The organism is Streptomyces sp. NPDC039430, from assembly GCF_055639435.1.
Genome location: NZ_JBVKAK010000009.1, coordinates 1 through 57136 on the forward strand (window position 1 = coordinate 1; position 57136 = coordinate 57136).

Annotated in this window: 49 protein-coding genes, 1 tRNA gene and 1 riboswitch (1 of these 51 cut by a window edge); of the genes, 9 read left to right on the forward strand and 41 right to left on the reverse strand. The window is 71.1% G+C overall.

Annotated features, from left to right (window positions below; all coding sequences use genetic code 11):
* Positions 1-371 precede the first annotated feature (371 nt).
* Positions 372-938: a MarR family winged helix-turn-helix transcriptional regulator gene (locus ACZ7LS_RS22375; protein ID WP_382527187.1), complete on the reverse strand. Its 567-nt coding sequence runs from the start codon at positions 936-938 to the stop codon at positions 372-374.
* Positions 939-1070: 132 nt separating this feature from the next.
* On the opposite strand from ACZ7LS_RS22375, the gene ACZ7LS_RS22380 reads away from it, so the two are divergent.
* Positions 1071-2417 (forward strand): MFS transporter, encoded by a 1347-nt coding sequence (locus ACZ7LS_RS22380; protein ID WP_385130967.1) that lies wholly within the window; start codon positions 1071-1073, stop codon positions 2415-2417.
* A 49-nt stretch (positions 2418-2466) separates the two neighbouring features.
* Here ACZ7LS_RS22380 and ACZ7LS_RS22385 read toward each other — a convergent pair whose 3' ends face one another.
* On the reverse strand, positions 2467-4251 hold the full coding sequence (locus ACZ7LS_RS22385) for an ATP-binding SpoIIE family protein phosphatase (protein WP_385130578.1): 1785 nt from the start codon (positions 4249-4251) through the stop codon (positions 2467-2469).
* A 183-nt stretch (positions 4252-4434) separates the two neighbouring features.
* Positions 4435-5823 carry an NAD(P)/FAD-dependent oxidoreductase gene (locus tag ACZ7LS_RS22390; protein ID WP_382527181.1) on the reverse strand — a complete coding sequence of 463 codons (1389 nt, stop codon included), beginning with the start codon at positions 5821-5823 and terminating at the stop codon, positions 4435-4437.
* 549 nt (positions 5824-6372) lie between these two features.
* Here ACZ7LS_RS22390 and ACZ7LS_RS22395 point away from each other — a divergent pair.
* Together ACZ7LS_RS22395 and ACZ7LS_RS22400 are read left to right on the forward strand one after the other, a co-directional pair.
* A complete protein-coding gene (locus tag ACZ7LS_RS22395; protein ID WP_385130970.1) occupies positions 6373-7143 on the forward strand; it encodes a TetR/AcrR family transcriptional regulator in 771 nt (256 codons plus the stop codon).
* A 244-nt stretch (positions 7144-7387) separates the two neighbouring features.
* Positions 7388-9649 (forward strand): sigma-70 family RNA polymerase sigma factor, encoded by a 2262-nt coding sequence (locus tag ACZ7LS_RS22400; protein ID WP_385130581.1) that lies wholly within the window; start codon positions 7388-7390, stop codon positions 9647-9649.
* Between the two features lie 57 nt (positions 9650-9706).
* On the opposite strand, the gene ACZ7LS_RS22405 is transcribed toward ACZ7LS_RS22400, so the two are convergent.
* Positions 9707-13471, reverse strand: coding sequence for an AfsR/SARP family transcriptional regulator (locus ACZ7LS_RS22405; RefSeq protein WP_385130584.1), 3765 nt, complete (start codon positions 13469-13471; stop codon positions 9707-9709).
* Between the two features lie 284 nt (positions 13472-13755).
* Entirely contained in the window at positions 13756-15864 is a 2109-nt protein-coding gene (locus ACZ7LS_RS22410; RefSeq protein WP_382527170.1) for an asparagine synthase-related protein, read from the reverse strand.
* A 582-nt stretch (positions 15865-16446) separates the two neighbouring features.
* Between ACZ7LS_RS22410 and ACZ7LS_RS22415 the strand changes: the two genes are divergently transcribed.
* The 4 genes from ACZ7LS_RS22415 (at position 16447) to ACZ7LS_RS22430 (ending at position 21790) form a co-directional block, all read left to right on the forward strand.
* Entirely contained in the window at positions 16447-17925 is a 1479-nt protein-coding gene (locus ACZ7LS_RS22415; RefSeq protein ID WP_129769960.1) for an MFS transporter, read from the forward strand.
* A 212-nt stretch (positions 17926-18137) separates the two neighbouring features.
* Positions 18138-19361 (forward strand): L-2-hydroxyglutarate oxidase, encoded by a 1224-nt coding sequence (gene lhgO / locus ACZ7LS_RS22420; RefSeq protein ID WP_382527167.1) that lies wholly within the window; start codon positions 18138-18140, stop codon positions 19359-19361.
* Between the two features lie 146 nt (positions 19362-19507).
* Positions 19508-20266: a tRNA (guanosine(46)-N7)-methyltransferase TrmB gene (gene trmB, locus ACZ7LS_RS22425; protein WP_382527196.1), complete on the forward strand. Its 759-nt coding sequence runs from the start codon at positions 19508-19510 to the stop codon at positions 20264-20266.
* A 183-nt stretch (positions 20267-20449) separates the two neighbouring features.
* Positions 20450-21790: a PrsW family intramembrane metalloprotease gene (locus ACZ7LS_RS22430; protein WP_382527164.1), complete on the forward strand. Its 1341-nt coding sequence runs from the start codon at positions 20450-20452 to the stop codon at positions 21788-21790.
* A 48-nt stretch (positions 21791-21838) separates the two neighbouring features.
* On the opposite strand, the gene ACZ7LS_RS22435 is transcribed toward ACZ7LS_RS22430, so the two are convergent.
* The 5 genes from ACZ7LS_RS22435 to ACZ7LS_RS22455 all read right to left on the reverse strand — a co-directional run bounded on the left by ACZ7LS_RS22435 (position 21839) and on the right by ACZ7LS_RS22455 (position 26485).
* The gene (locus tag ACZ7LS_RS22435) at positions 21839-22783 is read right to left on the reverse strand and encodes an aldo/keto reductase (RefSeq protein WP_382527162.1); all 945 of its coding nucleotides are present in this window, start codon (positions 22781-22783) and stop codon (positions 21839-21841) included.
* Between the two features lie 201 nt (positions 22784-22984).
* Positions 22985-24010, reverse strand: a complete 1026-nt coding sequence (locus ACZ7LS_RS22440; protein WP_382527159.1) for a M23 family metallopeptidase — start codon at positions 24008-24010, stop codon at positions 22985-22987.
* Positions 24011-24021: 11 nt separating this feature from the next.
* Positions 24022-24175, reverse strand: a riboswitch (cyclic di-AMP (ydaO/yuaA leader).
* A 297-nt stretch (positions 24176-24472) separates the two neighbouring features.
* On the reverse strand, positions 24473-25729 hold the full coding sequence (locus ACZ7LS_RS22445) for a PP2C family protein-serine/threonine phosphatase (protein ID WP_382527156.1): 1257 nt from the start codon (positions 25727-25729) through the stop codon (positions 24473-24475).
* Between the two features lie 411 nt (positions 25730-26140).
* Positions 26141-26214, reverse strand: a tRNA-Met gene (locus ACZ7LS_RS22450).
* 61 nt (positions 26215-26275) lie between these two features.
* Complete coding sequence (locus ACZ7LS_RS22455; RefSeq protein ID WP_356509386.1) at positions 26276-26485, reverse strand: hypothetical protein; 210 nt, start codon at positions 26483-26485, stop codon at positions 26276-26278.
* Between the two features lie 65 nt (positions 26486-26550).
* Between ACZ7LS_RS22455 and ACZ7LS_RS22460 the strand changes: the two genes are divergently transcribed.
* Complete coding sequence (locus tag ACZ7LS_RS22460; RefSeq protein WP_385130973.1) at positions 26551-27243, forward strand: HAD family hydrolase; 693 nt, start codon at positions 26551-26553, stop codon at positions 27241-27243.
* A gap of 131 nt (positions 27244-27374) precedes the next feature.
* Here ACZ7LS_RS22460 and ACZ7LS_RS22465 read toward each other — a convergent pair whose 3' ends face one another.
* Both ACZ7LS_RS22465 and ACZ7LS_RS22470 read right to left on the reverse strand, forming a co-directional pair.
* A complete protein-coding gene (locus tag ACZ7LS_RS22465; protein WP_249951663.1) occupies positions 27375-27587 on the reverse strand; it encodes a hypothetical protein in 213 nt (70 codons plus the stop codon).
* Positions 27588-27790: 203 nt separating this feature from the next.
* On the reverse strand, positions 27791-29185 hold the full coding sequence (locus ACZ7LS_RS22470) for an aspartate aminotransferase family protein (protein ID WP_385130591.1): 1395 nt from the start codon (positions 29183-29185) through the stop codon (positions 27791-27793).
* A 131-nt stretch (positions 29186-29316) separates the two neighbouring features.
* Here ACZ7LS_RS22470 and ACZ7LS_RS22475 point away from each other — a divergent pair, with 131 nt between their 5' ends.
* Positions 29317-30081: an SDR family oxidoreductase gene (locus ACZ7LS_RS22475; RefSeq protein WP_165371938.1), complete on the forward strand. Its 765-nt coding sequence runs from the start codon at positions 29317-29319 to the stop codon at positions 30079-30081.
* Here ACZ7LS_RS22475 and ACZ7LS_RS22480 read toward each other — a convergent pair.
* From ACZ7LS_RS22480 to ACZ7LS_RS22620, 29 genes are all read right to left on the reverse strand, one after another.
* Entirely contained in the window at positions 30010-30708 is a 699-nt protein-coding gene (locus tag ACZ7LS_RS22480) for a DUF6309 family protein (protein WP_382877345.1), read from the reverse strand. The two genes, ACZ7LS_RS22475 and ACZ7LS_RS22480, sit on opposite strands and share 72 nt — an antisense overlap.
* Before the next feature lie 162 nt (positions 30709-30870).
* Positions 30871-31671, reverse strand: a complete 801-nt coding sequence (locus ACZ7LS_RS22485; RefSeq protein WP_385130594.1) for a phytanoyl-CoA dioxygenase family protein — start codon at positions 31669-31671, stop codon at positions 30871-30873.
* A 321-nt stretch (positions 31672-31992) separates the two neighbouring features.
* Complete coding sequence (locus tag ACZ7LS_RS22490) at positions 31993-33066, reverse strand: helix-turn-helix domain-containing protein (RefSeq protein WP_385130597.1); 1074 nt, start codon at positions 33064-33066, stop codon at positions 31993-31995.
* Between the two features lie 1459 nt (positions 33067-34525).
* On the reverse strand, positions 34526-34729 hold the full coding sequence (locus tag ACZ7LS_RS22495; RefSeq protein WP_385137427.1) for a hypothetical protein: 204 nt from the start codon (positions 34727-34729) through the stop codon (positions 34526-34528).
* Positions 34730-35155: 426 nt separating this feature from the next.
* Positions 35156-35461, reverse strand: coding sequence for a hypothetical protein (locus ACZ7LS_RS22500; RefSeq protein ID WP_385137425.1), 306 nt, complete (start codon positions 35459-35461; stop codon positions 35156-35158).
* A gap of 246 nt (positions 35462-35707) precedes the next feature.
* Positions 35708-36112 (reverse strand): recombinase family protein, encoded by a 405-nt coding sequence (locus tag ACZ7LS_RS22505; protein ID WP_385137423.1) that lies wholly within the window; start codon positions 36110-36112, stop codon positions 35708-35710.
* A 93-nt stretch (positions 36113-36205) separates the two neighbouring features.
* On the reverse strand, positions 36206-37435 hold the full coding sequence (locus tag ACZ7LS_RS22510; protein WP_385137421.1) for a helix-turn-helix domain-containing protein: 1230 nt from the start codon (positions 37433-37435) through the stop codon (positions 36206-36208).
* 171 nt (positions 37436-37606) lie between these two features.
* Complete coding sequence (locus ACZ7LS_RS22515) at positions 37607-37858, reverse strand: hypothetical protein (RefSeq protein ID WP_385137419.1); 252 nt, start codon at positions 37856-37858, stop codon at positions 37607-37609.
* Entirely contained in the window at positions 37855-38079 is a 225-nt protein-coding gene (locus tag ACZ7LS_RS22520; RefSeq protein ID WP_385137418.1) for a holin, read from the reverse strand. Before ACZ7LS_RS22520 ends, ACZ7LS_RS22515 begins: the two co-directional genes overlap by 4 nt.
* 29 nt (positions 38080-38108) lie before the next feature.
* Positions 38109-38981, reverse strand: a complete 873-nt coding sequence (locus ACZ7LS_RS22525; RefSeq protein ID WP_385137416.1) for a peptidoglycan-binding protein — start codon at positions 38979-38981, stop codon at positions 38109-38111.
* Between the two features lie 65 nt (positions 38982-39046).
* The gene (locus tag ACZ7LS_RS22530) at positions 39047-41134 is read right to left on the reverse strand and encodes a right-handed parallel beta-helix repeat-containing protein (protein ID WP_385341754.1); all 2088 of its coding nucleotides are present in this window, start codon (positions 41132-41134) and stop codon (positions 39047-39049) included.
* A 15-nt stretch (positions 41135-41149) separates the two neighbouring features.
* Positions 41150-41770 (reverse strand): hypothetical protein, encoded by a 621-nt coding sequence (locus tag ACZ7LS_RS22535; protein ID WP_385137185.1) that lies wholly within the window; start codon positions 41768-41770, stop codon positions 41150-41152.
* Between the two features lie 12 nt (positions 41771-41782).
* Positions 41783-42718, reverse strand: coding sequence for a hypothetical protein (locus ACZ7LS_RS22540; RefSeq protein ID WP_385137187.1), 936 nt, complete (start codon positions 42716-42718; stop codon positions 41783-41785).
* Positions 42715-43863 (reverse strand): phage tail protein, encoded by a 1149-nt coding sequence (locus ACZ7LS_RS22545; RefSeq protein WP_385137189.1) that lies wholly within the window; start codon positions 43861-43863, stop codon positions 42715-42717. Before ACZ7LS_RS22545 ends, ACZ7LS_RS22540 begins: the two co-directional genes overlap by 4 nt.
* On the reverse strand, positions 43863-44756 hold the full coding sequence (locus tag ACZ7LS_RS22550; protein ID WP_385137190.1) for a hypothetical protein: 894 nt from the start codon (positions 44754-44756) through the stop codon (positions 43863-43865). The genes ACZ7LS_RS22545 and ACZ7LS_RS22550 overlap by 1 nt, the downstream gene beginning before the upstream one ends.
* A gap of 2 nt (positions 44757-44758) precedes the next feature.
* Positions 44759-49171: a phage tail tape measure protein gene (locus ACZ7LS_RS22555; RefSeq protein WP_385137192.1), complete on the reverse strand. Its 4413-nt coding sequence runs from the start codon at positions 49169-49171 to the stop codon at positions 44759-44761.
* A 4-nt stretch (positions 49172-49175) separates the two neighbouring features.
* Complete coding sequence (locus ACZ7LS_RS22560; protein WP_385137193.1) at positions 49176-49502, reverse strand: hypothetical protein; 327 nt, start codon at positions 49500-49502, stop codon at positions 49176-49178.
* Between the two features lie 95 nt (positions 49503-49597).
* Positions 49598-49918, reverse strand: coding sequence for a hypothetical protein (locus ACZ7LS_RS22565; RefSeq protein ID WP_385137195.1), 321 nt, complete (start codon positions 49916-49918; stop codon positions 49598-49600).
* A 107-nt stretch (positions 49919-50025) separates the two neighbouring features.
* Positions 50026-50685 carry a phage tail tube protein gene (locus tag ACZ7LS_RS22570; protein WP_385137196.1) on the reverse strand — a complete coding sequence of 220 codons (660 nt, stop codon included), beginning with the start codon at positions 50683-50685 and terminating at the stop codon, positions 50026-50028.
* Positions 50686-50747: 62 nt separating this feature from the next.
* Positions 50748-51137 (reverse strand): hypothetical protein, encoded by a 390-nt coding sequence (locus tag ACZ7LS_RS22575; RefSeq protein WP_385137227.1) that lies wholly within the window; start codon positions 51135-51137, stop codon positions 50748-50750.
* Positions 51137-51442, reverse strand: a complete 306-nt coding sequence (locus ACZ7LS_RS22580) for a hypothetical protein (RefSeq protein WP_385137198.1) — start codon at positions 51440-51442, stop codon at positions 51137-51139. Before ACZ7LS_RS22580 ends, ACZ7LS_RS22575 begins: the two co-directional genes overlap by 1 nt.
* Positions 51442-51780 (reverse strand): hypothetical protein, encoded by a 339-nt coding sequence (locus tag ACZ7LS_RS22585; protein WP_385137199.1) that lies wholly within the window; start codon positions 51778-51780, stop codon positions 51442-51444. Before ACZ7LS_RS22585 ends, ACZ7LS_RS22580 begins: the two co-directional genes overlap by 1 nt.
* A complete protein-coding gene (locus ACZ7LS_RS22590; protein WP_385137201.1) occupies positions 51780-52325 on the reverse strand; it encodes a mobile element protein in 546 nt (181 codons plus the stop codon). Before ACZ7LS_RS22590 ends, ACZ7LS_RS22585 begins: the two co-directional genes overlap by 1 nt.
* Positions 52312-52644: a hypothetical protein gene (locus tag ACZ7LS_RS22595; RefSeq protein ID WP_385137203.1), complete on the reverse strand. Its 333-nt coding sequence runs from the start codon at positions 52642-52644 to the stop codon at positions 52312-52314. Before ACZ7LS_RS22595 ends, ACZ7LS_RS22590 begins: the two co-directional genes overlap by 14 nt.
* A 10-nt stretch (positions 52645-52654) precedes the next feature.
* Complete coding sequence (locus ACZ7LS_RS22600) at positions 52655-53926, reverse strand: phage major capsid protein (protein ID WP_385137205.1); 1272 nt, start codon at positions 53924-53926, stop codon at positions 52655-52657.
* Complete coding sequence (locus ACZ7LS_RS22605) at positions 53923-54747, reverse strand: HK97 family phage prohead protease (RefSeq protein WP_385137207.1); 825 nt, start codon at positions 54745-54747, stop codon at positions 53923-53925. Before ACZ7LS_RS22605 ends, ACZ7LS_RS22600 begins: the two co-directional genes overlap by 4 nt.
* A 2-nt stretch (positions 54748-54749) precedes the next feature.
* On the reverse strand, positions 54750-55448 hold the full coding sequence (locus ACZ7LS_RS22610) for a hypothetical protein (RefSeq protein ID WP_385137208.1): 699 nt from the start codon (positions 55446-55448) through the stop codon (positions 54750-54752).
* On the reverse strand, positions 55445-56785 hold the full coding sequence (locus ACZ7LS_RS22615; protein WP_385137210.1) for a phage portal protein: 1341 nt from the start codon (positions 56783-56785) through the stop codon (positions 55445-55447). Before ACZ7LS_RS22615 ends, ACZ7LS_RS22610 begins: the two co-directional genes overlap by 4 nt.
* Before the next feature lie 12 nt (positions 56786-56797).
* Positions 56798-57136 carry the final stretch of a terminase large subunit gene (locus tag ACZ7LS_RS22620; protein ID WP_385137212.1) on the reverse strand. It continues 1422 nt past the right edge of the window, so the window shows 339 of its 1761 coding nt (coding positions 1423-1761); the start codon falls outside the window, past its right edge; the stop codon is at positions 56798-56800.

A 57136-nucleotide genomic window follows, 5' to 3' on the forward strand; every position in this document is an offset into this window, starting at 1 on the left:
CGTCGGAGCGGGGCCGCCTTCCAGTTTTCCGCTTTCGCGTTTCCCTTTCCAGCGATTCCGACTCTATCAGATCCTTTCGGGCCTGATTCCCAGTCGAAGTGGGCTTGTCATCCCGGCTGTTGGGCCGTTCCGACGTCCCAGACTCTAGCGGATTCCGCAGACGACTCATAATCGAGTCTTCGAAATCAATTTCGGCATGCCGAAATTGATCCCGACTGGGGATCGTGCTGAGTTGGGGTGCCGCTGCTGCGGCGGGAGTGGCTGTCGCAGAACCGTTCCGGCCCCGTGACAACTCGAAGAACCTTACGGACCGGCCGGGGGACTGTCAAACCAACCCCAACCGCCGCCCCGCACCCGCATACGCCCCTGTCCTAGTCCAGGTCCGTCAGGCGCCCGCCCGCGTCCGGCTGGGCATGTTCCACGCGGCGCAGGAGGCGGATCAGCATCTCGCCGAGGACTCCGCGTTCGTCCCCGGACAGGTCCTGGAGAAGCTCCTCCTCGAACTCGGAGGCCATCCTCATCGCGGCGAGCCACTTCGTACGGCCCTCGTCCGTCAGCTCCACGATCACGCGGACGCGGTTCTTCTCGTCGCGGTCGCGCGTGACCAGGCCCTCGCCCGCCATGCGGTCGATGCGGTGGGTCATGGCGGCCGGCGTGAGGCCGAGGCGCTTGGCGAGTTCGCCGGGGCCTAGGCGGTAAGGGGCTCCGGCGAGTACGAGGGTCTTGAGGACCTCCCACTCGGCGTTGCTGATACCGAGGTCGGAGACCTGTCGGCCATACGCCACCTGCATACGGCGGTTCAGCCGGCCGAGTGCCGAGACGATCTGCTCGACCTGGGGGTCGAGATCGCGGAACTCGCGCTGATAGGCGGCGATCTGCTCATCGAGGCTCGGCTCCTGGGGGCCAGGCGTACCGGGTTTCTCGGGGGTGTCGGACATCGGGGCAGTATGCCACGCATCTCTGTTGGCGTTGAAGTCCTTCGATGTGTATTGTTGAGACCCTAACTTTAGCTTTGAAGTCTTGAGACTTCAGTTCTTCAACCTCCGAGGCAGGTGAGTGTGACCAGGGCGATGGGCGCTGCGATGCGCCGGATCCAGGCGGGAAACGCGTTGAGTGCGTTCGGGCTGGGGTTCACGGTTCCGTACCTCTATGTGTATGTGGCTCAGGTGCGGGACCTGGGCGCGGGTACGGCCGGTGCCGTGCTGGCGGTCTTCGCCATGGCGGCACTGGTCGTCCTGCCGTTCACCGGCCGGGTCATCGACCGGCGCGGGCCACTGCCCGTGCTGGTGGGGGGCGCGCTGCTGGCGTCCGCGGGCGCGCTGGCCATGGGGGTGTCCGGGAGTGTCCCGGTGGCCGTGCTGTCGGCCACGCTTCTCGGTGCCGGTACGGCCGTCATGCAGCCGGCCCTGGCCACGATGATCGTCTGGTGCTCGTCGCCGACGACACGGACGCGGGCGTTCGCGACTCAGTTCTTCCTGGCGAATCTGGGGCTCGGGGTCGGCGGGCTGATCGGCGGGCAGCTCGTCGACGAGAGCAGGCCGGGGAGCTTCCTGCTGCTGTTCTCCATCGAGGCCGTGATGTTCCTCGTCCTGGCGGGCATCGCCCTGACCGTCCGGCTGCCCCGGCCGGGCGCCCTCGTGGGTGTCGTACCCCAGGACCCCCAGGACGCGGGCGACGGCGCCGCCGGTCCCGGTCCCGGTCACGTTGCCGGTGATGGCCGGGGTGGCGGGATGCGGGCGCTGCTGAGCCACCGGGCCATGCTCCAGCTGTGCGTGCTGGGTTTCGTGCTGTTCTTCGCCTGCTACGGGCAGTTCGAGTCGGGGCTCGCCGCCTACGGCACCGAGGCGGCCGGAATCGATCCGTCGACGCTCGGGATCGCGCTGGCCGCCAATACGGCGGTGATCGTGATCGCGCAGTTCGTGGTGCTGCGGCTGGTCGAGCGCCGCAAGCGCAGCCGGGTGATCGCGGCCGTCGGGCTGATCTGGGCTCTCGCCTGGGTCATCGCGGGGTACGCGGGGCTCGGGCACGGCAGTCAGCTGATGGCGACGGTCGCCTTCATCTCGACGTACGCGCTGTTCGGGCTCGGTGAGGCGATGCTGTCGCCGACCGTCGCCCCGCTGGTGGCCGACCTGGCCCCGGCGTCGATGGTCGGGCAGTACAACTCGGCGTTCGCGCTGGTCAAGCAGCTCGCCCTGGCCGTCGGTCCCGCCGTGGGCGGTCCCATGGGCGCCGCGCTGCAAGGTCCGTACATCGTGACGTTCGTGCTGTTCTCGCTCGGCATCACCGCGCTGGCCCTCCGGCTGGGGCGGCAGCTCACCCCCGTACAGGACCAGCCCTCGCTCGCGACCGCCTCACGCGTGGTCGTCCGGCACCAGCCCGAGACCGGGCCCGAGGCCGCCCTGGCGCCGACGCGCTGACCGCTCGCCCCTTGCTGGTGAGGGGGCGGTCAGTGCGGTGAGGGGGCGGTCAGTGCGGCAGTGCGAACTCGCACCACACCGCCTTGCCGCCCCCCGGTGTACGGCGTGATCCCCAGGACGAGGCGATCGTCGCGACGATCGAGATTCCGCGGCCCGCCTCGTCCGCCGGTTCGGCGCGGCGGCGGCGCGGCAGATGGTCGTCCCCGTCCGTCACCTCGATGATCAGCCGACGGTCGGTACGGCGGAGTCTGAGGCGCATGGGCGGTGTGCCGTGCTGCAGGGAATTCGCCACCAGCTCGCTGGTCGCCAGTACGCCCAGATCGCGCAGCTCGACGGGGAAGCGCCAGGAGGCGAGCACCCCCATGGCGAAGGCGCGGGCGCGCGGGGCGGCCTCGATGCCGCCGAGCAGATCGAGCGCGGCGTTGTGGAACAGCTCCGCGTCCGGGCCGGTGCGGGAGGGGTGCTGCAGGACGAGCACCGCGACATCGTCGTCATGATCGGCCGTGACGCCCTGGGAGCGGATCAGCCGGTCGCAGACGACCTGGGGTGAACCCTTCGCGCCGGAGAGCGCGCGTTCCAGGGAGGCGACGCCTTCGTCGATGTCCTCGCCGCGCCGCTCGACCAGGCCGTCCGTGTAGAGGACGGCCGTGGAGCCGGGCGGGAGCGGGATGGAGCCGGAGGAGTGCAGCCAGCCGCCGGTGCCGAGCGGCGGGCCCGTCGGGTCCGCCGCGCGCTGGACCGAGCCGTCCTCCGCCCGTACCAGGATCGGGAGATGGCCGGCGGACGCGTAGACGAGCCGCCCCTCGTTGGGGTCGTGGACGGCGTACACGCAGGTGGCGATCTGGCTGGCGTCGATCTCCGCGGCGAGTCCGTCGAGCAGCTGGAGCACTTCGTGCGGCGGGAGATCGAGCCGGGCGTAGGCGCGGACGGCCGTACGCAGCTGGCCCATGACGGCGGCGGCGCGTACACCCCGGCCCATGACGTCGCCGATGACCAGGGCCGTACGCCCGGCGCCGAGCGTGATCACGTCGTACCAGTCGCCGCCGACCGCCGCGTCCTCGCCGCCCGGCTGGTAGGTGGCGGCGACGCGCAGATCGTCGGGCTGCTCCAGCTCCTGCGGGAGCAGGGAGCGTTGGAGGGTGACCGCGGTCCTGCGGTGTCCGCGCTCGCTGGTGCGAAGGCGATCGGCCGCCTCGGCGTGGTCGGTGACATCGGCGGCGAAGACGAGGACGCCGCCGGAGCCCTGGCAGTCGACCGGGGTGCACGTGACGGTGTACGAGCCTTCCTGGGCGCCGCCTTCGGCGTGTTCTCTGCCCTGTGCCTTGGACGTCTGGCCCTTGGACGTCTGGCCCTTGGACGTCTGGCCCCTCGGCGGCTGCTCCCTGGCCGGCTGCTCCTTGCCGTGCTCCTTGGCCTGTTCCTTCTGCCGGCCGCGGACCTGGACCTTGCGCGACTTGACCGTGCGCGGCTTTCCGCTGCGGAGCACCTGGTCGAGCAGCGGGAACAGCCCGAGCTCCGCCAGCTCGGGGCAGCTCGCGGCCGCCGTGGCGCCGAGCGGACGCGGGCCGAAGGCGGTGGCGTACGCGTCGTTCACATACGCCACCCGGTGCTCGGGGCCGTACAGCAGGGCGACCAGGGCGGGCAGTCCGCCGAGGATTTCCCGCAGGGAGAGGTCTTCGAGGGCGGGAACGTCCGTCACAGGTTCCGGGTCGGGGTCGGGGTCGGGCCGCTGCTCGTACTCACCACGGGCCGCGGGCACGGAACCGCGGCCCGTTCGCGCGGCGGCGCGGCGTTGCGTACCGGGGAGCCGGGCGCTCCAACGCGTGAAGTTCACGGAATCTCAGGCCTCATGGTGTCGATGTGCTGTTCGTCTTGGCCGGGCTGGTCGAGCCGGGGCAGGTCGTCGGGGCCGGATTGCGCCGAGCGGGCCGGATCACTCTCTGTGCAGATGTGAACCCACCTATGGTCACACGTCCAGTGTGGCCGACCGCACTGACCGTGGGGCCAGTCGCGTCTTCTACGTGTCCTTGGGGCGTTCGGGACGTTCGCCTCCTGCGGCGAGTTCGAATTCGGCGCGCGGATGCTCCAGCGAACCGAGGGAGACGATCTCCCGTTTGAAGAGCCCGGAAAGGGTCCATTCCGCGAGGACGCGGGCCTTCCTGTTGAAGGTGGGGACGCGGCTGAGGTGGTACACGCGGTGCATCAGCCAGGCCGGATAGCCCTTGAGCTTACGGCCGTAGACATGCGCGACCCCCTTGTGGAGGCCGAGAGACGCGACCGAGCCCGCGTAGGCGTGACGGTAGTCCTGAAGGGGTTCGCCGCGCAGGGAAGCGACGATGTTCTCGGCGAGGATCTTGGCCTGGCGTACCGCGTGCTGGGCGTTGGGCGCGCACTCCGTGCCGGGCTCGTCCGCCGTCAGATCGGGGACGGCCGCCGCGTCGCCGGCCGCCCAGGCGTGCTCGGCGCCGTCGACGGAGAGCTTCGCCGTACAGAGGAGGCGGCCCCGTTCGTTCAGCGGCAGATCGGAGGCCGCGAGGATCGGGTGCGGTTTGACGCCGGCGGTCCAGACGACCGTGCGGGTGCGGAAGCGGGCGCCGTCGCTCAGTACGGCGACCCGGTCCTCGCAGGACTCCAGGCGGGTGTCGAGCCGTACGTCGATATTGCGGGCGCGCAGCTCGCGTACGGCGTACTTGCCCATCTCCTCGCCGACCTCGGGGAGGATCTTGCCGGTGGCCTCGACGAGGATCCACTTCATGTCGTCGGCCTTGATGTTGTGGTAGTACCGCGAGGCGTAGCGCGCCATGTCCTCCAGTTCGGCGAGCGCCTCGACCCCCGCGTATCCGCCGCCGACGAAGACGAAGGTCAGGGCGGCGGCGCGGATCGCGGGGTCGCGGGTGGAGGAAGCGATGTCCATCTGCTCGATGACGTGGTTGCGCAGCCCGATGGCCTCCTCGACGGTCTTGAAGCCGATGCCGTGGTCGGCCAGACCGGGGATGGGGAGGGTACGGGAGACGGAGCCCGGCGCGAGGACGAGTTCGTCGTAGGTGAACTCGACGGTGCCGGTTCCCTCCTCCTCGGAGCCGAGGGTCCGCAGGGTGGCGGTGCGCTTGGCGTGGTCGATGGCCGTGGCCTCGCCGATGAGGATGGTGCAGCCGGGCAGCACCCGCCGCAGCGGGACCACGACATGGCGGGGCGAGATATTTCCCGCCGCCGCCTCCGGCAGGAATGGCTGATACGTCATATAAGGGTCGGGCGACACCACGACGACTTCGGCCTCGCCGCTCTTCAGCTTCTGCTGGAGACGCAGCGCGGTGTACATCCCGACATAGCCGCCGCCGACCACGAGAACGCGCGTGGCGGGCGAGGGAGCGGGGGTCGTCCCCCGGGAGTTCTCAGCCTTCACCATCCCATGACGCAACGGGCCCCGGTGTTTGTCCACAGGCGCGACAGATTGTGTGACCGGAGGCCGTTCGCGGTCCCGCGCGGGGAAAAGCGCCGGGATCGGCGGAGGAACGCAGGTCAGCGCGGGCGCGGGCGGGGGCGGGAGGGGGGTGAATCAGGCACCTTCCGGTCCTTGCTCCGATCGGGGGGCGCTCCGTGCGGAACCACCCCCTTCTGAATTGACCCGGGCTCAACTATGTTCGTACCTCGTCGGGGTGTCCGGCTCGTGACTGGACCGCGACCTCGGCTGTCAGGGCGGGGAGTCTCCGGGGGGAGACATCATTACCGGGGGAACGCTATGCACATTCAGGATTCGCATCGGCAGGCTGCCGTCGTTTCGGACGACGGCGGGAGAACGAGCACGACAGCGGATACGGCAGGCGCGGCGGGCACAGTAGGTGCCGCTGTGAGCACGGCAGGTACAGGCAAAAGCGGAGGGCTGGGATCCGCGGCGACGGGTTCTGCGGGGCCTGGGTCCGGAGGGCCGGGTTCTGGAGGGCTCGGATCCGGAGGGATCGGATCCGGGGTTCCGGGCTCTGGCTCCGGCTCCGGCTCCGGCTCCGGCTCCGGCTCTGGAGGGCCGGGGCGCTCGGCGCCGCTCCGCGTGGACGCACAGCGCAATCTGGAGCATGTACTGCGGGCCGCTCGCGAGGTGTTCGGCGAGCTGGGGTACGGGGCGCCGATGGAGGACGTGGCGCGCCGGGCCAGGGTCGGGGTCGGGACGGTCTACCGGCGGTTCCCGAGCAAGGACGTACTGGTCAGGCGGATAGCCGAGGAGGAGACATCCCGGCTGACGGACCAGGCGCGTACGGCACTGGGGCAGGAGGACGAGCCCTGGTCGGCTCTCTCCCGCTTCCTGCGCACGTCGGTGGCGTCGGGCGCGGGACGGCTGCTGCCCCCGCAGGTGCTGCGGGTGGGCGCGGACGCCGAGGAAGAGTCGGCGGGACGCGTCGCGCCGGACGCGGTGGCGGGACGAAGCGCGCAGGACGAGGCGCGGGTTCCGCAGCAGCGGCAGGCCGGCCGGCCCGAACTGCGGGTGGTCGGACAGCGGCCGTCGGCGGAGGATCTGGACGACCCGGGCGCCGTTGAACTGCTCGATGTCGTCGGACAACTGGTGGAGCGGGCGCGGGCGGCGGGTGAGCTGCGGGGCGATGTGACCGTGGCCGACGTGCTGCTGGTGATAGCCACGCCCGCGCCCGCGCTGCCGGACGCCGCGCATCAGGCGGCGGCCTCGGCACGGCTGCTGGACATCCTGCTGGAGGGGCTGCGGTCCCGGCCCGCGTAAGGCGGCGTCCGTACGTCGTCCGGTCACGAGGGTCCGTGCGGCCCTCGTGACCGTCCCGTCCGCCTCGAACTGGCCTACCGATAAACGCCCTTGATCCTTCCCCGAAAGGGTGAAGATTAAAGCGATCGTCTGGGAAACCGCCCCGGATGAGTGGTTGCCGGGCACGAAGGCCCGGGCGGTGCGGCGCGCTGTGGCACGCTGGCCCGGTGTTCGGGTCAGAGGGGTGCGTACGGGGGCTTCCGCGATGAAGGGTGACGGACGGGACAAGCCGCTTCGAGGCGGCGGAACCGGCGGTGGAACCGGGGGCGCTACCGAGGGCGGTACGGGACCCGAAGGGGCGTCCGCACGGCAGGTGCCGAGCCAGGGCGGGCCCAAGAGGGCGCCGGAACTTGGGAGTTCGGGGCCGCGTGGGGCTCGTGGGGCTCGTGGGGCGCGTGGAGGTCCGGGCGGTGCGGGGGGTGCGGACGGGCCCACGGGGGCGGAGACCAGCGTGCCGCCGCAGCGTGAACGGAGCAGCGGTTCTTCCGTGGAACAGCCCGCAGAACCAGTCATGGATCACCCAGTGGACCAGTCCGTCGATCAGTCCGTCGATCAGTCCGTCGATCATGCTGTGGGTCAGGCTGCGGGCCAGTCCGTGGACCAGGCCGTGGATCATGCTGTGGATCAGCCGACACTCGAACTGCCCGCTGCCGGGCGGCCCCTGTCGGACGCCGATCTGATCCAGCGGATGCGGGCCGGCGACGACCACGCGTACGAGGAGCTGTTCCGCAGGCACGCGCAGTCGGTGCGCCGTTACGCCCGTTCCTGCTGCCGCGACGCGCACACGGCCGAAGACCTGACGGCCGAGGTGTTCGCCCGTACCTTGCAGGCGGTACGGGGCGGCGCCGGGCCCGAGCAGGCGGTGCGCGCCTATCTGATGACGACCGTACGGCGCGTGGCCGCTTCCTGGGCGAAGTCCGCGAAGCGGGAGCAACTGGTCGAGGACTTCGCGGTGTTCGCGGCGCAGGCCGCGCGCGCCTCCGAGGTCTCGGACGCGGACACCCTCGATCTGGGCGCGGACGTCCTGGCGATGCGCGAGGCCGAGCAGTCCATGGCCATGCGGGCGTTCCGCAGCCTGCCCGAGCGCTGGCAGGCCGTGCTCTGGCACACCACGGTCGAGGAGGAGTCGCCGAGCGAGGTCGCGCCGCTCTTCGGGCTGTCCGCCAATGCCACGGCCGTGCTGGCCAGCCGGGCGCGCGAGGGCCTCAAGCAGGCGTATCTGCAGGCCCATGTGAACTCCGCGCTGATTTCGGAGGGCGACTGTTCCCAGTACGCGGACCGGCTCGGGGCGTACGCACGTGGCGGACTGCGGATGCGTGCCGAACGCGGGCTGCGCAAGCATCTGGACGAGTGCGTGAAGTGCCGCCTCGCGGCGGGCGAACTGGCGCAGTTCAACGCCGAGATCCCGGCCGTGGTGGTCCTGCCGATCGCGGTGATCGGCTGGTTCGCCGCCGGCTACTCGCTGAAGGCGGCCGGAATCGTGGCGGGCGCCGCCGCGGGGGCGACCGGTGCCGGTGCCGCCGCTGCCGCGACCGGTGCCTCGGGTGGCGCCGCCGCCGGAGCGTCCGGCGGGGCAGCCGTGGGCGGAGCGTCCGGCGGCGCGGCGGGCGGAGCCGCGGGGGGCGCCGGGGCTGGGGCCGGCGGTGGAGCCGTCGCGTCCGAGGGGCTCGGCGCACCGGCGAAGGCCGGCATCGGCGGGCTGGTGGCCGTCGCCGCGGCGGCCGGTCTCGTCTTCGCGCTGGCGAACAACTCCGGGCCCGATCGGCCGCCCAAAGCCAAGCCGCCGGTCGCGCAGCCCCTCGTACCGCAGAAGCCGGTGCCGTCGCCCGAGCCGCCGGAACCGGCCGCGCCCAAGCCGCCCCCGCCCGCACCTTCGCCGACGCCCAGCGTCAAACCCAGCGAGAAGCCCTCCCCCTCGCCGAAGCCCACTCCGTCACGGACCCCTGCCCCGAAGCCCCCGCCCAAACCCAGGCCCGAACCGCCGGCGCCTCCCGCGCCGAAGCCGCCCCCCAGCCCGAAGCCGCCGCCGGCCCTGGCCGACTTCCAGGTGAACCAGCTGGCGTTCGGCCCCATCGGCGACGGCTCCAAACCGGAGGTACGGCTCGGCGCGAGCGGCTGGCTCTGGCAGCGTTCGGGCGTGTCGATCGGCGGCACCCGCTACAGCCATGGCGTGACCATGCACTCCGCCTCGTCGGTCACCATCGACCTCAACCGGAGCTGCTCCCGCTACGCGGCCCTGGTCGGCGTGGACGATCTCACGATGGGGCTCGGTTCCGTGCGCTTCTCGCTGTACGGCGACGGGACTCGGCTCTGGCGCTCGCCCGTGGTGAGCGGTGGCGACGCGGCCGTACCCGTGGACGTGGGGATCGCCGGACGGAAGACCATCCGGCTGGTGGTGGAGCCGCATACGCCGTTCGACGTGGTGGCACTCGCCGACTGGGCCCGGTCCCGGATCAGCTGCCGCTGACGGGCCGGCCCCCGGAGCACCGCCCCGGAGCACTGCCCCCGGACCACCGCGCGGCGCCTACCTGTCGGCCCGGTCCCGCTCGGCGGCCCGGTGTCGCCCGTCGGCTTCGTCCCGCTCGACGGCCCCGTGTCGCTCGACGGCTTCGTCCCGCTCGGCGGCTTGGTGCTCCCCGTCCGCCTGGTCCCGCTCGCCCGCTCCGTCCCGCTCGCCCGCTCCGTCCCGCTCGTCGGGCCGTCCGTCGTGCTCAAGCTCCAGTAGTCCGGCGACCTGGTCGGGGGTGAGGACGCGTCCGGCCTCGTGCTCCGCCTCGTACCCGCGCGCGCCCAGCTCCGCGCGGGCCAGCGTCTCGATCCGCCGGGCCTCGGTCAACTCCGGTACGGAGCGCGGGCAGCCCGCCCGCCATGTCCCGGCGGCGGCCAGGATCCGCACAGCGCCACGGGGATCACCGGTGAGCAGCACCACCGGAGCCGCCATCTCGGCGAGCTGGGCGACGATCGGCGCCGCCAGCCCGCTCTTCCTCGCCGTGCGCAGCACGGCCGCCAGCGAACGGGCCGCGGCCACCGGCCCCTTCGTCTCGTACGCGGCGATCCGGGCGTCCAGCGCGTCGGCCGCCGCGGCGAAGAGCGGGGGTGGTGTGCCGTGCTCGCCTTCGGACCTCGCCTCGTCCAGCAGCGGTCTGGCCCGGGAGATCTCGCCCCGGTCCATGGCGAAGACCGCCCGCATGAAGGGGACGACAGCGCGGGCGTCCTGGACCTGATGGCGCTCGGCCTCTTCGGCGGCGCGGTCGAGCCGTCGCTCCGCGGCGGCCGTGTCACCGGCGCGGTACGCCAGCTCGGCCAGGCGCGCGAGCAGCAAAGGCGCCTCGGCGTGCGCCCCCACCTCGCGGGCGAACCGCAGCGCTTCCTCGTACGCGCACCGCGCCTCTTCGTACCGTCCGCGCGCCATGCCCGCCTCGCCGACGGCGCTCGCCACCTGGGCGCGCATCCACCGGTCGCCGACGCGTCGGCTCAGCTCACGCAGTTCGGCCAGGTCCTGATCGACGCCGTCCAGTCCGCCGGGCATGTCGACGACCAGGTGCGTACGGCCCATCAGCAGCGCGCCCGTTTCCCAGTCGCCGCCGTACGCACGGCAGTTGGCGATGGACGCGTCCATCGTGGCGCGTATGTCCAGCTTCTCGTCGCTGTCGTGGACGATCAGTCCCCACAGGAGCCCGGGGAAGCGGGCGGACTGCGGACCCGGTCTGCTGAAGGCCTCGCGGATCCGCCGGATGAGTTCCTGGAAGTGCGGGTCGGTGCGGAGCTTCTCGGCCTGGCCGCTCTCACCGGCGAGAAAGACGCGCAGCACCTGGAGCTGCATCCGGGGCCAGTACCGGGGGTCGTCGGTGCCGGCCGGTTCCGGGCCGAGGCTGAGCGCGCACTCCACCCAGGCGAGCCCCTCGGGGCGGTGGTTGCGCAGCCACCAGAACCAGCCCGTGGCGAAGACCAGCCGTAGCGTCGTCTCCTCGTCGCCCGCCAGGACGCTGCGGTGGAGGGCGGCCCGTATGTTGTCGAGGTCGATCTCCAGGCGGCGGATCCAGGGGAGTTGCTCCCCGGAACGCAGCCGGGGCTCGGCCTCCTCGGCGAGAGCGGTGAAGTACGCGGTGTGCGCGCGCTCGGCGGCGGACCGTACGGCGGGTGCCTCGGCGGCGCGTTCCGTGGCGTACTCGTGGATGGTCTCCAGGAGGCGGTAGCGCATCGCGCCGCCGGGGCCGGGGGCCGGGGTGGCGACGACGAGGGACTTGTCGACCAGCGCGCCCAGCAGATCAGGGACATCGAGGACGTTGAGGGCACTGGAAGTACGGGGAGCACTGGGAGTACGGGGGGCACTGTGATTACGGGGCGAGTCGGGGGACGCCCGGCCGGAAGGCCCAGCGGACGAGCCAGGGGACGCGCGGCCCGCCAAGACGCCCGCCGCGCCGCCCGCCGCGCCGCCTGAGGGCACGGCGACCGCGCCGCCGCACACGCCCTCGGCCGCCGTCAGATCCCAGCCGCCCGCGAAGACGGACACCTCGCGCAGGACCGTACGCTCCCGTTCGTCCAGCAGGTCCCAGGACCAGTCGACGACCGCGCGCAGCGTCTGCTGACGCGGCAGGACCGTCCGGCTCCCGCTGGTCAGCAGCCGGAACCGGTCATCGAGCCGGTCCGCGATCTGACGCGGAGTCAGCATCCGCAACCGCGCCGCCGCCAGCTCGATCGCCAGCGGCAGACCGTCGAGACGACGACAGATCTCCGCCACCGCCGCCGGATCCCCCGCCACATCGAACCCCGGCCACACCGCACGAGCACGCTCCGCGAACAAACGATGCGCCGGATCCGGAGGCAACGGCTCCACCGGCCGCACCGACTCACCCGGCACCCCCAACGGCTCACGACTCGTCGCCAGGATCCGGAGGCCGGGGCAGTGGGTGAGCAGAGTCTCGGCGAGAGCGGCGGCCGCCCCGATCACATGCTCGCAGTTGTCGAGGATGAGAAGCGTGCCGCTGCGGGCGAGATGTTCGATGAGCCGGGCGGTCGGATCGTTCTGGGTGGGGCGGCCGTCGCGGGCGGTGAGCTGGGTCTCGCGCAGCCCGAGCGCGCTCAGTACGGCCCCGGGCACGGCGGAGGGATGCTCAAGCGGGGCCAGTTCGACGAGCCAGGCGTTCCGGGGCGCGGACTCCTCGGCCAGGCGCGTCTTGCCGGAGCCGCCGGGTCCGGTGAGGGTGACGAGGCGCGAGCGGCGCAGATCGGCACGGATGACGTGGAGTTCGCGCTCGCGGCCGACGAACGAGGTCAGGCGGGGGCGCAGATTGCCGGGCGGCTCGCGGCTGTCCCCGGCGGGCGCGGGCGCCCGGCCGACGAGATCGGCGGGATCGACGGGAGCAGCGAGATCGGCACGGTCGACGGGATCACCTGGGTCAGCGGGGTCAGCGCCAGTGGAAAAAGCGGAGACAGCGGGAACAGCGGGAACAGCGGGAACAGCGGGCATAACGGGAACAGCGGCGACCACCGCGACGGCAGCGGCATCAGAGGCATCGGCGACGGCCCGAAGGGCGGTGTCGCCCGCCGCCCGGGAAGCGGTACCCGCCCCGGTGGCTTCCAGCAACTGCCTTTGCAGCGAGGCCAGTTCGGGACCAGGGTCCACACCGAGCCCGTCCGCCAGGACGCGGCGCGTGTCCTCGTACGCCGCGAGCGCGTCGGCCTGGCGGCCCTCCGCCCACAGCGCCCGGATGAGCTGCGCCCTGAAGGGCTCGTCGTACGGGTGGTCCGCGGCCAGCTCCCGCAGCTCCGGTACGAGCGTGGCCGTGGCGCCCCGGCGCAGATCGGCCTCGATGCGCTGCTGGAGGGCGGCCAGCCGCTGGGCCTCGGGCCGTACGCCGCGGTCCCGGTCGGGCAGATCGGCGAGCGCCGCCCCACGCCAGAGCGCGAGCGCCGCGCGCAGGGTACGGGCGGCGCTCCGCGGATCGCCCGCGTCGAGCTGCTCCGCCCCCTCGCGCGTGAGCCGCTCGAATACGTACAGATCGATGTCGTCCGGCACGGCCGCGAGCCGGTAGCCGCCGGGGACCGAATCGATGGCCTCCTTGCCGAGGACGCGCCGGAGCCGCCCGACGAGCGCCTGGAGCGCGGCGGGCGCGTCCTGCGGCGGCTCGCCGCCCCACACCTCGTCCACCAGCTCACCGACGGCGACGGGCCGGCCGGGGCGCAGCGCGAGCGCGGCGAGGAGCGCCCGCAGCCGGGGTCCGCCCAGCGGCAGGCTTCCGCCGTGTCCGTCACGTACCTCCGTGACGCCAAGGATGAGATACCGCACGCGGCCCATTGTGACCGCAGGGTCTGACAACGGCTGACGGGTTTTCCCGGAGCGGCGCCGCCTTTGCGTGAGACCCCTGCCACGAGGGGGGAGACCCCGCCGCGAGGCCGGAGACCTCCGCCACGAGGCGGGAGATCCCTGCCGCGAGGCCGGCGACCTCCACCGCGGGCGTCCTCGCGAGGCGGGCGGCCTACGCCGTGAACCCCGCCGCCACCCCGTACCGAACCCCGCCGCCACCCCGTACCGGACCCCGCCGCGTCTCCACTGGCGCGGCGTCGGCCGCTCTACTGGTGCAGCGTCGGCCGCGGCACCACGCCGCCCGCCACCGCGCGCTGACGCGGCGCCGCCGTCCCCGTCCAGCAGGTGCCGCGCCGGGACAGCAGCCGCCGCAGCCACAGCTCCGTCGAGACCAGGTCCGCGATCCCGTCCAGGGGCACCGGCTCGCCCTCGGCCGCCGCGCGCAGTGCCTTGCGTACGACGCGGGCCTCCACCAGGCCCGCGTCCGCGAGCAGCGGCGCGTCGAAGAGGTCGATCAGCTCGCCGATCGCCGCGCGCAGGCCCACGCGCGTCGCGGCGGCGGCGCCGTCCCGGGAAGTGGCGCCCCAGCCCGGCGGCAGGTCGTGGATGCCGGCCCCGGCGAGGACCGTACGGAGCACATCCGCGCGGGCGCCCGGCTGGACCCGCAGCGCCTCGGGCAGATCGCGGCAGGCCCGTACCACCTGGTTGTCGAGGAACGGGGCGTGTAGCCGCTGGCTGCGGATCTCCGCGGCCTGCTCGAAGACGCGGTGGTCGGCGGCGTGGCGGGCGAGCGCGGCGCGGGCGCGGGCCTCGCCGGGGCGCTGTACGGAGGTGGGCCGGGTCGAGGCCGACATCAGGCGAACCGATACTTCGGCGAGCGCCTCCCCCGTCAGCCAGCGCGCGGCGGGTCCGGGTCTGGACCAGGTGAGGGCGGCCAGCGACGCCCCCAGCGGGCTGATCGCGGCGGCGGTCAGCACCCCCCTGTTGGCCTCGGGGAGCCGGGCGGCGGCCTCTTCGAGGCCGGTGCGGTACGGCGTACGCGCCAGCCTGCGGGCCGCCCGGTAGACGGTCAGCGGGATGAACAGCGAGGCCGGCGACGGCCCTTCGGCCCTGGCGAGCGCGCTGACCGGGTGCAGGAGATGGCGTCTGCGCCGGTCGAGCAGCAGATCGGCCAGGCGCGCCGGATGCGCGTCGAGCACCTCGCGTGCGCCCGCCCCGGTGAAGTGGTCGGCGCTGCCCGCGGCGAGCCTGCGGCGGTGCCGCTCCGCGGTGACGAGGGACGGCCCCGGTTCGTCGGTGAGCGGGCCCTCCAGCTCGGCGTACGGCAGGGCCTCTTCACCGGCCGCGACGACGACGTGGTGCAGCCGCGGGTTGGCGGCGATGACCCGGGCCCGTTCCAGCTCGGCTTCGTCGCGGCCGCCTGCGGACAGATCGTTGAAGGTGACGGCGAGCAGCCGCTCCCCCGCGCCGGTGCCGTGCCCCAGGATCGTGCCCGGCGCCCCGGGCAGCCCGGCGGCGAGCAGCGCGAGGGTGCCGGAGGCGCTGCCGCCCGACAGGTCGGCGCCGATGCCGGGGACGGGCCCGCCCCGGGCGGCGCGCCGGTCCGCGGGCCCCATGCCGGGGACGGGTCCGGGGTCGGGCGGCAGGGTCTCGGGGGCGTGGCGCGGCGCCAGCAGCCTGGCGCGTACGGCTTCGATGAGCGCGTCCCGTACGCCCTCGACGGCGCGGTCCGGGTCGCGCTGTGGCCCCGCGACGGCGAGGGAGGCGACCGGCTCGTATCCGGTGATCTCGCGCGAGCCCTCGCGCAGGACGAGCGCGTGTCCCGGCGGGATGCGTTTGACGCCGTCGTACGGGGTGGTGTCGCGCAGCGCCTCCGGGGTCTCGGGGCAGGCGAGGAGCGCGGCCAGATGTCCGATGTCGAGCTGTGCCTCGATGAGATCGGCGAGCGGCAGGGCGGCGGTGGCGTACGCCGTGCCGTTCGCCCACGGCGTGTAGAAGACGGGCCGGGCCCCGGCCAGGTCGCCGGCGACGGTGATGCGGCGGCCGATCTGGGCGACGGCCGTGTAACTGCCCGGCCAGGCGGTGAGATGGCGCAGGGCGCCGCCGCGCGCGGCGAACAGCCCGACCCGCAGCTCCTCGTCGGTGGCCCCGCAGCAGCCGAGCACGGCGAGCCGGGTGAAGGGGTCGACGGTGACGACCCTGACCTCGTCGGGCCGCCAGTCGCCCACCGCCCACAGCGGATCCGGGTCGCCCCACAGGAGCTGGGATCCGACGGGGTGCACGCTGCCGCTCTCGGAGCCGTCACCGACCGGGCCGACGGCCCCCGCCGTACCGAAACGCGCGGCGATACTGCTCCATCCCACCAACCAGCGCATCGCCGCCTCCACAGCCTGTGGACAAGTCCAGACCAAGCTGGAAACGCTTGAGCTGAAGCCGTTCGGGAACATGCTGCCATGACAACAGCGCACAGGAGGGCCTACGGAAGCGCGGGTGGGAATGCGAATGCGCCCCTGGCATTGGCCATTTGGCGGAGATGTGGCGCTCCGCGGACAGACAGCATTCAGCCAATCTCCGGGCCCGGCATGTCAGTTCGACGCCGGTATACGTTCAGTCCGGGAGGCGTGTCCCGCCTCCCGGACTGATCCACCGCCCGCGGGGATTGGGGCGGCGGGATCCCCCAGCCCACTGGTTCCAGTACGCAGTGGGCCGACCCACGCAGGACTCATGGAAGCGCTCCCGCTCCGCCGGGGCCAAGAGCGCACGGCCGGGCGCGCGCTGCACAGCCGGAGCACGGCGTGCCGCCCGGGGACGTACGGCGTGATCACCGCACGGACAACAATCCCGCCATCCGGAACTCCGCCCCTTAACGGTCGGGATGTGGCGAACTACGCTGGGTTTACGAATGCCGCGCGCCTATGCCGCGAAGCGGCGGGCGTCTGTGTGCCGAGGGGTGACGCATGTCCAGGGAGCTACGCGGGCCGAACGAAAAGCTCGGAACCGTTCTCGCCCTCGCGGGAATCAGCAACGCCGGCCTCGCCCGGCGGGTCAACGACCTCGGGGCCCAACGCGGCCTGACACTCCGCTACGACAAGACCTCCGTGGCGCGATGGGTGTCGAAGGGGATGGTTCCGCAGGGTGCGGCGCCCCATCTCATCGCCGCGGCCATCGGAGCGAAGCTGGGACGTCCCGTCCCACTCCATGAGATCGGTCTCGCGGACGCGGACCCGGCCCCCGAGGTCGGGCTCGCCTTCCCGCGCGACGTGGGCGAGGCGGTGCGCGCGGCGACGGAGCTGTACCGGCTGGACCTCGCGGGCCGCCGCGCGGGCAGCGGCGGCATCTGGCAGTCGCTGGCCGGATCCTTCGCAGTGAGCGCTTACGCCACACCCGCTTCCCGGTGGCTGATAACACCCGCCGACTCCTCGGTCGCCCGTGACGCGGCGGTCGCGGAGGCGGCGCAGGGAGCGCATGGCGGGAGCGGGGGGGCCGTCGATGCCTCAGGAACAGGCGAGGTCACGCCGTTGCGCGTGGGCCACAGCGATGTGGCCAAGCTACGGGAGGCGGCCTCGGACGCCCGGCGCTGGGACTCCAAGTACGGCGGCGGGGACTGGCGTTCCTCGATGGTGCCCGAGTGTCTGCGGGTCGACGCGGCGCCGCTGCTCCTCGGCGCGTACAGCGACGAGGTGGGCCGGGGGCTCTTCGGGGCCACCGCGGAACTGACCAGGCTGGCCGGCTGGATGGCCTTCGACACCGGCCAGCAGGAGGCCGCGCAGCGCTACTACATCCAGGCGCTGCGGCTGGCCCGCGCCGCCGCCGACGTACCGCTCGGCGGTTATGTGCTGGCCTCCATGTCGCTCCAGGCGACCTACCGCGGCTTCGCGGACGAGGGCGTGGATCTCGCCCAGGCGGCGCTGGAGCGCAACCGCGGTCTTGCCACCGCCCGCACGATGAGCTTCTTCCGGCTGGTGGAGGCGCGCGCGCACGCGAAGGCGGGCGACGCGGTCGCGGCCGGGGCCGCGCTGAAGGCGGCGGAGGGCTGGCTGGAGCGCTCGCGGGACGGCGACGCCGATCCGTCGTGGCTGGGTTTCTACTCGTACGACCGGTTCGCGGCCGACGCCGCCGAGTGCTATCGCGATCTGAAGGCGCCGCGCCAGGTACGGCAGTTCACGGAGCAGGCGCTGTCCCGGCCGACGGAGGAGTTCGTACGCTCGCACGGCCTGCGTCTGGTGGTGAGCGCCGTCGCCGAGCTTGAGTCGGGCAATCTGGACGCGGCGTGCGCGGCGGGCACGCGGGCCGTGGAGGTGGCGAACCGGATCTCCTCCGCGCGTACGACGGAGTACGTACGGGATCTGCTGCACCGCCTGGAGCCGTACGGGGACGAGCCCCGGGTGGTGGAGCTGCGCGAGCGCGCGCGGCCCCTGCTGGTGGCGCCCGCCTGACCCCGGCGCCCGCCTGACCCCGGCGCCCGGCCGGCCGGCCGGGCCCCGTACCGGAATCCGCCCCGGAACCTGTCCCGGAATCCGCCCCGGAACCCGTCCTGGAATCTGTCCGCGAGACGTGACACACATGTCCGCCGGTCAACGGTTCGATCGCGGTGGTTTAAGCGCGTCTCCGGCGGGCCAGTGCACTATCGGGGTGGGAGGTGGCGCGCATGAGCGGACGCGGACGCGTGGGTTTCGACTGCGAGGTGCTGGTGATCGGCGGCGGGATCGTCGGTCTCTCGACGGCGTACGCGATCACGCGCGCCGCTCCGGGCACCAGGGTCGTCGTGCTGGAGAAGGAGCCGGGCCCCGCCCGCCACCAGACGGGCCACAACAGCGGGGTGATCCACAGCGGCGTCTACTACCGCCCCGGCTCGCTCAAGGCGCGGTACGCCGTGCGCGGCTCCGCCGAGATGGTCAAGTTCTGCGCGGAGTACGGCATCGCGCACGAGGTCACGGGCAAGCTGATCGTCGCGACGCGGCGCGACGAGCTGCCCCGGCTGCACGCCCTGGTCCAGCGCGGCAGGGAGAACGGCATTCCGGTGCGGGAGCTGGGCCCGGCGCAGATCACGGAGTACGAGCCCCAGGTGCGCGGCCTCGCGGCGATCCAGGTCGGTACGACCGGCGTGTGCGACTTCGTCGCGGTCGCCGAGCAGCTCGCCGAGTCGGCCGGGGCCGCGGGCGCGTCCGTACGGTACGGATCCGAGGTCACGGCCATCGACCGGCGGCCCTGGGGCGTCGCGGTCCGTACGGCCTCCGGCGCGGTGGTCAGGGCGCGGGCCCTGGTGAACTGCGCGGGGCTCCAGTGCGACCAGGTGGCACGGCTCGCGGGCGACGACCCGGGAATGCGGATCGTGCCGTTCCGGGGCGAGTACTACGAGCTGGCCAGGCCGGACCTGGTACGGGGGCTGGTCTATCCGGTGCCCGACCCGGCGTTCCCGTTCCTGGGCGTGCATCTGACCCGCTCCATCGACGGCGGGGTCCACGTCGGGCCGAACGCGGTCCTGGCGCTGGCCCGCGAAGGCTACACCTGGTCGGACGTACGCCCCGGCGAGCTGGCGGCCACCCTCAGCTGGCCCGGCTCATGGCGCACGGCGCGCAAGCACTGGCGGTACGGCGCCGGTGAGCTGCACCGTTCGCTCTCGAAGCGCGCCTTCGCGACGGCCGTACGGCGGCTGCTCCCGGCGGTCACGGACGCGGACCTGCGCCCTGCGGCGGCCGGGGTACGGGCCCAGGCGGTGCTGCGGGACGGCACGCTCGCGGACGACTTCCTGATCCGGCAGACCCCGCGCACGGTGCATGTGCTGAACGCCCCGTCACCGGCGGCGACCGCCTCGCTGCCCATCGGCCGGGAGGTCGCGCGGCGGGTGCTGGCGGCACTGGCGGAGGACTGAGCCCATAGCCCAGGGCCCCAGGTCTGCGGGGCTCCAGGTCTGCGGGGCTCCAGGGCTCCAGGGCTCCAGGGCTCCAGGGCTCCAGGGCTCCGTAGCAGGATCCGGGCCTCCGTAGAATCGGAGGCACTGTGAACGAGACGAACGAGATGGCCGAGAACCGCACCATGAGCCGGATGTTTCCCGAAGGCACGGGCCCTGCGGCCGACCCCGCCGGATCCCACTTCGAGCGGCGCATCCGCAGCTTCCAGCCACGCCGGAGCCGTGTCACCACCGGCCAGGCCGAGGCGTTGCGGCGGATGTGGGCCGACTGGGGCATGGACATCGACGGGCAGCGGGTCCTCGACCCGGACAAGCTGTTCGGCGGGCTGCCGGTCGTCCTGGAGATCGGTTTCGGGATGGGCGAGGCCACGGCGCGCATGGCCGCCGCCGACCCGGACACCGGCATCCTCGCCGTCGACGTGCACACCCCCGGCCAGGGAAATCTGCTCCGGCTCGCGGAGGAGAACGGTCTGACCAACATCCGGGTGGCCAACGGCGACGCGATCATCCTGCTCAGGGAGATGCTGCCGGCCGAGTCGCTCGCCGGGCTGCGGATCTACTTCCCCGACCCCTGGCCCAAGAAGCGGCACCACAAGCGGCGGCTGATCCAGCGGGAGTTCCTCACGCTGGCCGCGGGCCGGCTGAAGCCGGGGGCCGTACTGCACTGCGCGACGGACTGGGAGCCGTACGCCGAGCAGATGCTCGCGGAGCTGACGGCTCACCCGGGCTTCGAGAACACCCAGGAGGATGGCGGTTACGCGCCACGGCCCGGCTTCCGTCCGCTGACGCGGTTCGAGGGGCAGGGGCTCGACAAGGGCCATGTCGTGCACGACCTGCTGTTCCACCGCGTACTCCGGCTCGCGTAGCCCGGACCCGCGTACTCCGCTCACGCGTGCCCCGTCCCGCATGACCCGTCCCGCCAATCCGAGGCAGCGATCCGGGCACGGGCACGGGCTCGGGCACGCGCTCGGGCTCGGGCACGCGCTCGGGCTCGGGCTCGGGCTCGGGCACCATCGCCAGGTGTCGGTGCCCCTCGTTAGGGTCGTCGGGTGTCAGAACCGTCCCCGCAGCCACCCGGTCCGCGTCCGGCGATCCCCGTCTACGAGCACCAGCAGCGGCTCGGTGAGCTGTGGGCCGCTGTCCCGGAGCCCGCCCGCAGGCGCTACCGGCCGCGCCGCGCGTTCTGGCGGCGCCGCGCGGTGCGGGTGGGGGCCGTGATCACGGTGCTCGTCCTCTGCGCTCTGGTGATCCTCGCCCTCGTCCGGGACCAGACCGGCACGCAGGGCTTTCTGGTGGGCCTCGGTCTGGCCGTCCTGCCCGTACCGCTGCTCATCACGGCCTTCCGCTGGCTGGACCGGGTCGAGCCGGGCCCCTGGCGCAATCTGCTCTTCGCCCTGGCCTGGGGTGCCTTCGCCGCCGCCCTCGTCGCGATCATCGCGAACTCGTTCGCGACCGAGTGGATAGCCACCGCCACGGCCGACCCGGCGGGCGCGGAATCGCTCGGTGCCACGGTGATAGCCCCGGTCGTGGAGGAGAGCGCCAAGGCCGCCGCGATCCTGCTGATCTTCCTCTTCCGCAGACGGGCCCTCACCGGGCTCGTCGACGGCGTCGTGATCGCGGGGTTCAGCGCCACCGGCTTCGCCTTCACCGAGAACATCCTCTATCTCGGCAGCGCCTTCGGCGAGGACCAGCACCTGGGCAACTCCGGCCTGGCCTCCGTCACGGCCGCGACCTTCTTCGTACGGGTCGTCATGTCGCCGTTCGCCCATCCCCTCTTCACCGTGCTCACCGGCATCGGCTTCGGCCTGGCGGCGACGGCGGCCCGCCACCAGAGGATGCGCCGGTTCGCCCTGCCCCTGCTCGGCCTGGCCCTGGCGATGGGCCTGCACGCGCTGTGGAACGGGTCGGGGGCGGTCTTCGGCCCGTACGGCTTCTATGTGGTGTACGGCGTGTTCATGGTGCCGGTCTTCGCCCTGCTGACCTGGCTGGCGATCTGGAGCCGCCAGCGCGAGCTGCGCACGGTCGGGTCCGAGCTCCCCGCGTACGCCGCGGCCGGCTGGCTGACCCCGGCCGCGCCCCTCGCGCTCTCCTCCATGCGGGCGCGCACCCTGGCGCGTGACTTCGCGGGCCGTACGTACGGACCGTGGGCGGCCAGATCGGTCGGGGAGTACGAGGCGTTCGCGACGTCCCTGGCGTTTCTGCGCCACCGGGCCCACCGGGGTGTGGTGGGCCCGGACTTCATCGAGCGCGAGCAGGAGCTGCTGCACCATCTGTGGCAGCGCAGGGAGATAGCCGGGCCCGCGCTGACCTATGCGGCGCGGGCCACGGGCCGGGTGCGGGTGCCGCCGCCGTACATCGACTACGACGGCTACAACCCGTACCGCCAATGAGGAACCTGGCTCATGACCAACCAACCTGGCATATGTCGGGCGAGGGCCTCAGGCGGAGGCCGTGGTGAGCTCCGCCAGCTCCTCCGCCGTCAGCTCAAGGGCCGCCGCCGCCAGCAGCGCGGGCAACTGCTCGGTCGTACGCGCGGACGCGAGCGGTGCGACCACCGTCGGCTGCGCCGCCAGCCAGGCCAGTGCGACGGTCGCGACCTCGGCGCCCCGCGCCCCGGCGATCCGGTCCAGCGCGGTCAGGACCTTGCTGCCCCGCTCGGACTCCAGATACGTGGCCGCGCGGTCGGCGCGGGGACTGTCGACCGTGGTCCCGGGACGGTACTTGCCGGTGAGGAAGCCCGAGGCCAGCGCGAAGTACGGCACGGCCGAGAGGCCGTGACGCCGGACGGTGTCCTGCAGCTCGCCCTCGTACGTGTCCCGCGAGACCAGGTTGTAGTGCGGCTGGAGCGCCACATAGCGGGCCAGCCCCTCGCGCTCCGAGAAGGCGAGCGAGGCGGCCAGCCGCTCCGCGCTGATGTTGGAGGCGCCGAGCGCGCGGACCTTGCCCGCCGTCACCAGCTGGTCGAGGGCGGTGACGATCTCCTCGACCGGGACCTCGGGGTCGTCGAAGTGCGTGTAGTAGAGGTCGATGTAGTCCGTACGGAGCCGACGCAGGGACTCCTCGACGCCGGCCTTGATGGTGGCGGCCCGGAGCCCCTTGTACTGCGGGTGCCCGCCGACCTTGGTCGCGACCAGCACCTCGGAGCGATTGCCGCGCGAGGCGATCCAGTTGCCGATGACGGTCTCGGATTCACCGCCCTTGTGGCCCGGCACCCAGGCGGAGTACAGGTCGGCGGTGTCGATGAAGTTCCCGCCTGCGGCGGCGTACGCGTCGAGGACGGCGAAGGAGGCCGTCTCGTCGGCGGTCCAGCCGAAGACATTGCCGCCGAGGGCGAGCGGGAAGACGTGCAGATCGGAAGAGCCCAGTGGGCGCAGAGCGGTCATAGGCGGCTGCAACTCCCGAAGGGGTCCGCCCTATTCCGCTCCACGCCCCGATAGGGACCGTATGGGGGAATGTCCGCCGAACTCGCGGCCCCACGAAACCGCGGCCCCACGAACCCAACGGGCTCGCGAACCCAACGGGCCCACGAGCCCACAGGCTCGCGGGCCCACAGGCTCGCGGGGGAAGGTCCGTGGAGACGAGGTCTACGGGTTGAGGCCCTTGCCGCGCAGCCAGCTCATCGGGTCGATGCCCGAGCCGCCCGCCGTGTGGACTTCGAGGTGCAGATGGGCGCCGGTCACGTTGCCGGTCGCGCCGACCCTGCCGATGACCTCGCCGGTGCTGACCTTCTGCCCGGCGCTCACGCTGATCGAGGACTGGTGGGCGTACCAGATCTCCGTGCCGTCATCGAGCTCCAGGACCGTGCGGTATCCGTACGAGCCCGACCAGCCGGCCGACTTGACGGTGCCGCTGTGCACGGCCTTGAGCGGGGTGCCCGTCGGCGCGGCGAAGTCCAGGCCGGTGTGCTGGCCGGAGGACCACAGCGAGCCGGCCTGACCGTAGGTCGAGGTGATCGTGTACGAGGAGGTGGGGATCGCGTAGCTGGCGGCCAGCTTGGCCAGCCGCGCCTTCTCCGCCTTGGCCCTGGCCTCGGCCTCGGCCTTCTTCTTCGCCTCTTCGATCTTCTTCTCGGCCTCGGACTGCTGCTTCTTGGCCTCGGCCGCGGCCTTCTCGGCCGCCGCCGACTCCGCGGCCGCCTTCTGCGCCGCGTCGGCCCCGGTCTGCTGCGCCTCGGCCTGCTGGAGGATACGGGCGCGCAGCGCCTCTCCCGCGTCGGTGGCGCCCTGTTCGGTGTCCGAGGCCGTGAGCCCGGCGGTGGTGAGCGGGGCGGCGAGCACCTCGGACTCGGAGTCGTCCGAGGCGAGCGAGCCCATTCCCGGCAGAGACTTGGCGTCCGGAAGATTGTCCGCGATCGCGTCGGGCAGGGATATGGAGACCGCGGGCTTGTCCTGCGCGGTGGCGATGCCGCCCGCGCCGACGGCGGCGATGACGCCCACGCCGAGGACGGTGGAGCTACGGGCCAGTCCGCGCTGCTTGGCGACGCGATGCCGGCCGCGTACGGGCCGTATGGACTCCTCGGTGGGATTCCATTCCCCCCATGCCCTGTCCGGCTCGTCGCCGTGGGAGCGCGTTTCGAAGAGGGCTTCGGGGGCAGGCTTGTTGGACGCCACTGAGGCGTACTCCTTTCCTTCCTTCTCGCCTACCGGGTTAGCTGACGGGTTCGGAGCAGGAAGGTCTCCTACGAGCGCTCCTGCCGCACAAGGCGACAGAAAACACCCGATTCACCCCAATTGGTGGTTCCCCGGTTCCCTTGCGGGATTCGGCGCGTGCGCACGGTGCCATCTCTTACGACGGCTGGGACGACCGCGCTGCGTTATCGAACGTTAATAGAGACCCGGGCCTTATTCCAAGCTGTTCCGGGTGATCGTTAACGACTTCGCATCGGACGTACCGGGACGGAAGGGAACGGAATCGGGCGAGTTGACGGCCCATCAGGGCGGCTCGCATTTCTGACGGTGTGTCAAATGTTATGCGGAGGGATACCTCTCGACTACGGACGGTGGCGAGGGGTCCGGCCGGACGCATCCGTCCGGCGATCCGGCTGACGACGCCGGCTGATGGCTCCGGCCGTCTCACGGCACCAAGGGCATGGTCCTGCGCCGCTCCGGCTCACCCTCCGAGGGCCGGCTGACCGCCAGCAGCGCCATGTCGTCCTGGCTCCCGCCGCCCGTGTGCCGCCGCACATCGTCGATGAGCGCCTGGAGCATCTCGTCGGGCCCCTGGAAGACCCGGCCGTCGAGCCGTTCGCGCGGGACGTAGAAAACCCCGTGGGCATCACGCGCCTCGGTCAGCCCGTCCGTATAGAAGAGCAGCGTCGCGCCTTCCGGATACGCGGCCTGCTCGGCGCGGTCCGGCCACATACCCAGTTCGCTCATCCCGAGCGGCAGCGCGGGGTCGGTCGCGACGAGCATCCGCACCTCGCCGTCGCCGCACACCAGCAGCGGCTCGGGGTGGCCGCGGTTGACCAGCCGCACCACACCCTCGTCGTGCGGGATCTCGGCCAGTACGGCCGTCGTGAACCCCTCGAAGATATCGAGCGCGTCCTGCCGTGTCCCCTCCCGCCGGAGAGCCCGCTCCAGCCGCTGCGCGACCGCCTCCAGCGAACTCTCCTGCTCGGCGGCCTCCCGGAAGGACCCGATGACCACCGCCACCGCTTCGACCGCGTCAAGACCCTTCCCCCGTACATCCCCGACCACCAGCCGCACCCCGTACGGCGTGTCCTGTACGGCGAAGAGGTCCCCGCCGATGAACGCGCCCTCCTGCGCCGCCTCGTACCGCGCGGCGATCCGCAGCCCCCCGATCCGTTCGGCGGGTCTGGGCAGCACCGCGCGCTGGGCGGTCTCGGCGATGATGCGGGCGGAGGCCAGCCGCTCACCGCTGCGCCGTACGACACCGTTGATGTACAGCGCCAGCAGGGACACGACCAGCACCGTCAGCACCTCGCTGATCGACTCCACCTGGAACTGGGTGTCCGCGTGGATGTGCAGCACCACCTCGGCGACCAGCGAGGTGAGGGCGATGACGAGCGTGCCTGCCATCGGATAGAACGGGGCGGCGACCAGCGGAGCCGCGGCGAAGAGGGGGGACGCGGTGACGCGCGTCGGGGTCACGAGGTCGAAGATCACCCCGGCGACGATCACCAGCACGGGCAGCACCCGTACCAGCCTGCGTCCGGTACGGCCGCGTCCCGCGGGATACCGGCCGCCGCCGCGGACGTTGTCACCGGCCGTCCAGAAACCCGTTCCGCGACCTGCCCAGATACCGGCGTCCTCAGCCGCCCGCCGGCCTGTGCCGCCCGTGCCCTTTCCGAGCTTCCTCAGTCTCCACACCAGTGGTCTCCTGCCCGGTCCGCCGACTGCTGCGGACGGTGCCGCGCTCCATCAGGCTGGCCGCTGCCATCCCGGGTGGCGACTCGCCGTCGGCCGAGTGGGCTACGGCGAGCGGCCCCGCCGGCCCGGCCGGTGCTCCGGCGCACCGATCGGCCGACGGCCCCGATCAGTCGGTCGGCTGGCGCCCGGCGTACACCCTCATGGCGTCCCGCACGAGCACAGCCGTACCTTCACCGTACTTGTCATGGTCGACGGGGAGCGCGCGTCATCGAGGCCACGACGGAATCCGGGCCCGGAGCGAGCGGACCGGCAGCCGGTCCGCTCGTACCCGTACCGGCGGCCGGTCCGGGCCCGGGTGGACACGACGAAGGCCCGGATTCACCAGGAATCCGGGCCTTCGTTTTCTTCCAGTAGCGGGGACAGGATTTGAACCTGCGACCTCTGGGTTATGAGCCCAGCGAGCTACCGAGCTGCTCCACCCCGCGCCGTTGAATGCAACTCTACGCCATCCGGAGCAAGATCATCACCACTCGGCGCACGGACGGGCTAGGCGGCCTCGACGACATCGGCACGGACCGCGGCGGCCCACTCCACCAGAAGCCGCTGGTAGCGCTCCTGCTCGGCGGGCGGCAGCGCGCCACCGGCGCGCGCCCACAGGGCACGGATCTCCGCGTTGACGACAGCGGCAGACCTGACAGCGCGTAACGAGTCGCCGTCACCGGAAGCGGGGGAAGAAGTGGACGAGGAAGCGAACATAGGACCAAGGCTACGGCCAGCCACTGACAATCGGCAGAGCGTGTCCCCCTACGCTTACACCGGTGATTGAAACCATCGTGTTCGACGTCGGCGAGACCCTCGTCCGCGACGACCGCTACTGGGCGTCCTGGGCCGACTGGCTGGGCATTCCCCGGCACACCATCTCCGCGCTCGTCGGCGCCGCGACCGTCCAGAACCGGGACCACACCGACGCCCTCCGCCTCATCAAGCCCGGCATGGACGTCGGCGAGGCGTACCGCGCCAGGGAGGCCGCCGGCCGCGGCGACCATCTCGACGAATCCGATCTCTATCCCGATGTACGGCCCGCCCTGGCGAGCCTCCGGGCCCTCGGCGTCCGTGTCGTCCTCGCGGGCAACCAGACCGTCAGGACCGGAGAGCTGCTGCGCGGCCTCGATCTGCCCGTCGATCTCGTCGCCACCTCGGGCGAGTGGGGCGTGGAGAAGCCCTCGCCGGAGTTCTTCGCGCATGTCATCGAGGTGTCCGGCGCGGCGCCCGACAGGACGGTGTACGTGGGCGACCACCCCGCGTACGACCTGTTCCCGGCCAGGGAGGCGGGCCTGCGCGCCGCCCATCTGCGACGCGGCCCGTGGGGCTATCTGTGGGCGGACGATCCGGAGGTGATCGAGGCGGCGGACTGGCGGATCGACAACCTGACGCAGCTGGCCGCCATCGCGGCGGAGCAGAGGGAACGCGCCGACCACACGGAACGGGCGGAACGGGCGGAACAGCAGGGTTGACGGAGCTGACAGGGCTGACAGGGCGGGTGGGGCTGACGGTGCCGACAGGACCGCCAGGCCTCCCTGTGGACAGGGCACCTGTGGGCAGGATCCCTGTGGGCAGGACCTCTGCGGACCGGCGCCACCCCGGCTCACACCACGCTGTACTCGTGCGCGGGACCCCCCTGCCACTCCACCCAGGCGGGGTCGTCCAGCAGTTCCCAGGCGTCCGGCAGCCCCGCCAGGCGCAGGAATTCGATCAGATGGTCGTCGGAGTGGGCGAGCCCCATGATCCGCCCACGGACCGTGACCCGCCGCCCGCCTGTCCCTGACGCCCGGTGGACGACGATCGGTGCATCACTCATAGGCCCAAGAGTGCGTCGATCTCGCCTCGTCCGCAGCCTCTGGGACCCGCTTCTTTTCCGCATGGGCTGTCGGTTGGATCACACCCACGGATCACATCCGCGGATACACCCATGGATCACGGCCGACGATCACGACCACGGACACGATCACGGGTCACGGATCACAGATCGCGACCAGTCGTAGCCCGGGAGGCTCCCCCGTCTCAGCGGAGGAGGGCGAAGACCTCGTCGATCGCGGCGCACGTCCGGTCCGTGTCGTCGTCCGTCACGGCGGCCGAGACGAACCAGCAGGCGAGTCCGTGCGCGTTGGTGTGGATCCCGCGGCGCAGCAGTTCGTGCCGGAAGGTGTCATAGCGCCGCTGGTCGAGACGGAGGGTGTCGCGGTAGTGCCGGGTGGGGGCGCCGTCGTCCGAGAACACCACCTGGAACATCGCGCCGACCCCCTGCACCGCGCACGGGACCCGGTGGTCGGTGGCCGCCCGGCGTACGGCCTCCATGATCCGCTGCCCGGTGTCGTCGATCCTCTTGGTGACGGCCGGGTCGGCGAGCGTGCTGAGCGTGACCAGCGCGGCCGTGGCGCAGAGCGGCGAGGCGTTGTACGTACCCCCGTGCTTGACCCGGCCGGTGGCGAGCGCCGCCATCACCTCATGGCGGCCGGCGAACGCGGCGATGGGCAGGCCGCCGCCCAGGGCCTTCGAGTAGACGGCCAGATCGGGGTCGACGTCGAAGAGCGCCTGCGCGCCCCCCGGGCCGGTACGGAAGCCGGTGCAGACCTCGTCGAAGATCAGGATGATCCCGCGCTCCGTGCACGCGTCGCGCAGCAGCCGCAGATAGCCGGGCGCGGGCATGGTGCAGGCGTTGTTGGCGACGATGGGTTCGCAGATGACGGCCGCGAGCCGGCCGCGATGGGCGTCGAGTACGTCGCGCAGCGCGTCCGGGTCGTTCCAGGGGCAGACGACGACATCGCCGGTGACGCCCTCGGGGATCCCCGGGGAGTGCGGGACGGAGTGCGGGGTGGCGTACGGGCCCGCCGCCGCCTCGGGCGGCCGGTTGGAGATCGCGAGGGTGTCCGACCATCCGTGGTAGTGGCCCTCGAATTTGAGGACCGTGGAGAGTCCGGTGTGGCCGCGGGCGACCCGTACGGCCCCCTGGACCGCCTCCGAGCCGGAGTTGGCGAACCGGACCAGGTCGGCGCAGGGCACCATCGCGCGGATCAGCTCGGCGAGTTCGACCTCGGGCACGTTGCAGGTGCCGAACATGGGGCCGTTGGCGAGGACTCCGGTCAGCGCGTCGGTGAGCGCGGGGTGGGCATGGCCGAGAATGGCGCTTCCGTACGCGGCGAGAAAGTCGATGTACTCGTTTCCGTCCACATCCCGAATGCGGGCCCCGGAACCGCCGTTTATATAGAGCGGGTAGGGATGCGGGCCGGTGGAAGTCAGCCTGGAAGAGGAACTGATACCGCCCGCCAGAGACTTCTTGGCGCGTTCGAACAGGGCGCTGCTCTTGGCGGTTCCGCCGAGAGCGGGTACGGCCCGAGCCGCCGCTCCGGCCGGTGTCCCGGAGAAATCGGGAGCACCGGAGAAATCCTGCCGGGCCATATGTCACTCCTGTCCGGGGCGCCATCGCCCACTGGGAACAACTCTTCGGCTTTCACGCAGCCTTGACCGGGATCGCGGACGGTGTCCAGACTCGCTGCGGAGATCCAGAATGCGGCGAAAGGAAGTCCGGCATGACTGAATCCGCTGAATTGGCCGAAAAGATCTCGGTCGTCACGGGCGCGGGCAGCGGTATCGGCCGCGCCTGTGCGCTGGGTCTGCTGGCGGACGGCTGGACGGTCGTGCTGGCCGGGCGGCGGAAAGACCCGCTCGTGGAGACGGCAGCGCTGGCCGGAGCGGACGCGGCGCGCGCCGTACCGGTGCCCGCGGACATCACGGACGGGGACTCGGTAGCGCGGCTGTTCGACGAGGTGGCGACGCGTTTCGGACGTATCGATCTCCTCTTCAACAACGCGGCGGACACCATGCCGTACACACCGACCGAGGACGTCTCGGTCGAGGACTGGCACCGCGTCATGGACTCCATCGCCACCGGAAGCTTCCTGTGCGCGCGGGCGGCGTACCGGATGATGAAGGACCAGACCCCGCGCGGCGGCCGGATCATCAACAACGGCGCCCCCTCCGCGCAGGTCCCGAGGCCGGACTCGATCGCTTTCACCGCCGCGAAGCACGCGGTGGCGGGACTGACGCGCTCACTCTCGCTGGACGGCCGCCGTTACGACATCTCGTGCGGGCAGATCGACATCGGGAACGTGACACCGGTGGGCCGGGAGCAGCCGGCGGTCCGGCAGGCGGACGGCACCCTGCGGGTGGAGCCGACGATGGACGTCCGGCATGTGGTCGAGATGGTGCTGGTCATGGCGAACCTACCCGTGGGCGTGAACGTCCAGTCCGTCGCCGTCATGCCCAGCGCCATGCCGTACGTCGGCCGCGGTTAAGGCGTGTCCGGACTCCTCGACCTGCCCGTACGCGAGGCCCTCCGCGTCCCCCCGGTCTTCCGCGCGGGCCCGGTCTTCCGCGTACGCCCGGCCCTCCTCGTACGCGAGGAACGCCTCGATCCGGGTACCGGCCGTGAGGCGTCCCGCGCGCTCCCACGCCAGTGCCCGGTGCAGCCCGTCGAGATGGATCAGCCCCTCCCGTACCACCAGTCCCGCGTAGTCGATGCCGGGCACCGCCCGCGTGCTGAGGAACAAGGGGGTGAAGGGCGCGGCGGCCAGGGCGTCGAGCTTGCGGGCACAGACCGGGTTCGTACGGGCGTACGCGCCGCCCGCCGCGTCCGGCCCGGCCACCGCGTCCAGCCGGGCTACCGCCTCGGCCACCGTCAGCCCGGACTTGGGGATCAGCTCACGCTCGCCGCCCTCGCCCAGATGCCAGGGAAGGACGACGCGGAGCAGATCGTCCCGGTCGAGCAGCACCCGCCGCCACGACCCGAGGGACAGCTCGGCGTTGCGGATGTGCTCCTCGGCCTCGTCGTTCGTGTTGGCCTCGTGGGCGCGGTCGAGCGGATGCGCCCGCACGAAGGTGTCCAGGACGGATGCGAACGGGACGGCGGCGATGACCCTCATGACGACACGTTCCCCTCACTTCATGGGCTTCATGAGCTTTGTGCTCTTCGCGTGCTTCGTGCGCTTCGTGAACCGGACCCGACGGGGCTCAGCGGTACGCGACGGGAGGTGACGGGAGGCGACCGCGTTCGGGCGGCCTTCCCCGAGGTCCCCTGGCCCGACTCAGCCGGCTCTGCCGCGCACGTACTCGGTGAAGTGCCGTTCGGCGAAGAGTTCCGGCCACCGGCCCCGCCCGAGGTCCAGCTCCCGCGCGGTGGCGAGCAGATGACGCCAGTACGGCTTGACCGGCGGCCAGCGCGTGCCGGTCTGGCAGTACGAGGCGTCGATCATGTAGCGGGGCCGCCCGCCCGACGCGCCGGGAGCCGTACGGCGGGCGTGGAACAGCGCGGAGTGCAGCACCACCGTGGAGCCGGGCGGCAGTTCGTCGATCACGTCCTCGGAGGGCAGCGGGGCGGTGCCGAGATGGGCGCGGGCCGCCTTGTCGGCGACCTCGCGATGCGATCCCGGGAGGACCGCGAGCCCGCCCATGTCCGGCTGGAGACCGCCGATGTAGTGCAGGGCATGGACCATGAGATGGTCGCGGTCGCGCTGCGGGGACTGTTCGTAGTCGTGGTGCCAGCCCTTGCCGGGGGCGCCCGGCGCCCGGCGGTCGCTGTGCAGATGGTGGAAGACGAACGACGGCCCCATGAGGTGCGCGAGCAGGGACATCAGCGGCGGATGCACGGCCAGTTCGCCGTGGGCCGCCAGCTGTATCTCCAGCATGTCCGGCGCGCCGTACACCTCGGGTTCGAGCGCCGCGGCGATGGAACGCTTTCGCAGACCGCTGTCCACCCAGAGGTCGACTTCGCGCTCCAGGAACGCCAGCGAATCGGCTGGGATAAAACCGGGAAGGACGAGATAGCCCCGCTCCTGGAATTGATCCAACATGCTCTCGTCGAGTTCCGGGGAAAGTTGTTCGCGCATGGTGCGATGCCCCTCCTTTTCCGCTCTCCACGAATGGCCCGGCATCCGGTTTTATCCGGAGCAGCGCCCAAAGGTAGCCAACTATTCATCTCGGCAGACCGGGTGGGCGGGACAATGGCCGAAGGGCGACGAAGTGGCGGGAAATGCGCGAAGGCATACGGACGGAAAGGATCCTTCCGCAGACGATTTTCGGCCGTGGCGGCAAAGGCGACGACTATCGCGAAGGCATATGCCTGCTTACGCCTAGACCCGCGCCCATGCCTATACCTATGCCTATACCTATGCCTGCGCCTACGCCTACGCCTGCGCCTGCGCCTGCGCTCACGCCTCGGCGAGCCGGATCGCGTACCGGATGCCCTGGAGTTCCCTCCTCGCCCGCGCCGGGAGTTCCCGGTCGTCGAGGAGCGCCGGCAGACACGCGCTGAGCGCGCTCCCCGCCGCGCCTCCGGGCCGCAGCAGATTCGGCCGGGCCGCCAGCAACGCCCACAGGGTGTGGACGTTGAGGTCGAAGAACCCGTGACGCGGCGTCAGCCCCCGTACGAGGTGATGCATCAGCTTGTCGCCCGGCCAGCGGCCAGGGGTGCGGGCGGCGATGAAGTCGTCGGAGAGCTGGATGTGCGGTGCCTCGCCGATCCAGTACGCCCAGTAGTTCAGATTGGCGGCCTCGCCCGCGTCGTCGTCGGCGAGGGCGTTGTCGATGAAGTGCCGCATCCGGTCGCGGTCCCCGTGCCGGGCGGCGACCGCGGCCACCGAGCGGGAGTTGAGCCAGCCCGACAGCCAGTCGTCGGGCCGTTCGGTGCGCTGCTGGCGGGCCAGCCAGCCGGGAGTGTCGGCCCGGTCGTCGTAGCCGGCCAGATACAGGGCCTGGCGCCGCAGCAGAAAGCTCTCCGCCCCGCGGGCCCGCTCGGCGGTGCGCCGCATCTCCGAGAAGAAGCGACGACGGTCCGCGTCCGCCAGCTCGGGCCCCTGGGGCACCGGACCGCGCCGGGGGCGCGGCGGCTCGGGCAGCGCGGTCAGATACGAGGGAGCGACCCCGTTGAGCGGCCAGGCGAGCACCTCGACCAGATCCCGCCGCATGACACACGCGCCCAGCGGATTGGCCTCGTACGAGGAACAGCCGTCCAGCGCACCGGCGAGCAGGACGTCCGCCTCCATGGCGCGCTCCAGCGAGAGCAGGAGCGCGGGGACGGTGCCCAGCCGCATCAGCCGGTGGCTGTACACGAAGAGCTGCCCGACAGGCACGGCGGTCAGCGCCCGCCGCCCCGACTCCCACCCGGCGACGGTGTCGGCCGACACCCGGAACTGCTCGGCCAGCGCGTCCTGGGTGAGCCCCAACTGCTCGCGGATGATCCGGAAGACGGAACCGGACACGATCCCCGCACGAGCCCTCGGCACGCTTTCCCGACCGCCGGTCAGGGTGAACCGCGGAACGTTCGGCACGAGGCCCCCAATTGCACGCGGACCGCGGTCGGCTACCCGTACCCGTGGTCACTTCAAGCGGTGATCGCCGCTCCCTACTGTCATGAGCCCAGTAATGGACGGGCGGCTCAGCGTAGTGGGAGAGGCGCCCTGCCGATTGCCGCGGCACCGCCCCGGCCCAGTGGGCACGGCGCGGAAGCCACACCTACGGATGACGCGACAACCCGAGCGACGACGGACGGACACGAAGTGGAAGCGGCCCAGTGACTCCGAAGGTGCCCGCCTATACGGCGCCGGCGTGCCGTATCGAGGAGCACGCGGAATGCCACGGCCCGGGCGAGACCCGCCTCCCCTGGCAGTCACGCACGGGCCCGGCGATCGAAACGCTGCGCTGCGACTGCCCCTGCCACGCCACCACCCCCCACCGCCACTTACACGCGGCCCCGCCCCCACCCCCTGCCCGCGTCCAGCCCCCACCCCACGCCCCGGCGCCGGACACATTCCTGAACTGCGGCTGAACCAGCGGCACCCCGGGCCCGCACCGGGGCGGGGAGTTCGGCTCCACGCGAGCGGCAACCGCCCAACTCCTTCTGCCCGGACGGGACGGGCCGGGTTGGTCAGCCAGCTTGCAGAGCGACCCGATGGGCATTCGGTCCAGCTACGACGACAAGGCAGCCCCACGGACCACACGCTTCCGACACGATGAAGGCGTGAGGACGCCCGATGGTCAAGCAACGGCAAAGCCCACCTAACACCGCAGATCGCGAAGGGCGCTCCCCGCGCGGGCGGGGGTGGCCCTTTGCCGGCGGCGTAGGGCGGTCAGTGGCCGGGCCTTGGGCGGCGCCGCTGGTTCGGGGCGTCGGGAGCCTTGCCTCGTGGCCCCCTCAAAGGTCCGTCCGCTCTCGATCGGTCCTGAGACGGCGGAGCGCCCCTGCCCGTCGGGGACGGGAGGGGCGCCCAAGTGCGGGCTCGTAGGGGGATCCCCTGCCTGCGGGTGGTAGGCCGTGTGGGACTCGAACCCACAACCAACGGATTAAAAGTCCCCGGATTTCGCTCTGGCTCGCTCTGACCCACTCCGGCTAGTCCAGTGACCTGCGATTTCTGACGATCCCACTCTGGCTCACTCCGGCAATTCCGGGGTGCTCCGGGAACTCCGCTCACGCACCGCTCACGCAATCCGAGTATCTCCGGGCGGTCTGACCAGCGCGTTCATCCATTGTCCCGGACGCAACTGCGTTCGGCAATGAGGATGTAGAAGAGCCCCCGGCCGTGCGGCCGGGGGCTCTCATTTACTCGGTTCCTCGGGCTACCACTCGGCGCCGCAGTCGAGGCAGCGCTGCTTGCCGTTCGCCAAGGTGATGGTGCTCTTGTGGCCGGATGGGCAGTCTGCGCCGAGAGGCCGGGCGCTGTCGGGCTCGTGCATGATCCACTCCAATCACATGTACTCGTCCGGTTCCCCGCCGTGCTGGTCCTGTGGCCATGCAACGCGGCAGTCCAGGCATGTCAGCCGCCACTGCATCTCGCCCGAGCCGGGATTCATCGCTCGGGACAGAATCACCGCAGTGCCCTTGCACTTGATGCACTGCGCCGGCGGCTTGCTCGCGCCGGAGGTGTAGGCGTCGCGCCACTGCTCGCTCATGTGCCTCAGTCTGTCAGCGGGGCTGATCCCGCCGTGGCTAGAGTCCCAGGATGAGACGCGGGCCGCCGCGGGGGTCAGTGAGATCTTGCCAACTCCGGCCGGTGCCGTCCTCTCGGCACCGGCCGGAGCGCTTACACCTGCGGGCTGCTGGGCCTCAGCAGCCCGCGGGGGTCAAAGGGAGGTACGGCTCTACTTGTTCTTCTTGGCCTCTTTGGCTGCCGCTCGTCGCTGCGAACGGTTTCCCTGCGGATCAGGCGTCGCGGTCCTGGATGACTTGTCCGTGCGGGCGGACACCCCATCCGTGGCGCCAGCGGTACCGACCTTGCGATTGAAGACCAACTCTTCGTCCCTTCGGGTTCTGTCTGGTGGACCCGTCCTGGCTGGCGGCCGGGGCGGGAGTCAATGGGGGTACGCGGGCCCTCGGGCTCACGCCCGAGCCCGAGGGCCCTCACTCCTGCCCGCCAACGGGGTGTAGCGGACAGGGAGTCGGTGGGGATGCACGGCCGCTACGTAGGGCCGGACCAGGGGCCGCTGGGCATCCGCGAGCAGCAGGAGCAGGCGCCCCTCGCAGGCCCGGCAGGCGTCAACCGGGATCTCGGTCGCCGAGTGGCCGGGGCCGGTGGCATTGGTGAGGACGCCGACCGTCACGACGGTGAGGTGGTCGCGCTCGCACATGAAGCAGGCGCCCAGTGCGCCGGTGGCTGTCGGGTCGAGCTGGAGGCGGAGTCTCACGATCGGCCCCCGGAGGCGATGGCGACCGCGAGCACGGCCAGGAGCACGGTGAGGACCGCCACGTACAGCAGCTGCCGGGCCCGCTCGCTCACCGCGGGCCCTCCGGGTGGTGGCAGGAGCACGCGCAGTGCCGGGTCTCGATGGGGGGCTGTGTGGGTGTCTGCCAGGCGAGCCGGGTCTCGCCGGGGCCGGGGCACTCGGCGTGCTCATCAAGGCGACAGGCGGGCGCCGTGTACAGGGCCGTGGTCATGACACATGCCCTGCGGACCCGGCGTGCGCGGCCAAGCGCTCCTCGCTGAATGCCCATCGGTCGTCCTCACCGAGGCAGGTGGCCGTGTACCCGCCGGCGATGGCGATGCTGCGCTGGTACTCCGGGCGCGCGTCGGTGCGTGTGAGGCGGTCCCAGGTGTGGATGAGGCACAGGACCTCGCGGTTGCCCGCGTACAGGGCCATCGCGCCGCACAGGCCGTCGAACTGGCGGCGGTGCCCGTCGGTCAGGGCCGCGTCTCCGAGGTCGAGCCAGATACCCGCGATCTCCCAGCCGTGCAGCGCGGCCCAGTTCCGGCATCCGTCGAGGCGTAAGTCGAGGGGGGCGCGGTGCTCGGTGGCGTGGCGGTCATAGATGAACGCGAGCGGTGGTCGGCCGGGCATACTGCCCCCTCAATCCGTGGCATCTGTGATCTGCGCCACTGACGCTACGGATCGAGGGGTGACACAAGGGCTACAGAATGTAGCCCTCTTTCGTCAGACGACGCCCAAGCGGATGCCGAACTCCGCGAGCTGGCCGCGCTTCTGAGTGCGGATCATCGTGCCCACCGTCTCCCGCACCCCCGAATGCATCCGGGTCGCCTGCGGGGCCAGGCGCTCCGCGGTGAGGAACGCGCCGAGAGCTTCCTCTCGCTGCCCGTTGTAGAAGTGGGCGCGGCCCACATCGATGAAGTGATGCGACCGCCGCTCGGGCGAGTACTGCTCAGGGAGCTTGACCTTTTCCGCGCGCTCTACCGCCAGGCGCCCCTTGCCCATTTCGACCGGAAGGGAGACACCCCAGATGGCCAAGTTCGTTGGTCCGAACTGCAACTGAAAGTCGTTCCGGTCCTCGCCGAGTCTCTCCGCAGTCTTTCCCGCCCGCTTCCAGTGCCGCTCTGCGGACTCGCCATCTGCTGCGCGGGCGTAGTTGAGCGATGCCTTCAGCTCAAACGCCCCCGTCAGCGACACGGCCTCGGGCCCTGGTCCCTTGATGGCTCCGAGGTCGGAGAGCGCGCCGTCGATGATGGCGCCAGCCTCGTCGTGCTCGCCGATGGACAAAAACTCTCCGGCGTCGTACCAACTGGCGGCCAGGATGCGGAGCGGGTCGTCCGTCTCCTGGGCGGACCACACCACGCGCTCGGTGGCGAGCGTCGCATCACTGACGTGCCCGAGCTTGTAGAGGTACTGCATTGCGCATTCGTAGGCGGAGGTAAGCAGCCCGAACGCTGCACGGCGGTCGTCTCCCTCGCTGACCTCGGCTGCCACTTGAAGGTCGCGGAGTAGTGCGGGGAGGGTCCGGCTGGCCTTCGTGAACGAGGCGGAGGCCCGCTGCCGGTTAGCCTCGGTCGTCCGCTTGCGCAGGTCATGCAGGTCAACTTCGCTGACCTCCTGCTCGGTTGGGCGGGCAGGCCGGCCGTGGCGGAGGATCGCGCGGCGTACCGCGGCCACGCCCGCAACGGCCTCTTGGCCGTCGTGGTCGCTCTGTGGGGGAACGACGGGGCCGCCTGTGATTTCGGTGGGGTGGCAGTCGAGAGCGCGGCAGAGGTTGAGGATGATCGCGGGGCGATCGAGGGAACGGCGCCCCTGCTCAAAGGCTTTCACGGCGGAGAGGGAGTACCCGGTTTCGGTAGCGAGTCGTTGTTGTGTCCAGCGGCGGCGCATGCGTAGACGAGACAGCCTCTGTCCGTTGCTGTCTGCGCCCCCCTGGACATCGCTGTAGTGGGGCATACTGGCTCCATTCCTAGCGTCCACTGGGAAATGTACCCCCGTCAGATGGCCGGGCTACGTGGAAGGGCCTTACGAATCTCTGACCGTGAGGCCCTTCTCCATGTCACCGAATGCACGAACGCCCCCTGCCCAGCCCGTGAAGGCCAGACAGAGGGCGCGGTGGGTACGGGGTCAGCGGTAGAGGGCGATCAGACCGGATGCGGTACCGGCCACACCGGCGAGGACGGCAATCGTGGGCATCGGCCAGCGGCCTCGCTCCAGCGCGGCTACGCGCGTCTCCAGTTCCCCTACGTCCTTCTCGACCTGACCCGTGCGCTGGAGCGTGGTGTCCAACCGCCCGTTCAGGGTGGCGAAGCCTTCTGCGACGGTGCCGCGGAGCCGCTCCAGTTCGACCGCGACCTGGGTCGACTCCTGCGGGGTCACCGCAGCAGGCCGGTACGCGGGCTGTGCTTCGCCTGGTACCCGGCGAGGAACGCGAGCGCGGTCGGTATCAGCGGCAGCGCCACGGCCTGGAGCCATGCGGGCAGCGAACCGAGCAAGCTGGAGTCGGCGGCCACCGCGTTGAGTACGGCGATCGCGATACCGACAACGAACGTAACCGCCGATGCGGCCTTGACCTTGGTCTCTACGGGGGCAGTAGCCATGGTGATACTCCGATCAGTTCGGGTGAGGGTCAGACGTTCGGGACCTTGAGGCGATCCCAGGAAGCTCGGCCGGGCACGCCGTCGGCGGCGCTCCCGGAGTAGCCGAGCTTGCGCTGCCACGCGGCGTACGACTTCCGGTCGGCCTCGGACCATTCCGGCCCCGGGCCCACCGCGTACCGTCCGCAGCCCGCAGCCACCAGTCGCTTGCCCATCGCGGTGATGACCGCGCTGCGGCGGCCGGCCGCGAAGAACGCGGCCCCTGGGAACGGTTCGAATGTCGCCGGTGGCTTCGGTGTGGGCTTGGGCTTCGCCGCGGCGAGCCGCTCCGCGACACGGGCCCGCATCGCGTCCATCGTGAAGCCGCGCGGGTCGACCTTGCCGGGCTGCCACTCCAGATGCCCGATCACCGACCGGGCACCCCAGCCGTGCGCTCGACAGACCGCAGCCGAGACGCGCTCGATCGCCTCCAGCTGCGCGGCCGGCCAAGGATCCTTGCCGTCGCCGAGGTTCTCGCACTCGAAGCCGTAGAAGTGCCGGTTCCCGTCGGTGTCCGCCTCGTTGTCGGCGGGCAGCGCCGACTCGTTGATCACCGCGCGCAGCACGTCGCCGTCGCCCGACCCCGCGTGGTTCGCGCGGCCGTAGCCGACCAGGTGGACGGTGCCGTCCTTGGCGATGACTCCGTGGCACAGCGGGCCGGGCAGTGCGCTGTGGCCGTCGCGGCAGAGCCGGACGGTAGAGGCGGTGCCGGAGGTGACGGTGTGGTGGATCATCACGCCGTGGACCGGGCCCCACGGCCCCTTCGAGTTCCGGTTGTGGATGCGCCAGTTGCCGACTTCAACGACCTTCACGCCCTCGGCGCGCAGGGCCGCGAGGAACGCGGCGGCGGACAGCGGTGTGGCCATGTGTGCCCTCCCAGGGCATGCGAAGAGCCCCGGCCGGCTGGCTCGGGGCTCAGGTGTGGGATGGTTCAGATTCGGTTGTGGCCAGGGCTGGTGGTGCCGCCAGCCCAGTCCAGTACTGGGGCCGCGGTCGACAGGACCAGGGCGGTGGCGGCGGTCCAGGCGTTGCCGGTCATGTCGTTGCCCGCGATGACGCACCCCGTTGCCGTGGCGGTCATGGAGACGCCGTTGACGGTGGCGCCGCCGTCCTTGCGGATCATGTTGCCGGTGATGAGGCACCCGGGCGAGGACAGGCGGATCCCGGCGGAGGCCGCCGCGCGGATCATGTTGCCGCTCACGTTGACGTTCCCGCCGGCCGACGTGCTCGCGCCCACGACGATGCCGTGGTTGGTGGTGGTGCCGTCGATCAGGTTGTTCGCCACGACGGCGCTGGAGCATCCGGCGATGTTGATGGCGTTCGACCCTGCGGAGGAGAGGCTGTTGCCGGAGACGTTGGCGCGGTTGCTCTCCTGGGCGAGGATGCCGCCGAGGCTGGTGGCCGTGCACCGGTTGCCCTCGATGACCGCGCCGGTCGCGTAGTCCGCCCGCACGCCGTAGCCGGTGGCCGCGCGGACGGTGTTGCCGCGGATGACGACCTCGGACCACGGTGCGTTGGCCAGGCCCGCGATGCGGATACCGGCATCAGCGCCGGAACCGCTGATGATGTTGTCGGTGATGGTCAGGTCTCTGGACGTCTGCGCGGCGGCGCTGTCGGTGGGCGCGTAGATGCCCGCGCTGCCGGTGCCCGAGATCCGGTTGCCCGAGATGACCGAGTCCCGCCAGTACAGGGCCCGGATGCCGACCTCGTAGGCGCCGGTGATCTCGCAGTCCCGGACGGTGATCCGGTCGTAGAAGGATCCGGTGACGATGCTGTGCGAGCCGACCGCGCGTCCCCAGTTGCCCAGCCGGGCCGAGGGCCCGAACCAGCAGTTGGTGACCGACACGTCCGCACAGGTGGTGCCGTCCATGTCTCCGATCGCGCTGGAGCCGCTCTTGGCGACGTCGATTTCGAGGGCCTCGGACGTGAGTCGGCTCTGGTCGGCCGTGTTGTCCACGAACCCTTCGAATCGGCAGTCGGTGATCCGGGCCCCGGAGACGGCGTTGACTTCCAGGCCGTGCGAGCCGGAGCAGTCCCGGAAGATCGCGTCCTTCACGATGATGTTGGCGCAGTGGATGAACGTCATGATGTTGGTCGTGGCGGTGACGACGCCCGAGCCGTCGGCGGCCTTGTAGCCGTTGCCGTCCCACAGGCCGCCGAGCACGGTGATGTTGGAGTGCCCGGTGTAGGCGGCGAAGGAGTCGTTGCCGTAGAAGTTGCGGAAGCAGCCGGTCGTCGCGTTCACGGACCGGATGGTTGCCCCGTAGGCGATGACGGTGGTGTTGGCCTTGCAGACCATGAAGGTCGTGACGTTGTAGGTGCGGCCGGCCTGGAAGACGACGGTCCCGCCGCCGGCCGTGTAGGCGGCGTCCAGGGCGGCCTGGATCGCGGCGATGTCGTTGGTGACTCCGTCGCCCTTCGCACCGAACGCGTGGACGTCGAAGACACGCTGTGCGCGCTGGTCGACCAGCGCGGCCTGGAAGGTTCCGGGCGTGGACAGTAAGCCGACGCCGGTACGTTCCAGGTAGGTATCCCGCGCTGCGGTGCCTGGCCCCCACGCCTGTTTGCCGTCGGCGGTCAGGCGCCAACGGTCGAACCCGTCGCCGGTCACGAACGCGGCCAGCGCCACGGTGGCCGCCGAGGTCACCGCGACCTGCGCTTTCCCGGTGAGGGTTCCGCCGGTCTTGTCGAGTTTCCCGTCGAGCTTGTCGAGGGCTCCGGCCGCCGCTTCCCGCGCGGCCTGGTACCAGCGCACGGGGTGTCCCGCGGTGTCGAGGTACTCGTACTCGATGGCCGAGATGCTGTCGACCTTGAACGTACGGATCGCGCCCGGGGCCTGGGAGTTGGCCGCGTTGGTCCGCAGCGTGCCGATCGGTGTCGCGCCGTCCGCCTCGTACAGGGCGGTGATCAGTTCTCCGGTACCGGCCACGCGGACGTTGACGGGGTAGTCGGGCACCACGTCGCCGGTCGCGGTGGTCAGGACGTCCGACGGGGTACCGCCGTAGGTGTAGATCGCCATCAGTGCAGCCGCCTCTCAGTCGAGCCAGTAGGAGCCGCTGACGTCCACCCAGGTGCAGCCCACGGCGCCGCCATCCTGGGCGCCGTCCTGGGAGTAGAAGACCAGCGCGCCCGGCGGGGTGTCGTTCTTCCCCCGGACTTCGTAGCGTCCCGCACCGATCAGCGGCGGCCCGGTGAGGCTGAAGTAGGCGCCGGATGTGCCGCTCTGCTCGGGGATGGTGTCGTTGGGGACGGTCGCGATCTGCACACCGTCGGTGCCCACGATCAGTCCCCCGTCGGTACGGACGATCCGGCCGCGGGTGTGGACCTGCTTGCCGATCATCCGTATCTGCGGGGTGAGGGTGCCTTCCTGGTAGCCGGTGGCGAGGGGAAGTGTTCGCCAGGCGGGCAGCGGTTCCCACCAGGTCACCCAGCTGTTGCTGTCGCTGGCCGTCTTCTTCCACAGCGAGCCGTCCGCCGCGCTGACCATCGTGTTCGCGGGGGCGCCAGCGTAGAGGCTGTTGCGCTCGGCCAGATCGGCGACGTGCAGGATCAGGTGGGGGTCGATATCGAGTGCCAGCTCGGCGAGTTGCCCGGGGCCGGCCGGGGCGTTGTTGCCCGCCGGGATCCGGATGTTCGCCAGTCCAACCGTCGCCATGATGCGGGCTCCTTACGCGGAGAAGGTGATTCGGAGAGAGCCGCCCGTGAAGGCGGCGTAGTCGGTCCTGCCGGAGGCGTAGACGGCCAGGCCCCGGGCGCTGCCGGAGGCCAGGGCGCTGCGCCAGGCGGCGGGCAGCGGTGCGGTGCCGCGCGCGCCGACGGACAGCCGCAGCAGGTCTTCCGGGCCGTCGCCGAGGGAGAGCTGACCGGAGGGCGGCAGGGTGTAGTTGTGCAGGTACACGTGCGCGGGGCGCTTCGCGTTGACGCCTGTGCCGCGCCGGCGGGTGAGGGTCAGCGTCATGGAGGCCACACTCTTGCCCGCACACGCTGCGGCGATCGCCGTGCCGTAGAACCATCCGCCGCGCAGGTTGCCGCCGCCGGTGTAGTCGCCCTGGTAGGCGGCGCCGTCGCGGCCCTCGTCGGGGCGGCCGTTGCGCCAGGAACCCGCACTGCTGGGGCTGATGGTGACTGGGCTCGGCGCGCGGCCTGGCGGTTCGGGCGGCGACGGGTCGGTCAGGGATCCGATCTGCGCGTACAGCTCCACCTTGCCCTGTGCGTTCTTGCGGATGAACAGGGTGCTGGTCGTCTGCCAACCGGGCCCGGTCGGTGCCACGGTGCCCCAGGTCGCCGCGCGGATGACCTGAAGGTCGGCCGCGGCGTCCTCGGCGATCTCCCGGATACGTGTCTCGGTCGCCTCGCCCGGATCATCGCCCAGGCGCCACATCACCACCGGGCGGGACCCACGCCGGACGGCGACCCAGTCGCCGGCCTTCCGGTTGCGGTAGGCGTCCGTGCACGGCACGTCGGTGATCAGCGCGCCGCCCATGAGCAGGTTCACCCCGAGGTCGGTGACGTCGTCCACCTGGGCGCTGACCGTGGCCACGTTGGTCGCGCTGCTGGCGTCGAGGGCCAGCTGCGCGCCGAGTTCGGACGCGGCGTCACTCATGTCAGCCTCCGTGCGGTCGTGCGGGTGGTGCAGGACATCGCCACAGCGCCGAGGCTGTACGAGCAGGAATCCACGATGTGGCGCTGCCACTGGGCGGGCCGGACTTCGACCTCAACGACGTCTCCGGGTTCCAGGCCCGGATGGCAGGCCGCGGTGAACGACAGCGACGACTGGATACCGAGGGAGTCGGCGAGCTTGGCCCGTCCGACCTCTTCGGCCTGGCCCACGCTGGTGATCAGCGGCGAGGAGTATCGGTCCACGCGCACGCGCACACCGGCCAGGCCCAGGCGCTGCGGGGCGAGCGGGTCACCGACCGGGTCCGGCCCCGCGTAGGTGAGGCTGGTGGGGTCGTCGTCCCACACGAACACCGGTCCCACGGACGGAGCTCCGTCGCCGCCGTCGCCGCTGATGGCCCACACGTTCACGAGCCCCTCGGCGCTCTGCTGCTCGGCGGGCTCGACCAGGGCGAGACCGTAGGGGATGCGCCAGACCACCGGATCGGACAGGGTCGGCACCGGCCCGAACGTGGCCACCCCCCGCGCGTCGCACCAGAATTCGCCACCGAGCGCCGTGGCGATTCCGGTACCGGCGCCCGCCGTGTCCGTGCCGCCGCTGAGCGCCGCCCATCGGTCCGTCTCGACCACGAACGCCGGGATGGTGGTGTCCGGGTCGACACCCGTGCGCCAGGCCACCGCAGCGGCGGGCAGCGCCTCGGCGATCAGACCGGACGCCAGGGCGCGTGCGGAGTCCGGCCCGACGGTGCGCGGCATCGGGAACCCGGCCGATCTGACCGCGTCTTCCAGCCCGAGCAGTTCGACGGCGGCGCCCGTGCGGGTCCGGCTGATCCGGTCCACGACGTAGCGGCCGGCGGGGATCCACTCCACGTCCATGCGCGGCGCCCCGATGCCCTGCCACAGCCTGACCTGGGTGGCCATGGTGTTGATACCGGAGGCGCCCAGTGGGACGCCGAGCAGTTCGGCGGTGCCGCTGTAGCGGCACTCCGCGGTACGGTCCGGGCGGACTTCGGCCCCGCCCACCTGCGGCACAGGGGTCCAGGTCCGGCCGTCGTTCGTCCACTCCGCGCGGACCGGGCGCCTCGCGGCGCCGGTGACAGCGGCCTGCGCCCCGGGGGATATTCGCAGCATCAGGTGATCCCGTTCGTGCTCGCCGACGCCCACGTGGAGTAGCTGGACGCGACCGCGTCCCACGTCGCGAACTCGGCAGCCATCTGGTCCCACGACCAGCCGGGCAAGCGCATCGCCTGCCCGGCGGTGTCCGGACGGGCGACCGGCTCGATGGTCCACGTGAACTGGTAGCCGCCCGAAGCGCCGAGACGGCCCGTCGACACCGGCCCGCTGATATCGGACGGCACATGGAACGCGTCCGGCAAGGTGACGTAGCCGGGCCGGGTCTGGGCGAGCAGGACACCGGAGCGCAGCAGCGCGCGGACCTGGTCGACCTGCTCGGGCGGCACGTCGATAGTGACCGGGTAGGACTCCGCGGCGTGCTGGTCGAACGCCACCACCCGGTAAGGGCTTCCGGGGACATCGGCCACGGACTGGCGGCCCGCGCTGGTCGCCTCCGGCCGCCCCACGATCATCACCCGCAGGGAGAGGCTGGGTTCGTCCAGGCTCTTCAGCCATAGGTCCTTGCTCTGCCCGGGTGCGGGTGCCGGAACGGTAATGGCCAGGCTCGATGCGGGGCCGGCCGTGCCGTCCGCATAGAGGGCCGTGGCCGTGTAGATGACCGCGACGCCGAGCGGGGCTTCGTGGTCGTAGGCCGTACCGACGCCCTCGATCGCCCAGGCCGGATCGGCGGACCGCACGGGAACGGGGCCGCCGGCGCCCGGGTCGGTCCGCGTGATGCGGACCTGCCGGACGCCGGCGACACCGGGCAGCGCCGTCCCGGCGGTGTAGTCCACCGAGAGGACCACGCCCGCCCACAGGTCCTGGACGATCGCGGCGAACCAGCCGTCAGGGCTGGTGATCCTCTCCGGCGGTGTCACCTGCGGTGCGTTCGGGTCCACGATCATCGGCATGGTTACCTCCCTCTCGCGCCCGCGCGCTTACGCTGCCGGACGGTGCTCAGGCCCGCGTTCACACGGGTGTCGACGTAGCCGTCCAGCTGTGAGCCGTCCGGCAGAACGATCGCGACCGACAGGCCGTCGAGCAGGTCCGTCCCGCTGGCGGCGGTACGGCCGGAGGTGACCGGAACTACAGACTTCCTGGGAAGTGCGGCTTCGGCCAGACGTTCGGCGGCCGTAGTCAACGCGGGCCCGGAGGCCGCCATACCGGCGACCAGACCGGCCCCCAGATCCTTACCGGCCTGCGCGCCCTTGCGGCTCGGCGAGTGCGCGTCCAGGCCCTTCTTCGACCTGATCGCCTTGACCGCTCCCGCGCCGATCTTCGCCATCGCCGCCTGGATGTTCTTCTCATCGGCCATCAGCCCGGCCAGGAAGCCCTTCGACGCGGCCGATCCCGCGTCGTACATGGCGTCGGCCATCGTGTTGCCGTAGCTGCTCGACAGCTTCATGCCGGACTTCGCCAGGGCGTTCAGCTGCTTGACCTGAGCGGCCGAGGCACCGGAGACCATCCCGGCCAGTGCACTGTCCGGGCCCATCGCGACCAACTGCTGAATGAGGCCCTGGTCCAGGCCCTTCTTCGACATGAGGGCGATCTGTTTCTGGAACGCTTCGGCGGTGTTCTGCTTGCCCTGCATTCCGCTGATGAGGCCACCGATCGACGTCACATCAGACAGGTTGGACAGACCCAGAAAATCCGCCGCGGCCTTCTGCTGGTCCCCGGCCGCCGCCTTCGCGGTCGCGATCTTCGAGCCGATGGCGTCCCGCTGCTTGGCCATCGTCTGGAGCCGCGCCGACGCCTTCGCCGTCGATACGGCCAGCGACTTGCCAGCGCCGCCCGCGTCCTTCAGGTCATCGGTCAGCGCCTTGGCCGCCTTGGCGATCTCGGCCGCCGACCCCGTGAGGGACTTGGTGAAGTTGACCAGGTCGGCCGGGATCTCCTTGCGGGCCTGCCCCGCCTTGGTGACCTTGGTGCCCTTAGCGAAGCCGCGCATCGAGCCCAGGCGCGCGGCCATGGCCATGGACGTACGGGTGTCGTACACGTCCTCGCCGCCCCGGAACCGCACCAGTTCCGGCCCGCGCTCACCGACCCACGCCAGCTCGCCCGAGCGAGGCCGGCCGCCGTCGGCGAACCCCCTCAGCCCGTACCGGTGGGTGAATAGCGGGTCCATGTAGGAGCGGGCCCGGGAACCGACCAATACCCCGTCCCCGCCCCTGCTCTCCACGTTGGTGCCGTTGATCGTCCCGGCCGTGTGGCCCACGCCCGCGTTTGTGATGCCGATCTGGTACGGAGAGCGCGCGTTGAGCACCCAGCCCGGCGGCGCCGTCGCCCCGGAGAACGCCCCGGTCGCCCACCGGCGGTGGGGCTTGTGGCCCCGGATGACGGACTCGATCGCGGACAGGAACCCGGAGCAGTCCCACGACGGATTGCCGTTGCCTGCCCACTGGTAAGGCAGGCCCGCCTGGGTGCGCGCCCACGACAGGGCCGACGTGAAGCCCTTGCCGCCGATACCGGCCTTCTCCATCTCCGTGTCGGCCTTGCCGGAGAAATCGAAGATCGTGGACAGCATCTTCTTGGGGATGCCAGTGACCATGTCCTTATAGACGGACGCGGACCCCGAGATCTTGTTGATCAGCGGCGTGACGATGCTGTTCAGCCCCGCCTCGGCGGACGCCTTGACGCCGTCCTTCAGCCAGTTCACGCCCGACTTGGCAAGGTCGACACCCTTGGACGCGGTCGACTTCACCCAGTCGAAGATGCCGCCCTTCGCGAAGCCCTGCCCGTCCCGGAACCGATCGAGGGACTGCCCGCGCATCGCCGCCGAGTTGACTGCGTGCAGCCGGGCCCGCTCGTAGGGGTCGCGCATCGCCTCGGAGACGTACACGCCCTCGCCGCGGCGCATCGGCACCAGCTGATCGTCACCCTGCCGGAAACTAGACGATCCCGGCAGCACGCCGCCCCGGGCGAAGCCCTTCACGGTGTCGAGCGTCGGGGCGCCGAAGACCTCGGCAACCTTGTTCCACGTCCCGACAATGCCGCGGTTGTAGACCGTGTTCACGATGAACGCGACGGGCGCCTTGGCGATGCCCTTCACCTTGTCCCACGCCAGCTTGATCGCCTTGCGTGCCGTGTCGAACGCGACACTGACCAGGCCGATCGCGGACTTCAGCCGGTCGAACACCGGGCGGATACCGGACTCGTAGACCGTGCTCACCACGGTTTTGATGCCGTTCAGGGCAGGTCTGACGGCGTTGTTCCACAGCCACGTGAACCAGTCGCCCGCCGTCTTCAGCCCGGCCGTCAGATACCCGAACACGGTCTTCACACCGCTCCACGCCAGGTTGAAACCGGCCACGATCCAGCCCACCACCGGCTTCACCGCGGCGTTGTAGAGCCACCTGACCCAGCTGGCGACCGTACGGATGCCGGTCATGAGGTAGCCGAAGACCACGCTCACCCCGGACCACAGCAGCGTCGCCCCCGAGACGATGCCCGCCCAGGCGGGCTTGAAGGCGTTGTTCCACAGCCACAGCGCGGCCGTGCCGATCGCCGAGAACACGGGCTTCAGGGCCGTGTTCCACAGCCACATCGCCGTCGTGGCGAGGAGCTTGAAGGCCACGTACAGGGTGACGCCGATGACCGTGGCGACGATCCGCACCCCGGTGGAGATGAAGCTCAGGGCCGGGCTGATCGCGCTGTTCCAGAGCCACATCGCCGCGGCACCGATCGCCTTCAGACCGGTCATCAGGTATCCGAACCCGGGCTTCAGAATGCTGTTCCACATGAACGACCAACCGGCCTGGATGCCCTGCCAAGCGCTCTGGACGATGGTGCGGAACGTCTCGCTCTTCTTGTAGGCGATGACCAGCGCGGCGCCCAGGGCGACGAGGCCGATCACCACGAGCGTGACCGGGTTCAGCGCCATCACGGTGTTGAACGCGGCCTGTACGGCGGCCCAAGCCCGGGTCACGGCCGTGATGCCGCGAACCGCGATCGAGTACGCGCCCAGCACCCCCAGCGAAATGCCGGTGGCGATGGCGTTGGCGGACAGGGCGAGAGTCACGCCGCCGATGGCGATGGCCAGCGGAGCGAACCAGATGCCGTACTCGCGGACCCAGGCCACGCCGTCCATGAACCCGGCGGCCACCGCCTTCACGGCGGGTACGAGACTGCGGTCGAACCATCCCGCCGTCGCCTTCACGGCGGGCAGGACATCCCGGTTCAGGAAGCCGGCGAACTTCATCAGCGGGGGCAGCGCGTACTTCGCGGTGGCGTCGCCGATCGTCATCAGAGCGCGCCGTTTGAACTGCTCGAACGACGTCCCCGCGTCCTTCCGAAGATCGTCCCCGGCTCGCTTCGCGGCACCGCCCACCCGGCCGAGGTCGGCTTCCGCCTTGGACGGGTCCAGGGCGAACAACGCGCCTGCGAGGTCCTCGGCCTTGGCCCCGAACAAGGCCACCGCGGCGGCGTTCCGGTCGACCGGGTCTTTCATCTTGCGCAGCCGGTCCAGGACGTCTTGGAGGCCAGAGGCCGCGCCCCGGCCGCCCGCCGCGATCTGCGCGGTCGTCGTCTTGGCGTCCAGGCCGAGGGCCTTGAATCCTGCTGCGGATGTGGTGCTTCCGTCCGTGGCCCTGATCTGGAATTCCTTCAGCGCGTCGCCGAGGGTGTCGGTGTCCCGGGCACCGGCCTTCATGCCCTGCGTCAGCAGACCGGTCACGGTCTTGATGGGCAGGCCCAGCGACCTGAAAATGGTGCTGTACTCGTTGAACGTATCGGCGAGGTCGTCGGCACGCGGGCCCATGACCTGGAAGCCGCGGGTGAGGGTGTCGAACGCCTCGGTGGCGTTCTTCGCCAGGCCGGTCTTCACGGCCTGTCCGGCGGCGTTCGCGCCCTGGGCGAGGTCGACTTCGAAGAGCGTGCTGAGGTCCTGGGCCCGGGTGGCGATCGCGGCGAGCTGCTTGGTGGTCGCCTTCTCCGGCGCCAGGCCCGACGCCATGATGGCGCGAACCGCCGCGGCTCCCTCTTCCACCGTGCCGGTGACCGTGTCGGTGAACAGCTTCCCCGCGGCGGCGCCGGCGCGCTGGGCGTCCTTCGCGGACAGGTCCAGCTGCGCCTTCAGCTTGCCGGTCGCCTTCTGCTTCTCGATGGACTGTTCAAGTCCCTTGACGACCAAGGCCCCGACGCCGACGCCCGCCGCCAGGGCCCCGGCCATCATCTTCGCCTTCATGCCGCCCATGAGGCTCTCGCCGCCCTGGGCGCCCGCGCGGGCGGACGCCTGGGCGACGGGCTCGCCGATCTCCCTGCCGAGCTGGCTGGCGAACCCGGACATGTTCGGCAGGACATCGACCCATACGGCACCCGCACGGGGCATGACATCACCCCTTCTCCATGTGCTCCGGTGTCGCGATGGCAACGATCCGCCGATAGCCCTGCCGGGCCTCGGCCAGGGCCTTTCGCGCCGCCTTCGCCTTCTGCTTCGGTGTCCGGTCCCCCGGCCGCCACGCAGGCTCGGGGTACGGCTCCTCCGGGCTCTTCTCGCCCCGGTTGGCGTTGCGGAAGTCGACATGCAGACGTGCGTTGAGGTCGAGCAGGTCGGCGAGCATGTACGTCTCATGCGACCAGTGATGACCGAGGACCGCCCGGCCGGTCGCCGAGTCCGGCGGCAGGTGCTCCACGAGCACCCGCAGCCGGCGCAGTGACATGTCCCCGCGCCAGTACGCCGCCAGTTGGTCCCCGTCGCGCGGGTAGTAGCGGGCGAGGTCCGCTTCAACGGCCTCCGGGTACCGGCCGAGGATGCCTAGCGCCGTGTAGGGCGCTTCTTGATCTGCCCCTGGGAATCCTGCTGGATCGCCATGAACAGGAGGGCGATGTCATTGTCCGAGCCGCCGGCCGCCTTGTACTTGGCGTACTGCTCGTCCCCGAGCATCGCGCGCGCCTTGTCCTTGGCGGACTCCGCGGCGTCGACCGAGTCCGCCCATTCCTCCTCGGCGAAGAGCGGGTGCGGGAAGCTGTAGGTCTCGCCCCTCGCCTCGAACTCCACCAGTTCACCGCCGACGGCCTCGGCGTACTGCTCGTGGACCTGCTCCAGGATGTACCGCTTCTTGTTCGGCTTGCTCATGGTTTTCTCGTCTCGCTTCTGGGTGGCCGGCGGGTGAGCGGGTGAAGGCACCGAGTCGGCCGGGCTCACCCTGGGCCGCCGCCTCGGTGCCGGTCGGGCGGGGCCGGTCACGGTCCGGCCGGCGGGGCGTAGTCGCGCCAGCCCGGTCCGTCGATCCAGGTGATGGAGTCCGTGCCGACGGTCTCGTCCACGTACGCCTGGTAGGTGACGCCGCGCGCGATCTCCGCCGTGCGGGTCCAGGTCTCGTCCTCCCGCGCGGAGCGCAGAGCCGAGGGCATGTGGCGGACGATGTAAATCGGTTTGCCGGTGGCCTTGTTGAGGTCCTCGGCGATGAACACGAGGCGCCGGTAGCGGGTCGGGGGCGTCAGCGGCCTGGACCAGGTCCAGGCGGCCGTACCCATGTCGGGCAGCGCCCCGGCCCCGGACAGCGGCAGGTTCTCGTAGAGGGCGACCGCCGCGGCGTTTGTCTCCTGCGGCACCCACGCCGCCGTCTGGATATCGGTCTCCACATCGCTGCGGGTCGGGCTGCTGCTCTGTCCGGACTCCACATCGGAGTTCGACATGTCCCCGGAGAAGGTGACGCCGTCGGTCGTGGTGAAGCCGACTGGCAGGTATCCGGTGGGCAGGGTCTGAAGGATGCCTTCGGCGTCGAAGGGGTTGGCGACCACCGCCGTGGTGGGGTCGGCGGCGAAGATCGCATACCGCAGAGCCTTGCGGATCAGGGCGGTCTGGAAGTCGGCGAGCGTGGTGAAGTCGGCGGCCGGCATACCGGTCTCCTCTCATGGCGAAGGCCCCGCCGGAAGACGACGGGGCCGGGTGTGTGCGCGGGTCAGGCGGACGCCTGGGCGCGGCTGGTGAGCGCATAGCTGGCGACCGCCCGTCGCAGCGCGGGGTTGCCGTAGGGCACTTCGTTCGGTCGCTCGATGGTGTCGACAGTGTCGATAACCACCCGGGCACCGGGCACCCACTGGGCGCCTGCGGCGAGCATCGCGGCGCGCGCCCGTTCGGCGAGCTGCCACATGGCGGCCCGGTCAGCGGCGAACGCCTGGACGTCGACGGTGGCGGTGTCGCTGATGCGGTCGTCGCCTCCGCCCACCACCCGCACCCAGATGAGCGGGAGCCGCGTCTCCACCTTGTCCGGAAGTTCGTCTGTGACGCGGACTCCGGGCAGCTGCGAGCGCAGCCACAGCATCACGGTCAGCTCGATGTCCGCCCACATCACTCGGCCCGGGTATGAGCGGCACGCCCCAGGACTCGCCGCCGGGTGTGGGTGCTGTCGCCGTGCTCGTGTGCCTCGGCGTCGGGCCGGTCGGCGACCACAGCGGCGGTCGGCCGGCCCCTGGGGCGGATCTCTTCCACGACCGCGATCGAGGCCGCGAACTCCGGGCTGATCTCGGAGCGGGCGAGCGCGCGAGCGAGCGGCGCGATACGGTCCGCCTCCTGCTTGAGCGCGCCGCGCACGGTCTCGGAGCGCATGACCTCGGGCAGGCACCCGGGGTCGAACTCGAACCGGATACCGGACATCAGCCGGTCACCGCCTTCAGAAAACACTCGGTGTGGTCGAGGATCCCGCCGTAGGACTCGTAGGCGCCCGGGTCGCCGTCGACCTCGTACAGCACTCCCCGGAACTCCACGCGGGAAATGGCGGTCAGGGCGAGGTCAGGAGGTCCGGCCAGACGCCAGCGGGTGATCACCTGCGTGCGATTGTCGTTGGCCTCCGTGCTGCTGACGGGCTGCATGTTGCAGCGGTCGACGTCGCGCCGGACGTCTTCGTAGACGTCGTGGCCGCGGTCGTCCTCGCCGACCAAGACCCGGTCGATGACGGTCACGGTGTGTCTGCGCAGCGGGTTGTCGAGCAGCATCAGGCATCGTCTCCCCGGTTCAAGCGGTGGGCCTCCACAGCGGCGGACCACTGGGAGGTGATCCCCACGGCGGCCGTCGCCGCGAAGGACACCGATTCGGTGCCGGTGGTGACCTGCTGGATCGCCGGATCCAGCCGGTAGATCGCGCGGGCCTGGTCGATGACCGCCTCGGCGACTTCCTCGGGCACGGGATCATGCCCGTGGTCGTACACGACGGTGATCTCCGCCCAGTCCGGCCAGCATTGGCCCGGGTGCAGCAGCACGCCGGACCGCCGCTTCGCCTTGACCCCGGTCAGCGCCTGGCCGTCCACCAGGACCTGACGCAGCTGCACGAGCGGGGCGGCAGGCAGGTGCAGCACGGGCCGACCCGAGCCGTCGAGAAAGACCGTGTCGTTCTCGACCAGCGAGACGGGATGACGGACCGCGCCACGGAACCGCCGGGTGGCGGCCCGCAGCGCGGCCAGCAGCCGCACGTCTGTCGACGGGATCTTGAGGAACACGGCCAGCTCGGCCGGGTCGGCGAGGTACGGCTCAGCCGCCGCCACCGGACGCCCGCTTCCTGGCCTCGGCGATCAGATCATCACGCCGGTCGACCAGACCCTTACGGGGCTTGCTGGACGCGGCCTCCACGTCCAGGACCCGGACGGTCTCCGCCTCGTCCGCCTCGGCGAGGTGCGCCATGACGCCGAGCAGGTCGTGACCGGCCGGATCGAACGGATCCGTCTCCGTCTCCGGGATCTTCCGCTGTTGCGCGTGCGCGGTGGTGAGCGGGCCCGCGCCGGCTCCCGTACGCGCGCGGTAGGCGGCTACGTCCTCGGGACGCACCCGCACACCGTCAATGGTGATCATCTTGTGTTCGGGCATGCTGCGCTCCTTACGGGGTCGCGGGCTTGACGACGATCAGCCGGTTCGGCTTCCAAACGACCTGTGCGGCGCGCAGCTCGGCGCGGACGTAGACCAGGTTGCGCTGGGCGTAGTCCTTGTGCTGGTTGAACGCCAGCACGCTGATCCCTTCCCGGTCGAGGAGTGCGACCTGTCGCCAGTCGCCGAGGATGACGGTTCCCGGGGCGAGACGCTGGGAGAGCGCCCGTGTCCGGCCCCAGCTGGTGTTGGGGCCCTGGCCGAACGGTCCCTGTCCCATGAACCGGTTGGTGGCGTCCTGGAGCAGGTCCCACGCCTCGTCGTCCTCCGGGGACATGAGCGCGGCGGTGACGTTCCCGCCCGGCAGCGTGGTGATCTTTGTGATGGCCTGGCGGATCGCCTTGACCTGCGCCATCGCGTCCGCCCCGGGCGTGTAGGTCAGTTCCTGCACGCCGGTGGTGTGCAGGAGGCCGCGCGGCTCGCCGCCAGTGCCGGTGCCGTTCAGCAGCTTGTCCTCGATCACCCAGTCCAGCGAGTACTCAAGTTCGCCGTCCATGTACGTCGCCAGCGCCGGAGCGTCCGAGAGCAGGGAGTTGGTGACGTCGTAGCCGTCCGCGTAGGTGTACGGCTTCGCGTCCGCCAGCTGCGTCTGGATGGTCGATGTCGGCTTGACCACCGTGTCACCCGGCAGGATCTCGTCCGGCACGACCGCCGCGTTCCGGGTGACTCCGGTGACCTGGAGATACTCGAACGCTCCGGCGGTCTCGCCGCGGCTGATGAGGTCGAGGATCGTCAGATTGTCGCGGTCGACCTGGTCGATCATCGGCATACGGATGGGCTCCACATGCCCCAGCGCGACCTGGAGAGGCGCGGCGGTCGCCTTCCGGCCGGCCAGCCACTCCTTCATCGTGCCGACCCGCACCCGGCCGATGTCCACCGGCGAGCCCTGCCCGACCCCGGACGGGTTGGACTTACGGAACTCCCCGTAGAGACCGGACTTCACGAACCGGGCGCCGAACGTGGCGGCGTCGCCGTCCTCCTGCCGGTCCTTCACCTGAAGGCCGGGCTTCGGCGTCGTGGCGGCCTTGCCCGCCATCGCGGCGGCGGCGGCCTGCGCGTCGTCAGCCGCCCTCACCTTCACGGCCAGCTCATCGGAGGCGGCCTTGATCTCGTTGATCCGGGTCACCTCGTCCTCGGTGAACTCCCGGCCGTCTTCCTCAGCCGCCTTCGCGACGATGCCCGCGGCCTCGTCCAGCAGCGCCTTCAGCTTCTCGCGCAGCGTCATCCTGTACTCCTCATGGTCATCAGTTCCTGCGTGGTGACCCATGCGGCTACCTGGGCGGGCATAGGACCAGGGGCCTTCGCGGCGGCCTCGGGGGCGGCGGCGGGCTTCTCGTCCGGCTGCTGGCCGGTCTCCTGCTCGGGTGTGGTCCGGCCCGTGGCCATCGTGGCGAACGGCCGGAAAGTCTTCTGCGGCTCGGCGGCGGCCAGGACGTCGCCGATCGATGTGTGCGCAGCGGTGAGCGCGTCGTAGTTCGCCTGGGAGAGCACCCGGCCGGCCTTCATGCCCTGGACCAGGTCCGCGGCCTTCGCCGCCAGCAAATCAGTCTGCTGGTTCGCGCCCACCAGGCACGGCCCTACCTCATACAGGGAGGAGAACCGCTTGATCTCGTAGTAGCCGCCCCACGGGTGAGCCTCGGTGTCATCGGTCTCGACCCAGCCGCCCTCGCCCACGTCATAGGCGAAGCTGAACTGTTTGATCCGGCGGCCCTTCAGCAGCCCGTGAACATGCTTGGCAGTGGGATTGGTGTCCATGTCCTCGATCTGCGCGAGGACTTCGAGCCCGTCGGCCGTCTCGGCGGCTTCGACCACCGAGCCGATATGCGCGAAAGGGTCGCCCCACTTGTGGGCCCAGACCACCGGGATGGGGTCACCGGTGGCTTTCCACTCGGCGAGGACCTGGGCGAAAGCTCCGGGGGCGATGACGTCGCCCATGGAGTCCTCATTGCCGAACACCGAGACCAGCGCCCGGAACTGGCCGTCGGCCAACCCGTCGGCCGTGCCTGCGGCCTTGATCTTCGCTGTGCATTCCTTGGTCCGGGGCACGGTCAGCCCTCCCTCGTGTAGGCCAGATCGCAATGGCAGTTCGCGGTTTCGTCAGCGTCCCCGCGCGAGTCCCCGGGCCAGCGCAGACGGTTGGAGAACACACCGCCCAGCTCCACCGACTCGCCGTCCATACGCACATGGGAGGCACGGGGATTCTTGCCTCCGGTCTTCCAGACCTTGTGGGTCAGCCCGGAAGCGCCGGCCGCATCGTGCGAGCCGAACGAGCGGGCCTCGGTCGCCGAGGTCACCGCCCGCACCGCCGCTGCGGTGACCCAGTGGTCCATCCCTGTGCGGAGGTTGTCGCGCCAGTCGCCCTCATCCGCCACGGCCGCCGTCGCCGCGGTGTAGGCGGCCTGTTCGTACTCCTCGGCATGCGACCGCGCGGCAGCAGAGAGCCAGGCTTCCATCACGGCCGGATCCCAGTTCTCGGCGGCCGGGTTCCACAGGCTGAGCACGTCCCACGCGCCGATCTGCGCGAGCCGGAACCCGTACGCCAGCATCAGCGCGGCCAGCTGGTCCTGGCGCTCCGGGCTGGACGCGGCCCACAGCTCGTAGAAGTCGGGCGGCCCGTCTGCTTTCGCGTCGGCGGCGGACAGCAGGCCATCGGCCTGGCGCTGCGCCCAGTCGGTGAGCGCGGCCGTGTAGGCGTCCCGCTCCACCGCGTACGTCTCCAGATCATCCGGCCGCTCCAGCGCCTTCACGCCGGGCGGCCCTGACCTTTTGGGAGCGACGGCGGCGGCGCCGTGTCCGTCGGCGAGGCGAGACCGCCCACCACGACGTTCAGTGGCGTGATCAGCTCATCCGTACCCTCCACGTGCGGCAGGTTCTGCACCGCGCGCGCCTCGGAGCGCAGCATGTACGGGGCGCCAACAGCCGTCTGCAACAGCGTCGCCTGCTCGGTGAACGAGCCACGCAGCTTCGCTTCGACGTTCGCTTCGACGTACAGGTTCGAGCCGGGGGCGATCAGCGGCACGAGCATGGTGTTCAGGACGTCCTGCAACATGGTGATGTCCGGCCCGACGCTGTGCGTGTAGAGCATCTGCCGGAAGGCGTCCACGTTGGAGAAGGTGCCCTCGCGCGCGCCGACCAGCTCGGGCGGGATGTGGTAGCTGGACGCCACCTCGGCGTCGGTGAGCTTGCGGCCCTCGATATCCCGCGTCTCCACCGGGTTGAACGCCTTCACCGGCACCAGCTTCATGCCGTCTTCCAGGAGCGGCGTCCCGCCGGCCGATGCGCCCCGCCCGACGAACGCGTTGAACGCGGCGATGAACCGCTTCCTCGCCGTGTCCGACCAGCCCGGGGCATCAACCGGGCGCTCGATCACCACCGGTACGCGCGCCCCGTTCCTCCACACCGAGCGCCGCCAGGCCACCGCCTCGGACTGCTCGGCGAGGATCTGCCGCATCGTCTCCATCGGGGAGGTCCCGTCCGCGCCGATCGTCGCGTACCCGTGGTCGAACAGATACGGCGCGGGCAGGGCGACGGTCTCGGCCGGCCCCCGCGATGAGATCAGGTACAGGGCCCGTGGCTGGTCGTCGTCATCGGCCAGGATGTGAAATCGCCGCGCGGGCTTCCGGCGCAGCTCCCAGCCCGAGGCCGTGTCCGCACTGGGCAGGACCTGAACGCACCACCGGTCATGGATGAGCCAGTCCAGGATGACGGAATGCCACAGCCGTGCCGGCGGGACGTGCGGGGCCGGAGAGCCCAGCAGCAGCGCCAGCGGATGATCGGTCACCCTGCGCCGGTCCGTGTCCGAGACACGCTCGTAGACGTGCCACGGGATCGTGCACAGCGCGCGGGCGATGTAGTCCGTCACCTTCCGCACCGACGGCTGGGTCTCCCACACGTTCAGCGCGGCGGCCGTGCCCGCGTAGTTGGACAGCGGGACGCCCGGATCGACCACCCGGATGCCGTGCTGCGTGACGTACCGGCCCAGCTCTGCCAAGTCATCGAACGCCTCGGACTTGACGGGCACGAGGGCGCCGGACTGGTCGATGACCTGACCGGAGGCCCCCTTACTGCGACGCCACCAGGGCATGCCGCACCCCCTTCAGATCACTTCGAAATCGGAATCCTCGTAGGCGCTGACCTTCTTCGGCGGGCGGGCCAGGACCTCGGACATCGCGTCACACAGCGCCGAAACGCCGTCGATCTTGTCCCCGGCGGACGCCTTGTCCGGCTTGACGTTGCCCGCGGCGTCCTGGGCCACGGCGAGGTTGTCGACCATCCATGCCATGACGGGATTCCCGTCGTGCCGCAGCATCTGACGGTGCCCTGTCTGCTGGCCGCGCAGCAGCAGCCGTTGAACCGCCTTCAGCGCGGGCGACATCGTCTTGTAGCCCTGCCCGACACCGACCATGGGCGCCCGCTCGCCCTCCAGATCGTTGGT

Excerpts from the sequence above, each read along its gene's own strand:
- ACZ7LS_RS22545 (WP_385137189.1), bottom strand. The coding sequence starts at position 43,863 with ATGCTGCGAATATCCCCCGGGGCGCAGGCCGCTGTCACCGGCGCCGCG.
- ACZ7LS_RS22540 (WP_385137187.1), bottom strand. The coding sequence starts at position 42,718 with ATGAGTGACGCCGCGTCCGAACTCGGCGCGCAGCTGGCCCTCGACGCC.
- ACZ7LS_RS22535 (WP_385137185.1), bottom strand. The coding sequence starts at position 41,770 with ATGGCGACGGTTGGACTGGCGAACATCCGGATCCCGGCGGGCAACAAC.
- ACZ7LS_RS22505 (WP_385137423.1), bottom strand. The coding sequence starts at position 36,112 with ATGCCCGGCCGACCACCGCTCGCGTTCATCTATGACCGCCACGCCACC.
- ACZ7LS_RS22470 (WP_385130591.1), bottom strand. The coding sequence starts at position 29,185 with ATGGCCCGGCAGGATTTCTCCGGTGCTCCCGATTTCTCCGGGACACCG.
- ACZ7LS_RS22560 (WP_385137193.1), bottom strand. The coding sequence starts at position 49,502 with ATGTCACTGCGCCGGCTGCGGGTGCTCGTGGAGCACCTGCCGCCGGAC.
- ACZ7LS_RS22615 (WP_385137210.1), bottom strand. The coding sequence starts at position 56,785 with ATGCCCTGGTGGCGTCGCAGTAAGGGGGCCTCCGGTCAGGTCATCGAC.
- ACZ7LS_RS22480 (WP_382877345.1), bottom strand. The coding sequence starts at position 30,708 with ATGAGGGTCATCGCCGCCGTCCCGTTCGCATCCGTCCTGGACACCTTC.
- ACZ7LS_RS22595 (WP_385137203.1), bottom strand. The coding sequence starts at position 52,644 with ATGCCCGAACACAAGATGATCACCATTGACGGTGTGCGGGTGCGTCCC.
- ACZ7LS_RS22575 (WP_385137227.1), bottom strand. The coding sequence starts at position 51,137 with ATGTGGGCGGACATCGAGCTGACCGTGATGCTGTGGCTGCGCTCGCAG.
- ACZ7LS_RS22600 (WP_385137205.1), bottom strand. The coding sequence starts at position 53,926 with ATGACGCTGCGCGAGAAGCTGAAGGCGCTGCTGGACGAGGCCGCGGGC.
- ACZ7LS_RS22380 (WP_385130967.1), top strand. The coding sequence starts at position 1,071 with ATGGGCGCTGCGATGCGCCGGATCCAGGCGGGAAACGCGTTGAGTGCG.
- ACZ7LS_RS22375 (WP_382527187.1), bottom strand. The coding sequence starts at position 938 with ATGTCCGACACCCCCGAGAAACCCGGTACGCCTGGCCCCCAGGAGCCG.
- ACZ7LS_RS22400 (WP_385130581.1), top strand. The coding sequence starts at position 7,388 with ATGAAGGGTGACGGACGGGACAAGCCGCTTCGAGGCGGCGGAACCGGC.
- ACZ7LS_RS22485 (WP_385130594.1), bottom strand. The coding sequence starts at position 31,671 with ATGCGCGAACAACTTTCCCCGGAACTCGACGAGAGCATGTTGGATCAA.
- ACZ7LS_RS22530 (WP_385341754.1), bottom strand. The coding sequence starts at position 41,134 with ATGGCGATCTACACCTACGGCGGTACCCCGTCGGACGTCCTGACCACC.
- trmB (WP_382527196.1), top strand. The coding sequence starts at position 19,508 with ATGGCCGAGAACCGCACCATGAGCCGGATGTTTCCCGAAGGCACGGGC.
- ACZ7LS_RS22465 (WP_249951663.1), bottom strand. The coding sequence starts at position 27,587 with ATGAGTGATGCACCGATCGTCGTCCACCGGGCGTCAGGGACAGGCGGG.
- ACZ7LS_RS22410 (WP_382527170.1), bottom strand. The coding sequence starts at position 15,864 with ATGCGCTGGTTGGTGGGATGGAGCAGTATCGCCGCGCGTTTCGGTACG.
- ACZ7LS_RS22435 (WP_382527162.1), bottom strand. The coding sequence starts at position 22,783 with ATGACCGCTCTGCGCCCACTGGGCTCTTCCGATCTGCACGTCTTCCCG.
- ACZ7LS_RS22525 (WP_385137416.1), bottom strand. The coding sequence starts at position 38,981 with ATGGCCACACCGCTGTCCGCCGCCGCGTTCCTCGCGGCCCTGCGCGCC.
- lhgO (WP_382527167.1), top strand. The coding sequence starts at position 18,138 with ATGAGCGGACGCGGACGCGTGGGTTTCGACTGCGAGGTGCTGGTGATC.
- ACZ7LS_RS22555 (WP_385137192.1), bottom strand. The coding sequence starts at position 49,171 with ATGCCCCGTGCGGGTGCCGTATGGGTCGATGTCCTGCCGAACATGTCC.
- ACZ7LS_RS22565 (WP_385137195.1), bottom strand. The coding sequence starts at position 49,918 with ATGAGCAAGCCGAACAAGAAGCGGTACATCCTGGAGCAGGTCCACGAG.
- ACZ7LS_RS22585 (WP_385137199.1), bottom strand. The coding sequence starts at position 51,780 with ATGCTGCTCGACAACCCGCTGCGCAGACACACCGTGACCGTCATCGAC.
- ACZ7LS_RS22580 (WP_385137198.1), bottom strand. The coding sequence starts at position 51,442 with ATGTCCGGTATCCGGTTCGAGTTCGACCCCGGGTGCCTGCCCGAGGTC.
- ACZ7LS_RS22475 (WP_165371938.1), top strand. The coding sequence starts at position 29,317 with ATGACTGAATCCGCTGAATTGGCCGAAAAGATCTCGGTCGTCACGGGC.
- ACZ7LS_RS22510 (WP_385137421.1), bottom strand. The coding sequence starts at position 37,435 with ATGCCCCACTACAGCGATGTCCAGGGGGGCGCAGACAGCAACGGACAG.
- ACZ7LS_RS22415 (WP_129769960.1), top strand. The coding sequence starts at position 16,447 with ATGTCCAGGGAGCTACGCGGGCCGAACGAAAAGCTCGGAACCGTTCTC.
- ACZ7LS_RS22390 (WP_382527181.1), bottom strand. The coding sequence starts at position 5,823 with ATGGTGAAGGCTGAGAACTCCCGGGGGACGACCCCCGCTCCCTCGCCC.
- ACZ7LS_RS22570 (WP_385137196.1), bottom strand. The coding sequence starts at position 50,685 with ATGCCGGCCGCCGACTTCACCACGCTCGCCGACTTCCAGACCGCCCTG.
- ACZ7LS_RS22455 (WP_356509386.1), bottom strand. The coding sequence starts at position 26,485 with ATGTTCGCTTCCTCGTCCACTTCTTCCCCCGCTTCCGGTGACGGCGAC.
- ACZ7LS_RS22520 (WP_385137418.1), bottom strand. The coding sequence starts at position 38,079 with ATGGCTACTGCCCCCGTAGAGACCAAGGTCAAGGCCGCATCGGCGGTT.
- ACZ7LS_RS22495 (WP_385137427.1), bottom strand. The coding sequence starts at position 34,729 with ATGAGCGAGCAGTGGCGCGACGCCTACACCTCCGGCGCGAGCAAGCCG.
- ACZ7LS_RS22550 (WP_385137190.1), bottom strand. The coding sequence starts at position 44,756 with ATGCCGATGATCGTGGACCCGAACGCACCGCAGGTGACACCGCCGGAG.